Raw genomic sequence first — 57,671 nt, 5'->3', positions numbered from 1 at the left:
TGCCTGCCCCGTTCGGCCCAAGAAACCCGAAGATTTGTCCAGGTGGGATATCTAAAGTCACATGATCTACCAAAACCTTGGACGAGATTTTCTTCGTAACCCCGAGCAGTCTTACCAGCGGTTCCTGCTTCATGTAATCTATTCTCCTTTGCCCTTGTATCATGTCAATCTCCACAATTATACAATACTAGAGCAAAGGACAAAATTGTTGAAATGCATGACCCCTATACTGCTTTTTAATGGAGCCGTCTACTTGCGATGCACCAACAAAGCCGATTGACACTCCTTGCAGACCCCCGCCGGAACATTATGCTTATAGAAGCCGGTTTTATACAAGCTGTGGCTTTGGGCAATGGGAAGCATCCGACAGCAACTGACGCAATACATCATCACTTCTTTCATCCCGTCATCTCCTCTCCGGGATTGATGCTTCTATTCTATGTACAGGATGATACAAAATGTATCCACTACAAAAATTCTATATAAATTGTTACTCTTTGTCAAACGTAAATAAATCAACTCCCGATGAGACTACAGAATCCGAAATATCCTTAAAACGGAGTGATGAAGAAGGATACATTTTTTTCTAATTTTTTAATAATTGCTACAATATGTATTGACGATCAACGGAATTTAGGATACATTTTGTATCATATTAGATGTTTTATGTTATGTATGTTTGCTCTAAATTAAATGGAACTTGTAGAGAGGTGAGTATGGATGTCATATGGATCTCGCATTGCAAAATTGCGGGAGCAAAAAGGTTGGACCCAAGAAGAGCTATCCGAGCTTATTGGTATCAGTCGGGCTTCTTTATCACATTATGAAAAGGACCGCAGAGAACCAAATCTGGAAACGCTAACAAGATTAGCGGACGTATTTCAAACCACGATTGATCAAATCATTGGAAGATAGTCTGTTTAGTCCCCCCACTCCAATATAATCAAAATAACCGAAAGCTTCGTTATTCTACTTCACACACAAAACCCCCTCTACTCAAAAAGGGGGTTTTGTGTTACGAGTCATTCCATATACGCTCTTAAAGTAGACGTTATCTTTTCTCTTTCTTGATCAGCGACGATATAATACCAAATTCCATTCATTTTTTGACCGTGGCCAGCAATTTCAACCTGCTCCAGCTTGTTTAGTTTTTGACGGTACTCTGTTACAAACATCTTCATCTCTTCAAACGAAATATCCGTTTTGACACTGTTTCCAATGTTGTCCAGAAGGGATTCGAGTTTAAAGACAGTCGAAATCCTTATTAACTTATTTAAGATCCCTTTCAGAACCTCCCGTTGCCTTGCATTTCTACCTAAGTCTCCCTTAGGATCTTCAAACCGCATACGCGAGAATGCCAGTGCTTCATCACCGTTTAAGTTCAGCTTCCCCTGATCAAAGTCATAGCCAGCATATTCGAACCGCATATGGTTATTTACGGTGACTCCACCCAATGAATCCACAATGCTGGAGAATCCCTCCATGTCCACTTTAATGTAGTAATCGATAGGGAATTGCAAAAAATTCTCGACGCTGCTGACCGACATCTCAACGCCTCCAAAGGCATAGGCATGGTTGATTTTATCCACCGTTCCATGTCCTACAATATCAGTTCTAGTATCACGTGGAATATTAAAAATCAGTACTGACCCCTTTGCAGGGTTTACTGCCATTAATATCATGACGTCGGATCGCCCACGATCGTAGGGCCTTTGGTCTACGCCCAAAACCAGAACAGTAAATGGATCAGCGTCCTTCATATTCTTTTCTCCGACCTGAATGGTCGTCCGATCCTGTACGAAGGTTGGAATAACTGGCGAAGGCTCCCGTTCTTCGTAAATCCGATTTGCTGTCGTTTTAATGGATTGATACGTATACAGAAGATAAGCTGAAGGCAGCAGTATAAGCATAGCCAGCAGCCACAGGACCCATTTCCTTGTCATTTTCATCCAGTGATGCCCTCCATTGCGTTGACCTTATCACGTTCCGTTATAGGTCGACGTTAAATCACGACTTAAAGAATCTCCTTCATCATCGGTATGGTGAGCGAAAGTCTTGTTATATCGCTTTTTTATCATTCGCTTATCAATAAATACATTGAATTCGTAGTGAATAAGGGTCAGGAGAAAGGGAACTCGCAGAAATATGTATCGAGGATGTTTCATGATTACATTGAACTAGATATACAACTCCAATTATAAGATTAAATAAAAATCTACATATGAAATCATATAATGAAGTTTCATTAATCGCAGGAAAAAACAACGTTATTCTAGATCTATCCCTCATCATGCACAAGGATTTAAGGTAAAAGAACTAATGACCAAGCAACATAAATATAGTAGAATATCAATAAACCATGATAATGATTCATCGTGAATACCTGTTCGCTGCAGGCTATCCATGAATTACGTTTCAGTTATAGAGACTCATTTTATTCGACTCGTTGTGACCGAACATCATTCGGTTCAACATACCCACGATACGCGTCTTTTTATCGACGTCTGTATGGAATTCCGTATGATACAATTGGCGTCCGTAAAAGAGTCCCCTTGATTCAATGCGGCCCGAAAGCAAAATATGATCCACATTATCATCAATTTCGTAACCCAATATAACATTAGAATGAATCGGTATTTCCCAAGGACATAGGAATACAAGACCACTTGGCAGCAGCTCTAGCGGCGTAACGGAATGACTTTTCCCATGAATGGTTAATTCCCCGATCTGCATGACTCTAATCCTTACTGTAATTTGGTGTTGCCGTTCTCGTAACATTGGAGGTAACCCATCCGCTCCTTATTATAATTTTTTTGGTATGGGACATTTCTGCAATGGATAAAATGATACTAACTGTACCCAAACCTTTACATTGTAGATACAATATGTATCTTATTAATGTTTATAATACGATACATATTGTATCTAGTCAATAAAAAGTAGTCTTTTTATGTATATAATAATCGGCAATTTTAACTTTTAGATCTATTCAACTAACTTCTATAGATACAAGCCATTCGAAAGGGGGATCAATGCGTGAACTACGGAGAACGAATATCTGAATTACGTGAACAGCATGGGTGGACTCAGGAAGAGCTCGCTACCTCTGTCGGTATTACACGTGCTGCACTATCCCATTATGAAAAAAATCGGCGCAAGCCCGATTTCGAAACATTGACCCGCCTGGCAGATCTGTTTGACGTATCCATAGATTATCTGATCGGGAGAACGACACAGGAAAAAACGGTGCTTGATGCGGAGGTTCGATCGTTTGTGGACGGACTTGAACTATCCGATGAGGATTTATTGGAACGCTTTAACCTTACAGTGGACGGCCGTAAACTAACTGAAGATGAAGCCAAGCGATTTATTGCATTTGTCCGCATGGAACGGGCCATGAAATAACGGCTCCATGCCCAAGAACTACAAATCCCCGACGTGTAGGATACGACTATCCCAACATGTCGGGGATTTTCTTGTCACCATGAGATCATATCTAATCTTTTCGTTCCTCCAATTGCAGCCATTTATCAGGATGGATTCCCAATTGAGTCATGAGCTTATTGATGTCGATGTTCGTTTTCTGCTGGTCAAGCCGCTGCTCGGTGCTTCCGGAGCCTCTCTCCTTGTCCACACTCATTTCCACAACTACCTCGCTTATCTATAATTTCCTCTCCATCCCAGCTGCTAATACGTGTTGAAATTACCATATATACAGCAACAAACCTATTAAACAACTTACTTACCAATATTATAACGAACGAATCCACATGATGCTGTCGTCTTGTGGAGCCTTTGTCCTATGCTTCGGGTTCTAATTTTGTCGAATTTTCTTTTGGAATATTTTGTTGAAAAACACAAATTTCTTAATAACACTCATCACAGCTTATTTTATATATGAAAAAAAACCACATTGCATTCATTAAAGAACACAATGTGGTTTCTGATTAACATAACAACAGATGCTAGTTCCCTGTACGAGCCAGCTCTCTCATATTCGCCTCAAATGCGGCGAGGAGCGCAGCTTCACCCGCCAGGCCTTGGTCTTGAGCCTTTTCGATATGCAGCAGCATACGTTTGTAATCCTTCGGAATGATACGGACAAAGCGGCTGAGCGCCTGATCCCAGTCTCCTAGAATTTGCTGTGCCGGCACACTGCCGGTGTACTGCTCATGCTGCTGGACAAGATGACGGAGTTCTTCCGCTTCTGCTGCATCCTCCACGCGCTCAAGGAGCACCATCTCCAGATTACAGCGATCCATAAAAGTTCCTTCAGGATCATAGACATAGGCTACACCACCGGACATCCCGGCTGCGAAGTTGCGTCCAGTTTCCCCGAGAACGACTACCCGGCCGCCGGTCATATATTCACAGCCATGATCGCCGACACCTTCAACGACAATGCTCGCACCCGAGTTACGAACGGCAAAGCGCTCGCCGGCAATGCCTCTTACATAGGCTTCACCGCCTGTAGCACCATAGAACGCGGTATTACCGGCAATGATGTTCTCCTCCGCTTTGAAGGTTGCTTTCCGTGAAGGCTTCACGATCAGCTTGCCGCCGGAAAGACCTTTACCGATATAGTCATTCGCATCCCCTTCAACCGTCAGCGTCATCCCTTTCGGCACAAAGGCACCAAAGCTCTGGCCTGCGGAACCCACGAAGTTAAATTGAATCGTGTCTTCCGGCAGTCCGGCAGCACCGTATTTGCGGGTGACTTCACTGCCCAGAATGGTACCCACTGCACGATCCACGTTTGTGATTGGGAAGGTACCTTCCACCGCTGCTCCCGATTCCAATGCAGGCGCAGCGCTGGCGAGCAGTGAACGCATATCCAGCGTTTCTTCCAGGCCATGATTCTGTCTTTGCGTACGATAGCGAGTGCTGCCTTCGGGAAGCTCCGGCGTATACAGCAATGCGGAAATATCCACGCCTTTCTTCTTCCAGTGATGATCCGCTTTGACGGCATCCAAGCAGTCGGTACGTCCAATCATCTCATTAACGTTGCGGAAACCAAGCTCTGCCATCAGCTCGCGCATGTCTTGAGCGACAAATCGCATAAAGTTGGCAACATGCTCCGGATCTCCTGTAAAGTTCTTACGCAGCTCCGGATTCTGAGTGGCTACGCCAACCGGACAGGTGTCCATTTGGCAGACACGCATCATGATACATCCGATGGCAACCAATGGTGCAGTAGAGAACCCATACTCTTCGGCTCCAAGCAGAGCCGCTACCACCAAGTCGCGTCCGTTCAGCATTTTGCCATCTGTCTCGAGCACAACGCGGTCACGCAGATTGTTCATGATAAGCGTCTGATGGGTCTCGGCAAGGCCAAGCTCCCAAGGCATACCCGCATGACGGATCGAGCCTTGCGGCGAAGCACCCGTACCGCCATCGTAACCACTGACCAGAATGATATCCGCCCGGCCCTTCGCAACACCCGCAGCGATCGTACCCACTCCCACCTCGGATACGAGCTTCACGTTGATATCCGCACGCGGGTTGGAGTTCTTCAGGTCGTAAATAAGCTCTGCCAAATCCTCAATGGAGTAGATATCATGATGCGGCGGCGGCGAGATCAGGCCAACACCCGGCGTCGAACCGCGAACCTCAGCTACCCAAGGATATACTTTACGGCCCGGCAGCTGTCCGCCTTCGCCCGGCTTCGCGCCCTGGGCCATCTTAATCTGGATTTCGTCCGCATTCACCAGGTAGTTGGAGGTTACGCCGAAACGTCCCGAAGCCACCTGTTTGATGGCGCTGCGGCGGGAATCGCCATTAGCATCCGGGATGAAACGGGCCGGATCCTCTCCGCCTTCGCCTGTATTGCTCTTGCCTCCGATGCGGTTCATCCCGATCGCTAGGCTCTCATGCGCTTCCTTGCTGATCGAGCCGAATGACATTGCGCCCGTTTTGAATCGGCGCATGATGGATTCTACGGATTCAACCTCATCCAGTGGTATCGGTTCGCCGACCGGCTTGATTTCGAGCAGTGAGCGCAGCGTAAGGTGCTGCTCATTCTCGCCTTTCACAAGCTCTGCGTATTTCTTGTAAGTTGCATAGTCATTGGTGCGGACAGCCTGCTGCAGCAAATGGATGGTTCTCGGGTTGAACAAATGCTCTTCCCCGTCAGCTCTCCATTGATATTCACCGGCTGAATCCAGCGCTTTATCGTTCCCATCCTTCTCGGTAAAGGCACGCTCGTGATGGGCCAGGGTTTCCTCGGCCACTTCTTCGAGACCGATACCTCCGATACGGGATGGTGTCCGTGTGAAATAGCTTTCTACGAAATCTTCTTTGAGGCCGACAGCCTCAAAGATTTGGGCCCCGCGATAAGATTGGATCGTGGAGATCCCCATTTTCGATAAAACTTTGACGACGCTCTTGCTTGCCGCTTTAATGTAATTTTTCACGGCTTTCTCATGCGAGATCCCGCGAAGCATCCCCTCGGAAATCATGTCATCTAGTGTTTCGAACGCCAGATACGGATTGACCGCGCTCACGCCGTAACCAAGCAGCAAGGCGTAATGATGCACTTCGCGAGGCTCCCCGGATTCAAGCAGAATTGCCACCTTGGTTCGGGTTCCCTGACGGATCAGGTGATGATGGAGAGATGATACGGCAAGCAGCGATGGAATCGCAGCATTGTCTTTATCCACGCCGCGGTCCGACAAGATCAAGATGTTATGGCCCTTGGCAATAACCCGGTCCGCCGCCTCGCAGAGGGTATCGATCGCCTGGCGAAGCCCTTGTGCACCTTCGGCTGCCGGGAAGAAGATCGGAATGGTCATGGATTTGAAGCCGGGACGACGAACGTGGCGCAGCTTCGCAAAATCTTCATTAGAGAGCACCGGCGAGTCCAGACGGATATGACGGCAGCTTTCCGGCTCCGGCTTCAGCAGATTGCGCTCCGGACCGATCGTTGTTGCCGTTGAAGTCACCAGTTCTTCTCGAATCGCATCAATCGGCGGGTTCGTCACCTGGGCGAACATCTGCTTGAAGTAGTTGAACAGCCGCTGCGGACGGTCGGATAACACCGCAAGCGGTGCATCGTATCCCATGGATGCGACAGCTTCCGCACCCGTAATCGCCATCGGCTCGATGACTTTGCGCAGCTCCTCATACGTATACCCGAAGGCTTGCTGCAGTTGACGTACATTTTCATGCTTCGGATCCGGTAGTTCCGGCGCGTCAGGGAGATCATGAAGCTCTACCAGATGCTCATCCAGCCATTCAGAGTATGGAAGTTCCGCGGCGATGCTTGCTTTGACTTCTTCGTCAGAGATGATCCGGCCTTCCTTCGTGTCAACGAGCAGCATCCGGCCAGGACGCAAGCGGTCCTTGTACAGCACGTTTTCCGGCGGAATATCCAGAACGCCCGCTTCGGAGGACAGAATGATCAGATCATCCTTCGTTACATAATAACGGGATGGACGCAGTCCGTTCCGGTCCAGGGTAGCCCCGATCTGAACACCGTCCGTGAACGCCATCGCAGCCGGGCCGTCCCATGGCTCCATCAGCGTGCTGTGGTATTCATAGAATGCTTTTTTGCTCTTATCCATGCTCTCATGGTTGCTCCACGGCTCAGGGACCATCATCATGGCCACATGCGGCAGGGAACGACCGCTGAGATACAGGAACTCAAATGTATTATCGAACATACCGGTATCGGAACCATCCGGGTTGATGACAGGTTTCACCTTCTCCAGATCGCTTCCGAACAGTTCATGCTCGAACAGCGATTGACGGGCGTGCATCCAGTTTACATTTCCGCGCAGCGTGTTGATCTCGCCGTTGTGGATCATGAAGCGGTACGGATGCGCGCGTTCCCAGCTTGGGAACGTGTTCGTACTGAAACGGGAGTGAATTAGCGCGATAGCGGATTCCAATCCCTGTTCCTGCAGGTCCAAGTAAAATTCCCCTACCTGCTCCGTCGTTAACATGCCCTTATATACGATTTTCCGGCAGGACAGGCTGGATACATAGAAGCTGTCTCCTTCGGGCTTGCCGCTGTAACGGATCGCCAGCTCGGCACGGCGGCGGATGACATACAGCTTGCGCTCGAACGAGAGATCATCCTGAATGTCGGCGCTGCGTCCGATGAACACTTGGCGGACATACGGCTTTGCCGCTTTTGCGGATTTACCCAGCATTTCATCATGGGTTGGTACATCACGGAATCCAAGCAGGGTTTGACCTTCTTCAGCAATAATCGAAGCCAACTGGTCCTCATGGGCCAAGCGGACAGCAGGATCATGGGATAGGAACAGCATGCCGGCACCGTAATGCCCGGCTTCCGGAAGCTCAAAGCCCAGTTTCGCGGCTTCGGCGGAGAAGAAGGTGTGAGGAATTTGCAACATAATCCCAGCGCCGTCACCGGAGTTCGGCTCGCTGCCCTGTCCGCCGCGATGCTCCATATTGGCAAGCATGGTCAGCGCGCTGCTAACGATTTCATGGGATGGCTTACCCTTGATATGGGCAACAAAACCCATACCGCAAGCATCTTTTTCAAACTGCGGATCATAGAGGCCCTGTTTCTGGGGAAAATCAGTATGTTTCATAAGATGCAACCTTTCTTTGTATAGAATAAAATGCTGCTGATCAATAACAGAAATCATAAAGGTTGGACATCAATCCTCTCCTGCAGTGGACACACTGTCTTGAGGTGATGCAGTATTGTGCAAAAGCGGCAAGGGGTAACATTTACCTGACACGTAAGATTTATTAGTTCTATATATTTTATCACCGTCATACAGTGCAGGCAATTCAAAGTTTTTATGAATTTGATAAGAATTGTTTTTATGAGAGTTATCACAATACATAGTTAAAACTTATGTAGAATAGTGCAAAAAAACATGCAAATAAAACATTCCGAACAGGCGGTTTTGTTCACCTTATCTCATTTCCTCGCCATCCCGCTCCAAACATCTCTTCATAAAAAAGGACTTCCCCGAGATCTGATCGACCTTCGGGGAAGTCCTCTTCCTTCATATAATAGATATCTTGCTTATGCAGTCACCGCTGTATCGGTGTCCGCTGCCTTCTTGCTGTTTCGGGTAGCCAGGAAGTACACGGCGGTCAGTGCCAGGAATACCAGACCGAATCCGGCCAGTACCCCCACATTGGCCCACATGCCGTCGAAACTTCCAGTGGAAATGACGTCCTTGTAGCCTTTTACGCTGTAAGTCATCGGCAGCAGCGGATTCAATGCCTTCATCCAGTTCGGAATTAGCTCTACCGGGAAGGTGCCTGCGCTTGTTGTCAATTGGAGGATCAGAATAACGATGACGACGAAGCGTCCAGGCTGATCCAGCCATGTCACGAACATTTGCACCAGGAACATGAACGACAAACTCGTAACAATAGAGAAGAGATAGAAGAGCGGAACGCTCTGTACATCAAGCTTCAATCCGTACAGCATGACGACCGCTGCCAGCAAGGCTTGAATCAATCCCATACCGGCAAAGGACAGCGTACGGCTGACAAACCGGTTCCAGCCCGATGCATTCGGTACCGATGCACTGCGGATCGGCAAGATAATCGTACAGAGCAGTGCTCCGACAAACAAACCGAGCGACAGGAAGTATGGTGCGAATCCCGTACCGTAGTTCGGCACTTCGTTCACCTTGTGCTCTTCAACCTGTACCGGTCCGGCAAACATGGTGACCGTTTCGTCGGTTGTTTTGATATCGCCTGTCTTGTCGGCAGCCTCGTTCAGCTTGCCTGCAAGCTCTCCGCTGCCTTCCTTCAATTCACTCATCCCGTTTACCAGCTCACCGGCTCCGGAATCCAGCTTTTTCGAGCCGTCGGCAAGCGTGGTAACGCCGCTTCCGAGCTTGCCCGCTCCACCTGCAAGCTGCTCCGTTCCTTGCGAAAGGGTGGCTGCGCCGCTTGCGAGCTCCTTGCCGCCAGCTGCCGCCTCGCTCAGCTTCGTGCCGAACAGCTTCATGCCGTCAGCCAATTGGCTTTGACCGGCGCTCAGCTGTTTGGCACCAGCCAGCAGCTCTTGGCCGCCAGCTGCGAGCTGTTTGCCGCCTTCAGCCAGCTGGTTCGCTCCGGCGCTCAGCTTGCCGGCGCCTTCCTGCAGCTGCTGCGTGCCTTGATTCAGCTCGGCTGCGCCTTGTGCCAGCTGTTTCTGGCCGGCATTCAGCCCGCTTGTGCCGGAGGCAACGGATTGGCTCGCAGCCAGCAGCTGCTGAACCTCCGGACTTTGCGCCAGCTCCGGATTGCTTTCAGCCAGCTTCTTCAATCCGTCTGCAACGGCTTTGGCGCCTTGCTCCAGGGAAGCCGTAGCCTCCAGCGATTGATTCAGCCCGGCTTTCAGGCTGCTGCTGCCTTCATGAGCGCTTTTCGCGCCTGCCGCAAGCTGGGAAGCCCCTGCCTGGTTGGCTTGCAGGCCTTCATTCAGAGCGGTGCTGCCGGCTGCGGCAGATTCAATCCCCGCTTGCAGCTTGGCACCACCCTTGCTTGCTTCCTCAGCTCCGGCCTGCAGCTTGCTGTGACCCGCTTTCAGCTGATCCAAGCCGGAAGCAAGAGTGCCAGCTCCTGTGTTCAGCTTGCCTGCACCGTTATTCAGTTCCTGCACACCTTGTGTTAAAGGTGCGATTCCATCCTGAAGCTCCTGTGTGCCGCTGACGAGTTTAGCCAGATTTTCCTTCAGCTTCACGGCGCCGTCATCCAGTTTTACGGCACCTTCGGATATCTTGGTTGCGCCGTCTCCCGCTTCGCTCAAGCCATCGGACACTTTGGCTACTTGATCGAACAAAGTTTCCGTATAGGCTTCCGTCACCTTCGCGGACACCTTGGACTGAATCTGCTTCACCGCAGATCCGCCGATTTGGGCCGCCAGAAAATTGTAGCCTTCATTCGGTTCAAATACGATTTGCGCAGGCTGCGGATGGTCATCCATTAAAGTTGTCGCCTGCTGTGAGAAATTCTCGGGGATGCTGATGGTCATGTAGTATTTGTTATCCTTCATGCCCTGCTCAGCTTCCTGCCGATCAACGAATTGCCAATTAAAATCTTTTCCCTTCTTCAGCTCGGCAACCAAATCCTCGCCAGCGTGAAGCGTCTTTTCTTCAAAAACAGCGCCCTGGTCGTTATTGACGACCGCAACGGGCAAATCCTCCATCTTTCCATACGGGTCCCAAAAGGCCCCGAGGAACATACCACTGTACATGACCGGTATGAACAGCACGGCGATGATCGGAATCAATATTTTTTTATTCCGAACGGCAGCGCCAAGATCTTTTGCAAATACAGATAATGACTTCATCCAGTCTCTCTCCTTTTTTTCTCTAAATAACCAGCCGACATGAATCTGCCTCATGGCAGATCACATTCCAGTACAGAATGACCGATATCCTCAATTGGTCAGTTCGGGCCAAAAAAAAACGATCCCTGCCAAGGAAGACGATCCCTCAAGCCTAGAGAGTCCGCCTTCCTCATCACGAAGGAGGTTCCTACATCCTTCTTACGTAGTGGCCTTCAACCCGTCAGCCAAGAACACCATCATATATTCCTTGATCTGTTCCTTGCTCAGCGGCTTGTGAAGCTGATTGAAGTCGGTCGTGAGCGCAACATACAGCTTCAGCATCACGAAGGATACCACTTGAGCATCCAGCGGCTTGAGCTCGCCGATCGATATGGCCTGCTCCACAATTCCCTCCAGATACCCGACGATTCCATTCTCCACCTTCGTCAACCCTTCATGCGCCTTCGGCGTGCCAATATCCCGAACCTCTTGCGATAGCTTAATGAACAGCTCATGCTCGCTTCGGAATTCAAGCAGCGCATCCAGCACCCGATACAGATTGTCGAAGAAATCTCTGTCCTTCCGAATCTCCCGCTCGGCAATACGCTTCATCTCCATAATGGCCGACAGCAAAATCTCGTCAAACAGTTCATCCTTATTCGTGAAAAACGTGTAGATCGTACCTTTCCCTACATTCGCAATCTTTGCCACCTGTTCCATCGTCGTCGCTTTATATCCGAACAAAGCAAACGACTTGGAGGCAGCATCCAGCACCTGCTTCCGACGGTCCACAGCTGACATGCTTACCCCTCCTTCTTGATCTTTTTAAAATGGCCTTCATTTCAAAACTGACCAAAATACTTTTTCGGTCATTCGGTCAAAAATCACTTTACCAGATTGTCGGATTCATTGCAATATCTTTTCGTTAAATTTTTTAATATTTTGAATGCAGGGTTCAAATCTCATCATGACGTCTAATGTAGGGTACACTCTGACTCCCAGACGTAAAATAATTGAAATGCTTTTCCCTTTTGCGCGTATACTTATGATGCATACTCTTTTTTTTCGCGCCGCTCTTCAAAAAATGATTCCTGTTTTGTAAGATAGAGGGAGAAAGAAGTAGGTGAAACCATGCGATATACAAGAGTGCTCCTCTTTTCCGAGGGTTTCGGCACAGGACATACGCAAGCAGCGTATGCGCTGGCTGAAGGTATACAACGGATGAATCCCGGCATCCACTGCCGTGTCATTGAGCTTGGCAATTTTTTGAATCCAACCGTGGGGCCGTTAATCTTATCCGCTTATCGAAAAACCGTCAGCACCCGGCCTCGCCTTGTCGGCATGCTGTACCGTTCGCAATATAAGAAATCGTTAAACCGTCTGACGCGGCTCGCGCTGCACCGCATATTCTATGCGCAGGCCCAGCGGGTCATCGAGCAGCTGAAACCGGATCTCATCATATGTACCCACCCCTTTCCTAATGCCGTGGTCTCCCGCCTGAAGCGTCAAGGGCTTGAGGTTCCGCTCTATACGCTGATTACCGACTATGATGCCCATGGCACCTGGGTCAATTCGGAAGTGGATGAATATCTCGTATCAACGCCTCATGTGAAACAAATGCTGCTGCTGCGGGACATTCAGCCCGAATACATTCATGTGACCGGCATTCCGGTGCATCCCAAGTTCTGGGAAAGAAGCAATCGAGAGGCGCTTCAAGCCGAGCTTCGATTAAAGAACATGCCAACCGTGCTGATTATGGGGGGCGGATGGGGCCTCGTGTTCAACAAGGAACTGCTCAGCAAGCTGGCCAGCAGGGCCGATGATATCCAGCTGGTCTTCTGTATGGGACAGAACGAGAAGCTGGTTGCCAGCATGCGCGAAGACCCGATCTTTCAGCATCCCAACATTCATGTTCTCGGTTATCGCGACGATATACATAAACTCATGGAAGTGTCGGATTTGCTCATTACGAAGCCAGGCGGTATGACATGTACGGAGGGAGCTGCCAAGGGAATTCCTATGCTGTTCTATGAGCCTATCCCGGGACAGGAAGAAGTGAATTCCCATTTCTTTGTCAGCGAAGGCTATGCGGAAATTTTGGACTCTCCTTCCGTCATCGATAAATGGCTGAACCTGCTGTCCGATCATTATGATCAGGTGACAAAGAAACGTAACGGAGCAGGCCGGCGGCGCATCCCGCATCTGGAGCCCGACCACTGTGCCAGCCAGGTGATGGGATTGCTGACCGAAGGGCGCATGCCCGGTTATCATGAAGATGCCGTCAAACTGTTAGCGGACCAGCCCTAATATCTGCAGCATGTTCTATGTTTCCCGCTTTTGCACTTTTACCCCAAAAAAGCTTCCCTGTCACGAAGACAGGGAAGCTTTTTTCATGAAAAACCCATCTATATCTCCAGCGTTTCTCCAGCCTTCAATGGATGACCCTGAATGCCTGTTTTGGCTAGTTCGTCGCAGAAGGCCCCTGCATCCTGTTTAATGCCCGGGAACGTGTCGTAATGTACTGGGATGACATGTTTCGCACGAATCCACTGTGCGGCCAGCAGGGCGTCCTGTGGACCCATCGTCAATAAATCCCCAATCGGCAGCGCAGCTGCATCAATGTGATTCATCTCTCCGATCAAGCGCATATCCCCAAACAAACTCGTATCGCCTGCATGATAGAATGTTTTGCCGCCCATCGTCAGAATGACGCCACCAGGCTGCCCTGCATAGATCCAAGTGTCCCCTACCGAAATGGATGAAGAATGAAAGGCCGGGGTAAACTTCACCTTAAAGCCATCGAATTGCGCGCTTCCGCCGATGTTCATTCCATGGGATTTGGCTCCCAGGCTGCCGCAATACACGGCGAGTTCATAGACCGCGATAATCGGGCAATCATTCTGTTTCGCAATCTCGATGCAATCGCCAAAATGATCGGAGTGCCCATGCGTCAGCACAACCGCATCCACCTTTACGTCTTTGGGCTCGATGCCGGAGCCTGGATTCCCTGATAGCAGCGGGTCGATGATCACACGAACTCCGCCTTCTTCCACCAAAATGCTAGAATGGCCGTAATACGTAATATTCATGCTTAAACACACCTCCTACATCCTAGTTTACCCATACGGGCACTACTTGTAAAAAGAGTGATTTCCTATTTTTTTTACGAACGTTCTTGAATGATGTACCGTCAGATCCTGAGCCAGCTTCAAAGACAGGAAAAAGTACGTATCGTCCTTTACCTCTTTTTGGCCATGAAGTGCCGCATTCACGGATTTAATCGTCTCTTTGTTCGGCTTGACACGTTTAAGACGCCCGTTCGCTACAGGACTAAATTGGTGCTTTTGATAGATGACATCGGTAATGGTATCGGGAAAATTAGCTGACCGCAGCCGGTTTAAGACAACGTTAGCAACTGCTACTTTGCCTTCGTACGGTTCGCCTTCCGCTTCTGCCATAACAATCTTCTGGAGCAGAAGCAGTTCTTCAGCTGACAAATCATAGGTCCAGGTCGCTTTGTCTTTCTGATCCTGGGTTAACGTATTTGTTCTTGTGAAGAATAAAGTTGTGGGGGGTGATAAGCTTTCAGTCTGAGATTTGACGACATGCGTCCCCTTTTGTTTTGCCGGTTTCCCGTCTGCAGTCTGAGATTTCGATGGTTTCTTTTTCTCATCTGCAGTCTTCAATGCTTGTTGCGAGTTCCAATATCCGTTTTCAGCCAAACCGATGCCTTTTGCGCTTGAAAAAGCATGGCTCTTGCTCCCCGGCTTATTCCACTCCTGGAAAACAATTGAAGACAAAATATTGACAGGTTCCCTATCCTGCTTGGTACTCGCCTCTTTTACGAATCGATCCGGGTCAGGCTCAGTAGCCGGTGCAGCCGTCACGAACTTCGGCATATCCTGCTGCTGTTCTTCCCCTTCCGTTGTCTTTGTCTGCATTCCAAGTAAACTTATAAGAGACAAACTCACAAAGAGCGCTCCAATGAGCAGCGCAACCCAGCGATTTTGCCGTAGCACGTTCATAACCATATTTTTCCTCCTATGATGTCGGCACATTCCTACACTATGTAACCACATTTTTAGGCTTTGAAAACATGGTAATTTTATGAACATTCTATCCTCAATTTCAGAAAAATGTTGAAAGCCGCGCCACACCTACTGTTTCGTACATCGGACTTGCATGCAAATTTGTTCGAAAAAGAACGAGCTGCTGCACTTCCCACTGGATGGGCCTGGGTCCTGTTCCGATAACATCCAATGAAAATTTTTGATTTCCTTGAAATTTCCGGCCAACCGTAATATGCGGACGAAACGGTCGCTCCTCCGGCACAAATCCGAAAGACTCCATCCTTGATACCACCGATTGCTGAAGATGAGACAGAGCATTCAAGTCCCCACCGACTCCCGCCCATAAAATTCTTGGCGAGGCGCTTGCCCCGAACACGCCGGCATCATAAAGGCCAAGCCTGAAGGGTTTATGCTCCTTGGCGACTTCCTGCAGCGCCGCCGTGAGCTCCGCTATCCGATTTGACGGCGTATCGCCCAGAAACTGTAAGGTGATGTGGTAATCCTGCGGATGAACCCATTTTTTGAAAGTCACTTGCTCCACCAATGTTTCCGTCCAATCCTGAATCCGGGAAGACACCTCGGAAGGCAGATGTACGGCAACAAATAAACGATCCATAGCTCCCTCAGCCGAATGGCTCAACTAAGACACTTCCTTCCAATCTCTTTTATCCTAAGCAGCCACCGGCTGCTGTAAGGCACCATGTTTTCGTGGTTCGTTTATAGTCTGAGCAATATGACATGAAAATAGTATGAGGGGTACATCAAATTCGCCTAAAAATATGATGAAGCTTCAATTTACCATAAAACGGACAATAATTCATGTACAATTTTTCCAATCCGGACAGTTCGTCCATGCGCAACGTTATGATTTCTGATAATATGTTCCCAAAGAGTTTAACGCTTTTATTCTGGTTTATATCACATTCCTTAGGAGGTAGCACCATGCCGAAAATCATTGCCATACACGACTTAACCACGGAACAACAGCAAAAAATCAAGGATATCGCCCCGGACTATGAGCTGTTGGTTACCAAAGCGAAAGAGCTTACGCCAAGCATCGTTCGGGATGCCGAAATTATGATCGGCTGGTCACGCTCCATCCAGGAAGATATATTGTCTGCGGACAGTAAACTGAAATGGATTCAGGCATGGTCGGCCGGTGTGGATAAAATGCCGCTCAAAGAGCTCGAAGAAAAGGGCATTCAGCTTACCAATGCCAGCGGCGTACATAGCGTTCCGATCACGGAGCATATTTTTGCGATGATGCTGGCCTTCAACCGCAACGTTCATCTCGCCATTCGACAGCAATCGAACAACCAATGGGACACGTCCGGCACGTTCACGGAATTGGCAGGCAAAACCATCGTCATCGTTGGCGTCGGCCAGATCGGCAGTCATACAGCGCGCGTGGCCCAGGCGTTCGGCATGCGGACCGTCGGGGTCCGCCATTCCGGCAAATCCGATCCTTACGTGGAAGTGATGTATAAGGTCGATCAGCTCGATGAAGCGCTGGCTGAAGGCGATTATATCGTGAACATCCTCCCGCTAACCGATGATACCCGTGGACTGTTCAATAAAGCAAGATTCTCGGCGATGAAGGACTCCGCCTTTTTCGTTAACGTAGGCCGGGGTCAAACCGTAGTAACCGAAGACATGATTCAGGCACTTCAATCCGGGTCATTGGCGGGTGCGGGACTGGATGTGTTCGAGGAAGAGCCGCTTCCGTCAGACCATCCGCTGTGGACCATGGACAACGTCATCATGACCCCTCATATGGCGGGTGATACGGATCGCTACGGCGAGCGTGCCGTGGATATTTTCCTGGAAAATTTACAGAGCTATGTAAGCGGTAAGCCGCTGTCCCGAAATGTGATAGACTATAGCAAGTCGTACTAAGACCAGGTAACAAGTTCTTAAGTACAGCTTTAATCCTGCTCTCAAAAGGAACCAGGGATCTTGCAACAAAGACCACAAGATCCATCCAACAAAAGGAACGTCCCGAGGTTTTCATGCCTCCGGGACGCCCTTCTTTTTTTACTACTTTTATACGCAATGGGAGAGAGAATCGATGCAGCCGTATACGGAACGTGTAATTGAAGTGATCCGGAGCATTCCGGAAGGATATGTCATGACGTATGGACAAGTGGCCAGACTGGCCGGCAGCCCAAGGGGCGCACGACAAGTCGTCAGAATACTTCACACCCTCAGTCACATTCACAAGCTGCCGTGGCATCGGGTCGTCAACGCAAAAGGAGAAATCGCCATCAAGGATGATGAGTCCAGACTCATGCAGGAGCTGTACCTTCAGGACGAAGGCGTTGCCGTCAATCCCAAAGGCATCATTGATTTAGAGAAATATCGTTATGATCCTGGGGAATAGATCATATACCCCATTATTCGCACAGCCAAATCTCCCTCACAAAACTCCCCTTCCGGGTCGTGCAATGACGCAGGATCTTCCAGCCCGAACTCAGCAGCAACTCGCGTAATGGCTCTGTGCTGACGATGACAGCTCGATCTGACAACCGGCGTAAGCTTTGGAGCATCTGCAATTTCTCTTCCTCCGGGAAAACGGAACACAGATTATACGGCAGATCCAGGATAGCCGCATCATAATGACCTTGCATTGTATTCATATCCTGAATGGCAACTTTGTTGTCATCATAACCGTAGTGCCTCAGATTCACCCTCGCTCCCCGAATGGCAAGCGGATTGATGTCACGGCCCTCGGCCGTGATTCCCATCGACAACGCCTCAATCAATACATTTCCCATGCCGCAGCAGGGATCCAGGAGCGCGACCCCGCCTAACCGAGGAACAGCCAGGTTGACCAGTGCCCTCGCGATGCGCGAGCTGAGACCTGTGGAGTAATTTTGCGGCTTCTGTTTATGATTCAGCCATGCACGTTCAGGTTCAAGAAGTATTCCCAATCTCCACATGCCGCCTGTGGACACCATACCGAGCGTGACATCCGGAGCTTTCATCTGTGCAGTTCCTGTTATTTGGCAGCCTACCATCCGTTCATACCCGCGTGATTGTTCATAACCGAACCGATCTCCCGCCTTGAGGCAGACAACTTTGAAGGTCGCATGGTTAAGGTCAATCCGGCCTGCTTGCTCGGCCATTCGTTCGATGGATTCCCCAGTCATTCTGACATCGATGCAGGCCGATAAGAACGGGCTCCGATCCGGATCAACCCATAACTCGCTTACCAGCCAATCCTCACCGTCAGGCTCATGACCGAACAGCTCCGTCAGCTCCATCAAGCACAGCTCCCGCTCCGTTTCATGACAGGCATAAGTATACAGATAAGAGGACTTGCCACTCATGGAAGACGGACCAAAGGTCATGTCATCGTCGTTTGAATTCATCATTTATTTCGTCTCTCTTCTATTATATATGTGCAGCAGTCACTACTGCTCCATTAACAGCCGATAGGATTCCAGCCGCGCATTATAATCGCTCACCGGCGTGACGATCAAGAACTCGTTACACCGATACTGTTCTGCCATATGCTGCAGTCTGTTTCGTACACTTGCAGACGTGCCGATGATAAGCCGCCGGGATGGGTCTGACGAATCGGAATCAGACGGGTTTGTGGGCATCGTGTGCTGCCCTGGTCGGGGAATTTGTGCTGCAAGCTTCTTTGCCTGTTCCTCCGTCTCCGCGCAAACCACGCTTACCGCCACCATCGCGCACGGTTCTTGCAAATGAGCGCTTGGCTGAAAAGCTTCCCTGTAAGATTGGAGAACTTCCGCCCCGTCCGTATCGCTCATAAACTGTCCGAATACATAGCCCGTCCCGAATTCGGCCGCATACCCCGCACTCTTCGTGTTCGTGCCGAGCATCCACATCACGGGCGGAGTTACGGGCACCGGTTTCGCTGCTACCAGCACGTCTTCATAGCGATACCGATCCTCTAGCAGCTCGGTCAAAGCCCGAATCCGCTGCGGCAAATCCGCCACATGACCCAGGAAATTTCCGCTAAGCGCCATGCTCGTATGGGCTGAACCTCCCGGTGCCCGCCCGATCCCGAGATCGATGCGTCCGGGATACAGCGATGCCAGCATACGGAAATTCTCCGCCACCTTCAGCGGGCTGTAGTGCGGCAGCAGCACGGCCCCGGAGCCGAGCCGGATGCGCGTTGTCCTGGCGCCGATATGAGCCAGCAAAATCTCGGGCGATGCACAGGACAGATGCTCCAGATCATGGTGCTCCGCAGCCCAGTAGCGCCCGTAGCCCCATGCTTCCACTTTTAGGGCAAGTGTCACGGCTTGCTGCAAGGCTTCTTCGAACGAGCTCTCTCCAAAACGCGGAACCAGATCAAGCACGCTTAGTTTCAATTGGCTACTCATGCCATCCCCCTTGTTCGCTCTTACTAATCCAAATCATAGATCGAACCTACCTTGAGTCCATATAACTCGTTATAGATTTTCTCGGCAAAAGCGTCCGTCATCCCTGCGATATAATCAATCACCATATGCTCCCACGTCCAGATCGGCTGAGCCCGCTTCTGATCTGCCTCATAACGCTGCAGCCAGTCGGACGGAATGATCGCCGTGGAGGCGACAGGATCCAGAAAAGCATCCCACAAGCGCTTGATGATCCATTCGCTGCGTTTTTGCAGGCGCTGAACCCGCAGGTCGCGAATCATGGTCACCCAAGCGAAACTCTTCAGGACGCTGACCGTACGCAGCATATCCTCATCTTCCACACCGTCTTTGACAAACGTCACCTTTTTCCAATCCCCGTTCGTAATTACGCCCAAGCTGCCTACAAACAGGCTGACCCAGTAGGCTTTGACCTCCCGCCGGGTACGGGAATAGTCATTCTCGCAGGTCGGCATTTTCTCGTTCCAGATTTTCAGAAACTCGTCCAGCACCGTATCCACCTTCGGATGAATCTGCTCCTTGGTCCATCCCTTCCATACCTCGTCTTCCAGCGTCATGATCTTCTCCACGATCAGTTTGTTCAGGTGACTGTCCCGCAAAAAGTGTTCGTGCACCTCGATCTTCCCGGCTTTGATGCCATCCTCCAGATCATGCGCGGAATAGGCGATGTCATCGCAAAGATCCATCAGCTGCGCTTCGAGCGTTCGGTGCGTGCCGGGAATTTGCCACTCCTTCCGAATATGGGAGATGTATTCCCATTCATGCCGGTACATCCCCTTGGGGTTATCCAACCCGGAGAACGGATATTTATTGATGCCAAGCAGCACCGCATCCGACAGATTGAGTCCGTTGACGTTCTCTCTTTTCTCCAAAAACATGATCAGCCGAAAATTGTGCGCATTCCCTTCAAAATGCTCATATTTACGCCGCATCGCCTGCTGCACCTCGGCTGCCTGCTCCGGTGTCGGCGTACCCGGCTGACGCGTCAGCTCCTTCTCGGTTCTCCGGTCAATGTGCTTCTGCAGAATGCCCTGCAGCACTTCTTCGCCCTTATGGCCGAACGGAGGATGACCAAAATCATGGGCGATCGCCGCGCACTCCACCACCTCGGGATCAATCATCAGCCCGGCGTTGTCCGCCTGCTCCGGCATCACTTCGGAATAATTGCGGGTCAGGCTCCGTGCCGCTTCGCGCGCAATCTGCGCCACCTCAAGCGAATGCGTTAAGCGCGTCCGGTAGTAATCGCCGGTGCCAGCACCGAATACCTGTGATTTTCCTTGCAGCCTGCGGAACGTCGGCGAATGAATCAGGCGCGAATAATCCCGTTCGTATACCGCGCGTGAAGCATCGGACTTCGTTTGCTCCGGATATTGGCGATGCTCTCTAAGCTCCTTCAGTGTCATTTATCCCACTCCTGTTTTTATCTATTTATGGTCGATTCGGAATCGTTCGTTCTTATGATTATATGCCATACGGGATCCGAAAGAAAAATGTTATTCCAAGGTAAGCCATTCACTCTTTGTATACCCGTATTGTCACGTCGGCTATCCGCTAAGCACGATATTCCCGTCAGGGTGATGGATGGGGCAAATCATTAACAAGATGATTGCATCTCCACTGCGCTATCTCGCACCCTCAGGGAGCAGAGGCCTCAATAATTCCTCCATTATGCAAAAACGCCAAGCGCTTATAGGATTAACACAAGACCTGTGCGCGCATTCTTGCTACGTTGTTAGGTAAGCGCTGTCATTCCTGTCTTAAAGCGCACCACGGAAAGGAGGGAAATGATATCCATAAGGGTTGCACCATTATACGGGAGGGATTGCTGTGAAACGAAGGCATGCTTTTTCGAAAAGAATAACGTTCTGCCTGATCAGTGCAGCCATGCTGTTAGCTCCAATGTTTGAAGGACACGGATTTGCCGCTGGAGAGAGCAAGTACTCGGCTTCCGCATCGGCCAGCAGCTATGACACCCGCTGCGCTTGCGATGCATCGAAAGCGGTGGACGGCAGTCTCAGCACACGCTGGTCCGGCGAAGGCGACGGCACTTGGCTGAGGCTGGATCTAGGGTCCGCCAAACCGGTTGCACTGGTCAAGATCGCGTTTTACAACGGAGATACGCGTACATTCACCTTCGATATTCAAACCTCAACCGATGGCTCCAACTGGCTTCAAGCACGAAACGCTGTCCATAGCGTTCAAAACAACCAGCTGCAATCCTTCACCATCCCCGCCGTGGAAGCCCGATATGTACGCATTGTGGGCTACGGCAACACCTCCAACCAATGGAATAGTTATACGGAGGTTGAGCTATGGGGAGGCACTGCGGATGGAGGAGGCGGGGACCTTGACCCTGCCAAGCCTCCTTCGGGCAATTTTGACCTAAGCAAGTGGAAAATCACCCTGCCTGACGCGTCCGAGGTCCAGGCCGGAGCACTCGCCAGCGGGTATGTGCATCCGGATTGGTTCTTTACCGATCCCGTCACCGGCGGCATGGTGTTCACATCGCCTAATATCGGTGAGACCACCACGAACAGCACTTACACCCGCTCCGAGCTTCGGGAAATGCTGAATCCGTCGACGAACAGCGCCTCCTCATGGGCCAACAACTGGGTAACCTCTACCTCCTCCCCATCCATAAAATCTCAGGCCGGCGGCGTGGATGGAACGATGAAGGCTACCTTACGCGTGGATCGTGTATCCGTCAGCGGGAACGAAGCCGATAAAATCGGCCGCGTCGTGGTCGGGCAAATCCATGGCCCAAGCACCGAACCGATACGGCTCTATTACCACAAGCGTCCTTCGGACAGCAAAGGTGCCGTTTATTTTGGAACCGATGATCTGGACAACAACAACACCTGGGTGAACATTCTCGGCGGACCAAGCCAGCTTAATCCTGCAAACGGCATCGCCCTCGGCCAGAAATGGAGCTATGAAATCAAAGTGACCGGGCTTCTCATGACGGTGAAAGTAACCCCAGAGGGCGGATCGGCCAGCACCGTGACGCATACCCTCCCTAGCGGTTATAACGATAAGTATCTGTACTTCAAAGCAGGCGTCTATAACCAAAACAAATCCGATACCACCCCGGATCAATCCGACCATGTGAAAGCTACTTTCTTCTCTCTAACGCACCTGCATCCTTAACATCCACTTGTCAATCCCATGCCCGGGGCAGTCACGCGCCTGCTTCCGGGTTTTCTTACACACGCTTTAACTACAAATTAAAAGCGAGGGATGGAACGTTGAAGAAGACATTGAACCGAATCTCATGCCTGATCCTCTGCCTGCTGATCACCATAAGCGTTATGGCATCCCCGGGGCAGCTTCGTGCCGTATCCGCACAATCGGTTTCAGAATTCGATCTTGCGGATGAATCTGTTGCCTCGGATTCCGAGCCCCTACCGGAACCAGAAGGACCGGATATTCTGTTCTTCTCCGATAACTTTGATTCAGAGCGCTACGGTACCACGGGCGGCGTCGTTATTCCGCTGCCTTGGGTTCAGACCGGTGATGGAGGCAGCAAAGCCAAAACCTCCGTATCCGGCAGCGCTCCTTCTACGCCGAACCTTATGAAGATCGACGTGACCGATTCCGTCTATTTGCCCGTCAATACGACGGGTTACGGCAACATTAAGCTGAGTTATTATACAAGAGCCTCATCCTATGTCAGCGGCAGCATTGTGGCCGAGTGGTCGGGCGACGGCGGCGCGACCTGGAACATGCTGGAGGATTTCAAGCTGACCCCGGGAACGCCCGAAGCACCGCGCAGCGAATCCAACACGCTGAAAACCTGGACGCTGCCGCCGGAAGCAAGCAGCAATCCGAACGTACGAATCCAGTTCCGGGTAGGTGATCCGATGAACGCCAACATGTACATCGATAGCGTCTCGCTGTCCGGTCAGGCCATACCGGGCATTCCGCCTGCGGTCGATCCTGTGCCTGAACCCCCGCCGACCGAAACCGGTCCATACCCTGCGCCGGAAGGCGTAACCCTCTATGAGGACGTTTTGATCGGCAAAGCCGGGGATCGCGATCTCTATACGTCCATTGCCGTTCCGAGCACCCCGCCAGCCGAGCCTATGCCGGTCATGATCTACATTCATGGCGGGGGCTGGAATAAAGGCGACCGCAAAAACGCTCTCGGCAGCATCTGCAACTATGTCCTTAAACGCGGGTATATCGGCGTTTCCTTAAGCTACCGGCTAACCCCCGAAGCGCCTTACCCGGCCCAGATTCAAGACGTGAAGCTGGCCATCCGTTATTTGCGCGCCCATGCCGAGCAATACCACATCGATCCGAGCCGGATCGGCGTTTGGGGCACTTCGGCGGGAGGGCATCTCGCTTCCCTGCTTGGAACGACAGGAGACCTGACCATGGAGGATACGGTCACGCTGGGTACCGAGGATACGGTGCAGCTTCCCGATATCGAAGGAACCGGAGGCTGGCCGGAATACTCCACCAAGGTGCAGGCGGTGGTGGACTGGTACGGACCGGCAGACTTCACGACCGACTTTGCCGACCGGTACAGTTCGGTCACGAAGCTGCTCGGCGGGCATAACGCCCTGTCCGTCCCGATTGAGGCACGGCTTGCCATGCCGGGGACGTATGCCACTCCCGATGATCCGCCGTTCTGGATTCGGCATGGAGACGCGGACGCCACCATCCCTTATACCGACAGCGTCACCTTCGCCAATCAATTGACGGCCGCCGGTGTTCCTGTAGTCGATTTCGCAATCGTTCCCGGCCAGGGCCATGGCTTTACCGGGGAAGCCAAAACAACCGCGGATGCGGAAGCTTGGGCCTTCATGGAGCAGCATGTGAAGAATCTGGAGGTCACCACGCCGATCCTCTACAAAGACGGCTACACGCCTCCTGATCCGACGGACCCGACCGACCCCACCGACCCAACCGATCCTTCCACGGGCATTCCCGTTGAGGTTGGCCGTTTGGTGCCCTCGGACGATGCCCTGATCGACAGCTCCAAACCCGACACCAATATCAATTCAGCTACCGGCACAAGCATTGGCCTTTTTAGCGTATCGTCCGGTACAACCAACAAAAAATATGCCTATTTCAAATTCGATGCTTCCACCCTGAGCGATCCTGATTACCGCTACGAATTCCAGGTCGCCGCGAAAAAAGGCACCAGCAATACGGAGCTTGAGCTCTCCCTCTACGTTATCGAGGATACAGCCTGGAGCGAAAGCGATCTGACCTGGAACAATGCGCCCGTGAACAGCCTCGATTCGGCCGCTTATGTGGGATCGTTTACCGTAAAGGCCGAGAATGGCGGCCGACCGGAGGTGTACAGCGTCGATGTGACGGACTATGTCCGCAGTCATCTAGCAGATGGCAGCGTATCGTTTCTCCTTGCGGATGCAGCCCATACCGGTGTCAGCGTCAATATCTATACCAAGGAAGCCAACGGCTCCAGTAATCCAAGACCTGCGCTGGTCGTTAGCGAATTGGTGGATTCCAGTCAGGATACGACGCCACCGTCCTGGACGGACGGAAGCCGCCTGTCCATTCGCAGCATTGGCGAAGATTATGTGCATTTGGCATGGCCTGCGGCGGAGGACAACAAGATCGTCGCGAAGTATAACGTTTATCAAAACGATGTCAAAGTCATGGAACTGGGCTCCGACGTCACCCGCTATGAAATAGAAGGACTGTCTCCGCACACGGAGTACAGCTATAAGGTCGAGGCCGTGGATGCCGCCGGAAACGTCAGTCCGGTTCCGCTGACGCTGTCGGTTACGACGCTTAGCGCTCCCTTAGCGCCTTGGCCTGTGACCTCGGTCACGGCAAGCGGCAGCGACGGCAACATCGAGGATAATACCTTGGACCAAAATCTGTACACCCGCTGGTCTGCCGCCGGCGACGGTCCGTGGATCATGTATGATCTCGGCGAGGCCCGAGAAATCGGTTATCTGGGCGTTGCCTTTTACAAAGGGGACGTTCGCGCGACGGAGATCGATATCGAAACCTCCGATGACGGAGTAACCTGGACTCCCCTGTTCAACGGTTCGAGCAGCGGAACCACCACCGCGATGCAGCCATTTAACGTTCCGGACACGAGCGCACGTTACGTGAGGCTGATCGGGCGCGGAAATTCGGACGGCAGTGCCTACACGAGTCTGACGGAAGTCCATATCTATCCTCCTTTTGTTAACGGGGATACGCCTGTGGCTATTATTCCGGATTTTGTGCCGCAGCCTCCGGAAGGAACCGTTCCTTTTACCGCTCCCGGCATGAAGAATGCGGACGGCAGCGACCATCCGGTGCATCAGGCTTTTGCTGCTACCGGAAGGACACTGAACGTTGTCGATTACGGAGCAGATCCTGCAGACAACGACTCGGACGATCGACCGGCGATTCAACGAGCGATGGATGAAGCGGTCCCGGGCGACGAAGTGTTTTTCCCGAATGGCGTATACAACTTAAACAGTGCGCCCGATGGACTGACCAATCTAATGCTGAAATCGGAGGTCAATTTACGGGGGGAGAGCCAGAAGGGTGCGATCCTGAAGACCTCGCTGAACAAGGTCCGGAATAGCTCGATGTTGAAATCCGCGAAGCAGCATAACCTGACCATCTCCAATCTGACGCTGACCTCCGCATGGGAAGGTCAATATTCGACCGATCACAGGATCAACAACCCGGATGCCGGCGGTCCGGACATGATGATCATTGCCGCCAATTATGGCGAGGCGCCTTCATACAACATCACGATCGACAGCGTGACGATCGAGAAATTCAGCCGCATGGGCGTCCGCATCGAGAACAGCCATGATATCGTCGTCCGCAATACCACGTTCCGAAATGCCACGGACCTTGGGCCGGGCGGTGCCGGGTACGGCGTATCCATTCAGGGCGTACCGAAGGTCGACCGCAACGGTTTTGCCAATGATACAAGATGGAATCTGGTCGAGGACTCTTCCTTCGAGGGGCCATATCTTCGTCACGGCGCACTCATACAATATGTGGCCCATAACAACGTGATCCGGCATAATGAATTCCACCAAGTCCGGCTGGATGCGATTGATCTGCATGGGGAGCTGGAGTATTTTAACGAGATCCACGATAACCTGATCACCGACATGCCGTATGGCGGCGGCATCGGCATCGGCAATACCGGAGGAACGGCCCCGACCAACCACAGCAAATCCGGTCCGCAAAACTATATCCACGACAACACGATCCGCAATGCGCGGGAAGGCATCGTTGTATCGATGGGCTCACCGGATACCATCATTGAGAATAACCGAATCGAGAACACCGTCGACATTCCGGACGCCGCCGGCATCCATATTTTGAACGGACCGGGCACGATCATCAAGGGCAACACGATCCGCCAGAACACCGCCGAGCATTATTGGGGCATTCTCCTCGAGCATGACAACGGGGACACCAACGCGGACGGCATTGGAGCCGGAGACCCGGAGAACGTGCAGATTCTGAACAACACCATTACCGGGAATAGCAACGGGATTCAGCTCAAGGCAGGCCAGAATATCAAACTAAGCGGCAATACGCTGGACAATATCGGCGAGAACTTTAAGGCATCCCCCGGCGTCACGTATACCGATCTCACCGTGGGCCTGGAGTACAGCACGACGGCCCCGACAAATGGAGACGTAGTTGCAGCCTTGGTAGCGGAGAGTTCAATTACCGTTACGAATAACGGCGGCTCTCCCACTTACAGGTTTACGGAGAACGGTTCATTTACCTTCGAATATGTGGATGAGGACGGCAACGAAGGCACCATAACGGCCACCGTATCGAACATCGATAAAATTGCTCCGGTGCTGAAGGTTACACTCTCGCCTTCCGTGCTAAAGGCGCCGAACCACAAAATGGTCGATATTCACGCTGACCTCGAATCTAGCGATGAAGGCTCTGGCGTTGCATCCATTGTGTTGACCTCCATCACCATGGAACGTGCAGAGGGCAAGGGGCATAGCGGAGAATTTCAGGAACTTTTGAACGGGAAAGATAAGGACACGGGTAACAGCGAAAGTAAAGACAATCGAGGCGATCGGGGACCGGATATTCAGGATGCCGAATTCGGTACCCATGATACCCATTTCCGGCTGCGTGCGGAAAAATCGGCACGCGGTCAAAGCCGGATCTACACGGTAATCTATACCGTTACGGACCATGCGGGGAATCAAGCGCAGGCAGTGGGGACGGTGAGGGTGAAGTGAGGTAATTTACGTAGTGAATTATTATTAATGTGAATGCATGGACAGGGATTTATCGAACAATTCGACCGGCATGAAATGCGCCGAGAAAAAAAGACGACTCGGACACACAATAACAGCACATTTTGGAAATGAATAACCGAGCATAAAGATGCTGGTGGAGCACCAACGGATATATATCTACCCATACAACAAAAGCTGCCCATACCGTCCTATTACGGTTGGGCAGCTTTATTGTTCAACATAACTCAAAAAACGCTTCATTATATAGATGAAACTTGCGAAAGCATCTGCCATTGATAATGTTTGGATCACTTGCTCGGTCTATCGAAAATTCCCAGACGATGCAGCACGGTCATGATTCGATAAAAATCAAAACTGCCCTCAGGATCATGCAATACTTCTGCCTGCTGTGCAGCTTGTACTGCCGGTTCTGCCCAAGCTGGAACTTTAGCCGGTTTCTCCGTCTCTACAACCTTGAGCCTTTTGTTCATCTGCTTCATGTCATTGCTCTGCTCGGCTAGCAGTTTCATCGCAGAAGCATATTGCTTACTAAGCTGCTGCATCTGCTCTTGTGTTTTTTGCAGCTCGGCCGTTAATTGTTCGATTTTCATGCGTTCCTCCTCCTCTGGATTAGGCACATCATATTGATAGAGCGAGTTCTGCTCCATAATGGAAATGAGCTTTTTCGGATAATTGGGATCTGTGGCATAGCCCCCTCTCCAAATCTCGGTCGCCGCCGTTTTATAATCCGCCCACAATACGCCATGGTAGCGCTGTGGCTTGTCGCGCGTGCCATTCAGGACCAGCCTAGTATGATCGGCAACCGATTCACTCCAGCTGTTATACTTGCGAAACTGGGCATGGGTCGTATAGGGCGTCTGCCCCCGGTATTCGGTTGTCTGCATGGTGACGTTTCCCGCCGGACCGGTTCCTTTGATGCCAAACAGATTGTTTGCTTTTTGCGTTAGACCGCTCATTCCCCAATTGGATTCCAGGATCGCCTGAGCAAGCGTAAGCGAGGCAGGTACCCCGTACTGACGCATGTCCTGAGTAGCAATAGGTGCCAGCTTGGCTATAAATTCAGAGGGCTTCATCCTTTTTCTCCTCCTTTTGGGCGGTTGGCTTTTCCCCTTCTTCGGATTTAATCTGGAAAACCTGTACCACATTACGCAGGGACTGAGGGATCGGTACCCCCATTCTACCGACGTTCTCAATAATAGACAGCAGCTCATTCGCGAGATAGAAGAAGATCACCGTATTCTGAAAATAATTCATCTCCCCCAGCACCCGATCCACCAGATGCATCAGGGCAATGATGAGAAAAATGGTCATTTTGCGTGCAATACCAGTATATCCAATTCGGCTGCGCAGCTCGCCGTTCATCCAGGCCGCGCCCCATCCGGTCAACCAATCGATCATCACGAACCACAACAACAGATGCAGCGGCAGCGACCATCCGCCCCATACGTACCCTGTCACGGCCCCCGTCCCCGCCACCAGCATCTTAAACAGCTGACCGATCTGCTCATACATAATACTTCCTCCTTTATAATGGTTTTGAAGGTGTGAAAAAGCCCTCGGGGAGCCGAGGGCTTGGGTTAAAGTTATTCATAGGTGCTTTAAGCGAGAGATAAACCTTTTTAGCATGTACATCACTTCGTCTGCGGATCATTCTTCCGATCGCTGTTGCCCCCGGATTTTCCTGAAAACTAATGGATAGGGTTAAAATCCGTGGACAAAGGCGACCGCTCCGCTTCTCCAGCATGATTCCGCCTTCTCCATTGAAGCTTTTTCTCATGTGAGGCCATTCAAAGCAGCGTTTAGTATGCCTCGCCAGTGATGACTTCATATTCTTCCGAAGTGATCACGCCAAATGCAACATATTGTCTCAATTGAGAATTTTGCGCCCACTTCTTTTCATAGTAGTACTTCAAACGCTCAAAATCGTTCTCGAACATCGTCCTCCGCTCCTTTCGATCAGCTATTTTCAAGTGATAACAACCGTAATTCAAGCCCCACAATTTGAGCACCCTGTGCCTCGTTCTGCTGACGCAGCTCCAAGGCCTCCAATTCCCGCGTTACCATCTCGCTACCTAAGCGATCCATTTCATTAGGCTCTACTGGTTGAGGTCTGGTTAACTCCTCGATTTCTTCTGGGGTTAGACCTTCGATCCATAGTATCGGCTGAGGCGGAGACACCAGAACTGGCATGTCGCCGCGCTGCTCTTCCGGGAATGCCTGCCACTTAGATAAGGCTTGTTGGAATGAATCTTGTGCTGCGCTTACGGCAGACTCATATGCCTTCCAGGCTCCTAAATCAAAGCGCGGGCGGAACAAGCCCGGAGTTACTGGAATGCCGATGATGTAGCCGGAGATGTTGGATTCTGATTCGTTGGGTGCCTCACCATCTGCCTTCGTAACGCCTTCTGTTGTGGTTAGAACATCTGGTGGTCCTTGTTCCATGTTGGAATAAAAAGGGACGACACCGGAAAAGGTATCGTCCACAAGCGTGTCCTCTAAATAGAGGCCGTCTATATTTACTTTAGGTACGGCTTTCATGTGATACCTCCTTATTGTTCGGCTAGGAAGGAAATTCCATCGAGATTGATATCGGTGTTTCCACCAGCTTCTATGTTAACATAGCCTCCTGGATTTATAGCAATATACCTGGAGTTAGATGTTGCATCATTGACTGTGGGGTACATTGTTTTCAAAGGTCTAAATCCCACCGGTAAAATAAAAACTGAATGTTCCGTAGTAAATCCGACTGCCCCATTTGAGATTCGACCAAAAATATAAACTATTCCATTTTGCTTTTTATATCTAATAGGGAGTTCTAAATTAGGGCATGACCAACCATTTAATAATGTAGGTGTAATCCATCCTGGTTGATCCTTGTCCACCTTCTTGTTCATCAACACGGATACAACGGTCGCACTCTGCTGCACGGCATCGGTCACTTCTTGGAGCATGGCCTTTTCGCTGACAGCGTACGATCCAATGAATGGTACAATAGGCGACTTGTCGAGCATATGGTAAGTAGCGGAATAGGCGACGGTTTGGTCAAAGTCTGACGGTAAAAATCGGATATGCTTTTTGCCGTTTGCGTTAGCATCATTTTCGATCTTTGCTGAATTATCAATCCTACCGTCACAGTAAACCTGGACTATGCTAGAAACCCTATTTTTCAATAGACCGCCGCGCAATGCAATATTGTTAGCGTAGTAGTTCCCGTTAGGCGAATATAGTAAAGGATTCACCCGTTCGCGTAGCACAAGCCCCGTTCCTACCTCAATCTGGTTATCGCCCTCATTAAAAGTCAGCATACCTTCGGATACGATAGGCTCGACCGTTGGCATTGCGAGCTGGTAAACAAGTTGGTATGACGATATTGTTTTATCGTTAACAGAGGGGGAAACCTCGTTTACTGGTACTGACTTTCGTAAATGTTCCCAAGTGCTATTCCAGTGCGCAGGAGGTACGTATCCTATCGGTGTCCATGTTTTTTGAGCCGCACCTGTTGAGTCGTTGTAGGGTCCGGCGCTTAAATCACGCATTACCCAACCCATAAAATACGCTTTAATCTCGTCGGCTGTTGGCAAGTAGTTATCGCCCCACCCACTTTCAGAGTTAAAGATTGATGTATATACCAGTTTATTAACTGCATCATAATCTATCTGATCGGGTAAAGTTCCCACACCTAAGGAACCGGGTATGTGCCTAACATCCCTTCCATCAAATTTAGTCATATGAAAAGTATTATCTTTATTTTGTTTTGGTCCATTAGTTATAGCGAAATTAATCCATTTAAACCCTGTCTTAGACGATTGAAAAGTGTATAATTGTGCACCATCTAACGTAATGTTCTTCCATTTCGCCAACTTGAAATATTGTCCGTCCTTTTCGAACACTTCGTCAGCATTCGTGCCTGTCAGTGGATCGGCGTGTAAGTCGGTTTGCAGCGCAAGTATGGAATCTTCACGCAGTTTGAATGGTTTAGGCGTGGAGCCGAGTGTAATCATAGGATTTCTCAGCCTAGCGGGATTACCAGATACGGACGCTCTTACTAAATAGTTAAGTGACGTATTATTACCGCTATTAAAGGTGAATGATGTCTCGGAATTCCACTTCTTCGGAGGGTCAGGAACGTTAAGATCCAATGGGTATACAGCATGATCAATATTAGAAGCTACATCCGCACTTAATGTGTAAGTTGTTTTAGGAGTAACACTAAATTGAACATAAGAGTACCCAGCAACGGCATCTGCCCCTGTTGGGTTGTACCATTCATATTGCGAAATTGCGAAAGAGGTAGTGTTTGTAAATTGCGCACTCATGAGGGATGGCAACAAATTTTCCCCGTACCGAATCACGAACGGATTTCGTACAGGCTGAACGCTATCGACGTATGGATACTCGGCAGCGACTTGTTCAGGTCTCATATCGTCTAGTGCAGCGTATTCGGCCTCGCTAATCTCGTATAGTCGAATTGCATCAGCATACCCATATTGACCTTGAGCGCCATAAACTAAAACGGCAATAGTATCATCACTACTGAAATAAGCTGGTTGAATTTTTACCGCTACTGTTGAAAACTTTGTATTATCCGTTACTTCCATAAATGGAGCTGATCCGCCAATACCTACATTCTGTTTTTGTAATACGATTCTAGTTGCATTGCCGTTCTTAAGATCTGCTAGTAAAACATAGTGCTTGGTTTTATCGATATTGTTGATCCTACGAAAGATGTTACCAGCGTTACCACTGCTCGCTGTAGTGGTGATTTTGAATCCATTGACTCCAGTTGTTTTATTCACATTATCTAGAGCATGAGTGCTCCGGCTGTCACTCCACGGGCTGACATCCTCACATCCCCCATCCCGCCCCAACAAATTCACCAAAGTACGCCCCTTAATCCCACTCAACTTAAAAGGCGCGCTTCGCTCCGCATTCACGATCTGAAGCCCTGGCTGCAGTACGACTTCCCTACGCTCTTCCGTATCCAAACGCTTTTCCAGAGCTTCGATGGACTCGCTGGTTTCACCCGCGAACCGATCTACAGCATCCGCGTTCTGATCAACATACTTCTCCAGATCGAAATACGTCGTGGACGGCGAGGTTCGATCAATTTTGTTCAATCCGATATTCGGCGTAACCGGATTCGTCATTTAGGCTCCTCCTCCCAACAATCTGTCTTGTGTTGTTGCTGATATTTCCTCAAACGTCATGCCCTCCACCTCGGCTATGGTGAGGTAACGCAGAGCGTAATCGACCGCCATATGTGCTGGCTTGATCTCCTCAATGGCTGATTTCAAATCACTTAAATTCGGCGGGATGCCCAGCGTATCTCTAAAATGAATCGTCACTTTATACTCCGCTGGCTGGACGGATACCTCGATGCTGCCCCGCTCATAGGCTTGTGCCACATTTTTGAGCATGCTAGCAGACACCTTGCCGCTCCCCCGCATCTTCGAAATGATGACCGAACGACGTTGCTCGATCGGCTTGGCGTGGTTCACCGGAATGTTCAAGTCCTGCTCGAACCGGGATAGCGCCCACGTAGCGGTTTCGGGATAATACTGGTCCAACTGATCCTCCAGTTCCTGCGCCAGCTTGTCCAACTCAGCCCCTTCAGCTCCGGCAATGGCTTTCATTTCTCGAACATCGTGATAAAAGGACGGCAGGTAACCCAGCCAGGCTTCGGCTTTACTCATCGGACCGTCACCGTCCCCAGGACAGCTACCGCCTCCGGTTCGATCGGAATGCTGTCCGTTCCTCCGTTCACGGTCAATATCTCGTAGTCGATGACAGCCGGAATATCCAAAATCACGTTGGCGATCCGGTTATACCGGACCAACGGGTCGGACATGGCGAGGTCTTTCAGATACTGGCGAACACCCAGCTCAATCGCTTCCTGCACACCATCCAAGCCGGCCCCATTAAGCAGCGTAACCTGCACTTCGATATGGACAGGCACTTCAGCCGCCCCTACAACGGTGACCACCGAACCGACGGGAGCTGCCCCTTCGCCCATACCATCCATGGTCGGATCGATATGCTGCTGCACTGATTCCACAACGGAAGGCGTAGGCGATCGCATCTCGTTATCCAGCAGCACCACCTTGACGGTGCCCGGACCATCCCATAACGGAAAAGCTTTGGCCTTGCCAACCCCGGCTTTCTCCCTCGCCCACAGCTCGTACTGATTCCGGTTTGCACTGGTCACGGGACGGGAGATTTTTTCGCGGTATCGGTCATACAACGCTTCGTCCGACTCGGTATCTTCGCCAGGTACCCAGAGCTCCATCAGCTCCGCCTTTACCAAGCCTTCGACGTATTCCAGCGGAAGCAGCGAGCCGAATCGGCGGTTGCCTTCCTTCCCGCTCGTCTCGCATTCCAGCACGTACTGCCCTGCACCCAGCCGGGTCATGACTTTGTAATTCAGAGGATCCAATGAAAAACGGCTCCCTATAGCCACATCCACCGGGGCGCCGTTACTGCCCGAAAATTGCCCCAGCAGCTGTGCTTTTGTAGCCTGCTTTCGGGTCAGACCCGACCAGGCAATGCTCCGATCCAAAAATTCGCCCGAGGCCGTCGCGGCAAATTTCAGGTTCATGGAGTACCCCAATTCCACGTACATCTGGGCAAGCTCAGCCGCAGAAGGTGCCAACGCATCGTAGATGATGCTGCCCTCCCTTTTATCCATACCCTCCGGGATTCGATCCATCATCCGTTCCAGAATGGCTTCGTACGTCTGTTCCTCAACCATCCTCTCTCACCTCCTTGGTCATATTGAAAGCCCCATACACGCTTCGGACCGTAAATTCCGCCACCGCCTGCTCGCCCGTAAAGGTAATATTTATATCATCCACCGACAACACGCGGTCATCTTGCAGCAGCGCTTCCTTGATATGCCGCTCGATTTCAGCATAGACCCACAGCGGGTCACGGCCAATGACGGAGTCCAGCTCCTGCCCATAGTTGCTGCTGTAGATCAGATGCTCAAAACGACGAGTCTGAAGGATTTTGACGACAGCCTGTTTAACGGCCTCAAGACCGTCAATATGACCGGATATCATCCCTCTCTCTAAGTTCAAGTCAAACGTCAGACTAGGCTGCTCCAAGGTTTCCACGATCTCGCTACCCGGTTGCAGCGTTCCTCCTTGCGGGATCATGACGGCTTCACCAACCGATCCAGCACGAGATACGTTTGCCCGCCCTGGTAACGAATGAGCAGCACCGTGTCTCCCGTTTCCAGCCCTTTTCGAATCACATACTCCGCGCCGCCAATCTTCAGCTTATACTCGGTCATCGACTCTCCGATAACTAAAAAATCCTCCGTCAGGCTGAAACGCTGATCCACGTTCACCTCGAGAGGATGTGTTGATGTGACTGTGCCGTACAGCACCGCCATCGGGTTTGTGCTTCCCACGGCGCTGAGACTGGCTTTTTTGATAATATCCAGCATCACTGCTTACACCACCTTCATATTCAGCGACATTGTATGCGTACCGTCTGAGAATTTATGCGTACATTCATCGATGAGATACGGCTTCAAGCCTTCTTCCGGAAGGTTTACATAGATCGTGTTTCCCGCACGGACCCGCAAATCTCCAATAGCCTCGATCGATAACGTCTGCTGCTCCCTGTTCTTCAGCTCCAGCAAATTCTGCGCTAACTGCTTCAATTGAGCGGGGTTCATGTTCTCATCAGCAACCTCGTATAGCTGGAGCAAACCCCATTGTGCAATGTTTTGTCCGTGCTGGTAAAGGTACACGTCCCTCTTCCCCGTTTCCTTGCTATCACGCACGACTTTGATGCGGTTGTACGTCTCGTTGTCGATGCTTTTTTTATATGAAAAATCCGTCATGAGGCTGTCTTCCCCCACCGCAAGCATAAGCAGCATGTCGTTGATGTTGGTTAACGTCAGTTCGCCATACCGGTCGTAAAACATATAGTACTGCTTGGTCGCGATCAATGTGGAATCCAGGGCCTTGCAGATGATATCAATCAGTTTCTTATCCGCTTCCAGCATTGCAGGGATCGTATGGCCGGTATCGGCCAGCGTGCCTGTCTTCAGATTAAAATCCTTGGCGATCTTCCGGATGATATCCTCCACCTTGGCATTCGTGAACCGGTAGGTGTCGTTGCTGGACAGGTAGCGCAGCTGATCGTAAGCCATTACCTTAACCTGGGCGTCCATGCCCCACTCTTTGGAAAAAACGTACCCATAAAACAGATCCTTGTTATCCTTTCGGAAGCGCACAATGTCGCCGTTCTCCACTTCGAATGCCTTGCTCTGCGCCAGGCCATCGTTCACATAGTTGATATCCAGACTTGCCGGCTTCGCCTGACGGCTTGTTTTCCATGTGATGTCGGTTACGATCTGCCCCAAATCCCACACGCTTCCGTTCTTGCGGTCAATCATCAGTTCGATCACGATGCCACCTCTTTAAGGAATTTTCAGAACCCGGCCGACGGCCAGCTTCCGGACCTCATGGTCCTTGATTCCGTTCAGTTTTTGGATGTCGGTATGACGGGAACCGCTGCCGAGCAGCTTTTGGGCAATGCTCCACAAGGTATCGCCTTTGGCAACCGTATAGGAGGTTGGTTTTTTGCGGTCATCCGGCCGGTCTTTTTTCTTCACAGCTGCCGCTTTTTTGTCTTTTACCGGTACCACCTTCCGAGCCCCATAAAACACATAGCGTTTGAGCGTAATTGAGAACTCAATATCCTCCGGCGATCCGGACATCGTATTCCAGTTGAAGCTTTCGATGGATGCCGCCATGTTGATGCCAAAAGACTTCATCGCCCGCACCACATTCTTACCATCCGTACCGCTCAGCGGATCGGGAACGAGGCCCGTCATGACAAAGCGCACAGGTCGGCGGGTCTCCATCCAGCCTTTAATGGTATTTACGTAATCAATCGGCAGCTTCAGCTCCTGGTCAGACCCTAGATGGACAAAGGGGTACACCCTGCCCGGGAAAAAGCTCTCAAACGAAATCTCCGTCAGCTTCGGATGCAGAATCGCATTCACTTCGCCAAGCCCAGCTACCGTATAGGATTTGCCTTCACCGCTATCCTTCACGTCAATCCGCTCGGGGTTCACCGGAAACCGAAAAACCTCCTCCTGGTTATTGAAGCTCAGAAAAAATCCATAATCGCTCATGCTACAGATACACCCCCTCGGCACTGGACACAAACTGCTCCTCCAGCGTCCGGTTAATTCTCGACATGATCGTATCCAGATCGGCCCCCGAATTAATATCTCCCGTCGTCATCTGCACGGTCGGCGTCAGGGTGATCATATTGCTGATCGCATTCACTTCCGCCAAGTCGCGCATGACTTTCAGATCCTCGCTCGCCACGTCAACAGAATTGTCCACTTTACCAATGGAATCGATGCTGCCGCCCGCAGGGGCTACCGGGATTGGGGCTGTTGGCATGGCGGGCATAGCAGGCATGGACGGGGTCGGGGTTGTTTTTGGAACGGTAACATCGTATCCGGTTTTGCCGTTGTTGTATTGTTTTAAAAGATCCTCGTTGTCTTTACCTATCTTCTTATCGGGCATGAATGAATCCTTGAATGTATCCATCGAAAAATCTTCTATGGCTTTCTGTCCAGTATCCTTGAAGTTCGTAAAGTCTGCCTTATATTCAATCTCGGCGATTTGCTTGGTATCCACACCAAGAACCTTTCCGAAGAAGCCCGCTACCGCGTTAACACCTTTGATGATCCCGTTAATGACGGAAATGACAGTGTTAACCGTATTTTGCGCCAGATCTACAATGAAGCCGAAGACGTTGCTAAATATCTGCTTAAGGCCCAGTGTCACCACTTTCCAAGCCCCGAACGCGGCCATAGCAGCGATAACTAAAGAGATTAATAGCATAAGAGGATTAGCTTTAACCACCATATTAAATATTCTCATCGCTCCTGCAGCTATGTTCGTAATCGTGGCCATCACGGATTGAGCTGCCGCAAACGCGTAAGCCGATATTCTACCCATGATTAAACCTGCATTTAACATTGCGAAAAAAACTCCCACTAAAGCAATAACAGGAAGTAACCCCATAAATATAGTGATCAGATTCCAAATGGTGTTACCGACTCCAGCGATCGTTGCTTTAATGAATTCCCAGGCTGGAGGGATCATTTCAGCAATCCATAAGAACCCTTGAGCTAATAAAGATAGTCCTGAATTCAATATGCTAAAAAACGGTTCAAATGCCCCTGATTCAAACGCAGAGTTAATGATATCTAGAATAGGTATTATAGATTCAAGCGCCCCGCTCCCTATTTGAATAAAGGAATTGTTCACATATCCCAACATCTTTTGCCACTGGCTCACAGGAGAGTCCATCATTTTTTGAAGAGCTTCTTCCGTCATGCCCGATTTCTGTAGGAGTTGATCCATTGACGCTAAAAATGCTCCGAAATTGCCCTTGGATGATGCCACTTCCTTGGAAAATTGTTTGATGTTGGTTTCAGGTATCTTAAACTCTTTCGCAAGTGAACTAGTGTCACCTTGCATCGCACTCATTATGGCAGCAGCGGCATCTCCCGAACTCTTCCCTGTAGATGAAAGCTTGCTTAAACGCTCAGCAAAACCATTTAACGTAGAAATTTCATCCGAGTTTTTGGTCATGTTCATAAAAGATATTGAATTTCCGAGAGTTTTATTGACATCGGCCCCCGATTTCAATGCATCTTGCTTAAATTTTTCAAACATAGCCGAGCCAACCTCTGGATCTCCTATTTTGCTCTGGATAACATTCTCTAAATTTTGTTGTTTTGCCGCTGGTATGATGGAAACATCCGCTATGAATTTCATTCCATTATACGCAGCTTTAATTGCACCAAGCGCACTGCTAAATTTACTTGATGCCTTCTCTCCCTTTTTCACTTCTGCATTCAGATTTTGTTGAGCTGCTGCCGCTTCATTTACTTTCGTTTCGGCTTCTTTTATTTTTTTGGTCGCATGATCAAAACTCAAACCGAATATAAACGACTGCTCAAAAACGAGTTTATCCCAGTTGCTAAATGCCTTCAGAATCTTTGGTGGAACAAGCATTTGAGTATTCGCCATTCCTTCACCCCCTTCTTCTACAACCTATCTCCGCTTCCGGACTCGCTCGAGCTTCTCCTTCTCCACCCGCATCGAGATCATGGCATAGATGGCGGCCCGTTCCCGGACCGACATCGCCATGAGCTGGTGAGGAAGGATGTGCAGTTCATGGAGGGCGTAGTACGCATAGTTCGCGTCACCGTCACCCTCTTTAATCAGTTTTTTACGTCGTCTACCAGATCGTTCATATCGCGGTCAAAACCATTCAGAGCTTGGACCCGCTCGCCAAGCGCGGCGAACTCGCCGGGCAGCAGCATTTTGCGGAGTAGGGATTCTGCACCAAGCACGCCGTAAGATTTTTGCAGCTCGCTGTTTTTCAAATCCGGGTAAATGACGCTCGATACCATCAGTTTCGCCATATAGTCGTTCGGGTCAATTTCCGGCGTGAAGACGCCATTCTTACCCTTGACCTTACGCGTAGCCGCTTTGCGGCACTCCTGGTTTTCTTCCTCCGTGATACTCCGCAGCTTCCAAGGCACAGGGCTCCCTTCCGCGTTCTTAAAACGAACAGAGACCACGAATTCCTCCGTGATCTCCGCAGACGACTGCCCAGCAAAAAACATACTAAAATCGCTCATATTCCTTCCTCCTCATTCAGGTTAAGTATTAGGCCAATGGGTTAAACGGCGTCTCAATTCGCACATTCTCAAACGTGAAAGCCACTTCTTCCTCCAGCGCCTCTGCTTCAGTATCCAGGGAAGCCATAATCACGCTGTCGAGGTTGACCCCTTCCAAAATCACCGTCTGACGCCCCGTCGACGAACCCGGATCCTCATTGCGCACTTCAATCATGAAGTAGGCGTCTTTCCCTGTCTGGATGTATTCCATCATCAGCTCGCGGAACAGTGAGGTCACATAATAAATGGTCATCGTGCCGCTGCCCTTCCAGCCAATGGCTTTATGCTGTACGGCGCGTTGGCCCATCGTTTTCAGCTCGGCTTTTTCCTTCTCCACCGTGGCTTCCAGTGTTTTAATGTAGAACATTTCCTCCATACGATCGCCAATTTTGACGAATGCCTTACCCTCTTGCCCCGAAATCGTGTCGCTTGCCCGCAAAAATGCCATCTTAGACCACCTTCACTTTCATGTATACTTTTTCAATCGCATCTACCGGCTGTACCTTGATATCCACAAACAGCACATCGCCTTCTGTACCCGGCGTCACCATTATATCTTCGTTCGCATCAAAATTTTGGATAGCCCCAATATTCTGCAAAGACGCAAAATACGCCGCACATTCCGCCCAGAACAGAGTCCGGCCATCCACATTATTGTCTACCTTCCCGATGTAGGACTTCTCAAAAATCAGCTTCAAATCATTCGCAATACCATCCAGCACGCGAACCACCCGGTTTTTGGAAAAATGTCGCGCTTTGGCCGGCTCAATCGATGTAAAGCTGTTAATATCCTGCTCGACCACGGCCTTACCGCCGCTGTAGCTAAACAGAAACTCACCATTCGTGAGCGCTGCTTCAATCTCCGTATGGCTTAAACGAACATCGGTATCCACCGCTTCATCGTAAGCCGCGTATGTTAGGGATTCGTTAACAGCTGCCGCAGCCGTGGCGCCAGTGACCCAAGCAACTGCCTTGACCTTGTCCACGAAGGAGCCGTCAGTGAGAACAACGCCATTTTTCACGGAGATGATTCCTTCATAATCCGCAGCCGGATAGTCGGACAATACAGCTTGGACCTTCTTGCCTTCCTGCTCGCGAAGCCGCTTGATGAATGCGGTATACAGTGACTTGAGAGCTGGATCTGCGGACAACAGGCCAACGGTCTGGAAGTCTTGGACCTCAAGCGCGGCTAGGAAGTCCACATGCTCTTGGTTCGTCACGGTGCCGTTCGCGCCACCTGTCAGAGCGAATCCTGCCGTTGCCGCCAAATCGCCCGTATCCGGTGCAAAGGTTACATACAGGTTCGGCTGCAGTTCGGCCGCACTGGCTACAAGTTGCTTGTCAACCGCTTTGCCGCTCAACAGCGTGTTGACCACAAACTTACCAGGATCATCCATCGCGTTCTCAACAACGATCTGGATATCATTCCCACGTTCTCCGCCGTAAAGTGCGATTGCTTTGAGACCGGCAACGGAACCTGTAGCTTGGGTGCCGCTATTTAAGCGATACAACAGGAGTGTACCTGCTCGCTTGAGCACTTCTTTTACTCCGAGCAACTGTGGTGCTGTGATATCATAACCTAACACCTCAACCAGATTGGTGCCTGGTTTAATGGTTAAGATTTTTTGCGGCTCTCCCCATGGAAGGGACAAGCCCAGTGCCGCAATCCCCCTTTCACCTACGCGCCCGATCGGCTGCTCCTGCGATGAGATTTGGGTATATACGCCTGGTCTTACTTTGTTGGGTGTTGTCCATGTTCCTCCGGCCATTTAGATGACCTCCTTTTTCAAAAATGTGGTGAGTTGCTCTTTCGCTTCCTGAACGGTGTACGTTTTGCCCTCTTCGAGAATGGCGCTCAGCACATCCTTCTCGCGATTACTGAATTGTTTGGATTGTGTCAGCTGTTGCTTGTTGAACGCTTTTGCTGTTTCTTTTTTACTCATTTCAATACGCCTCCCTGTTTCAATGTTTGCATCTTCATGTCGTTCTCTTCCTGATCCGTTGACATCTGAATGACATACTCTGCGCGAAAATATCCTTCTCCCGCTGCCCCATCATTCCCCGTTGGCCGCTCCCACGCAACTGATGAGGCGCGGCATGGTCGACCCTCAACTTCCAGGGATGTTAGGCTCTCCAGCATCTCGTCCATGATCGTTGCCACTGATTTTCCTTCCACTGGTACGTAAGAGATTCGGAAACGAAAACGAGCCGTATATCGACTTGTCGATATCGGCTCGAGCTCGGCTAGTGCTAGCTCGGTTTGGAAATATGGGGCTGGTGGTAGTTGTGCGTTGTCCTCTCTCAAAAACGTTGTGATATCTGAAAACTTCGCCTGCAAAACTCTTTTCAAAGAACCTTGTATTTCCTGCGAGATCATACTAGATTACCTCCCCTTCCAGGTTGAATGCCGATGGTGTAATAATCTTAAGTTTTTAACAAAATCCATTTTCCCACGGGTAAGTACCCATGAATTATGTTAAGAGAAGTAAAGCGAGCGCCAATGGTTACTATTCAAAATGTTTCATCTGAATGTCAGTCTGATTAGTATTGGTTTCCTCTTGATCTCTCAGAGTAAGAAAACCATTAATAATTCTGGCTTCTTCGCTCAGTACGTACATTTGCGCGTGAATTTCCTGCAGACGCAGCTTTGCAAGCTGCCGGATATCCTGCGTGTTTTCCTCCATACCTTTTCCTCCTTAAATACCAGACCATTCATTTGCCTGGTCAGTTCCAATTAGCGATAACGTTTCCTGGTATTCATTTTCAGTAATTCTTTCAGTAGAAAGTGCACCGTCGATCTTGTCCTTTCCAAAATTAGCGGCTGCATATGCCTTAATGTCCTCGTGATAGCTATGTCCTACGGAATTGAATCTTCGAGTACCATCTTCAAAGATTGCGAATCCATAACCTCGTACCATGCGTTGTCTTGCTGTCAACAAAAAAATCACCTCCCAGATATTTAAATAATGCCTGCGGTTGCGAGTGCTTCGAGTATAAAAAGTTGGTCGTCTTGCATTGCTGCATTGCGTTGTTTTAACTCGTCAGCTATGATTTGCAATTCAGAGTTTTTCTTTTTTAGAACTTCTAGGGAATCTTCTGGTTGAACAGCGAATTTTTCAAATATAACCATATCGGTTAACTCGTCAGCGTGACGCTCAATGTATTCAAGCGCATTCTCCTCCGTGATCGGAACAATCCCCATTTCAAATGGTGCATGAGGTTGAAGAAACGTCCTGTCTCCGACCTGTATTACATAATAACGTGCGTTCTCATTTCCAGTCGGGTTATGAATAAACTGTCCATTGAACTTGTCAGTGAACTTATACACTTGATGCATAATGGTTAACCCATCGATAAACTGTTGAAGCTCCTCTTCTGTACAGATTAATTCTCTACCTTTGTATTCCATTTGGTACCTCCCTACCCCATTGTGTATTCCAACGTTTGATATGAAAACGTGCCATTATTGGCGTTCACACCTCCTGGAATGTAAGCCTTATTCCCGACAACTGCTGCTTTTGTTCCGTAGATGGACTGTCCACTTGGTGAAACATCCGGCAAAGTTACCCATGAATTTGTTACTGGATCATACACATCAAGTTGATTCCATAGTCGATATACATAAATTTTATTGTTATATGTCCATGCGCATGGCCGCTCATTTGCAAACAATGCGTTGGCCTTTTGCATCCAGGTATTGGTGCTTGGTGTAAACTGATATACGTTGTTCGTCCAACGGTTCCCAGACGTCATACCACCGATAGTGTAGAGACTATTGTTTACTACGGCAGAGGCTCCATATGCCATGGCATTGGGCATATTTGCCATCCTCGTAGAGCTATTTGTTGCTGGATTGTACTGAAAGGTATATGTGTAGAGAGCACCATCAAGACCACCTGCTGTATATCCAAATGAACCGATAGTGCCGGAGAATTGTGATTCTCCAGATACCGTTGCTTGATAATTTCTGTACGTATTCGTAGTTGGACTATAGACAACCCCTACGTAGTAATCAGCGTTGCCACCCTGCATATAAATCTCATTGTTAATAACGAAAGATGCCCCATTTACCTTTCTATAAGGCATATCCGCCATAAACGACCACGTGTTCGTTAATGGATCGTACCTCTCATTACGTTTTGATTCATATCCATCCGCAATAGCTCCAGCGAATCCACCAATTGTATAAACATAGTTTCCTACAGAATTTACATAGCCCCAGACGTGAGTTGTATTCATATTAGCCAATACTTTAAATCCTTGACCTGTCCAAACTTGTTTCCAAACACCTCCTACCCTTACCCATACTTGAGTTGCTTTCCGCCATGTTCCGCCTACACGAGTATGAACGTTGGAAACGTTCCGAAATGTGCCTCCGACGTATACACTTAGCGCCATGAAATAGCCCCCCTCTCCTTATGAGTATTGAATCCATATTTGACCGTCGAACCCACCTGATGGAGTGGCTGTTGATTTGATGACATGCGACTCCGTCATAATATCGCCGCCGCCTTTATTCCAATTTAACTTAATATCAATTAAGGCGTTATCACTTGGTCGAGTAGCTCGAAAAATAAGACCTGCCCCCCCATAAGCGTCATTAACACTATTAATAATCGCCTTATTACGCCATCCATTTAAAGGTATATTTCCAGCATTTAAGAAAACATAAGCATCTTGGGACGTCGAGACGCCCATGGCTCCGGTAGTTACTGTAAAGGATCCGTCTGTACCGAAAACTGCGCGCCGAGTTTTACCAACAACAAAAGAAAGTTCCTGGGCCGTTGCAGTCCCGATAATAAGACCCGGATTACATCCGTAGAATCCTGAATCATGAACGGCAAGGACCCCCTGCGATTGATCCGTCCGAAGCGTGAGGTTTAGGTTACCGGTTCGATAAATATCAACTACCTTGGACCATCCTTCGGTATTCCATGCCTCTGTTTGGCTCCCTATCATGATGTGTCCAGATGTATCGATTCCAAACATTCGTGTACCGGTACCGTAATTGCCGTTATAGATTCGTAAGGCAGGCTTTGTGGACACATCATCTGAAACAAGGTGGAAGTTTTTCGCTGCCATTGAATCCTGTCCGATCTGCATCCCGGCACGGCTGGTCAAAATACGATCCAGCCATACAAAAGAACCGGACGCTGTAACTCGACCGCGCACTTGATTATTCGTGATAAATCGAAAATCATGATTCGTTGGCGTACCGATCCATGGATCATTTGTATCGGAACCGAGTCGAAGAATACGTGTTCCGTCGGTTACATCTATCATTCCCGCATCTAGTACCCCTCCCTTCTTTGGCATTACTTTGCTATCGATATCTTCCGCTAGAGCGTTCAGATCTCTAACAACGTTCGCCGTCATTGTGTCGTCAATGAGCGGCAGTCCTAAAACTGCTGTTAGTGCCATATGTTACTTCAACCCCCTATTATAAATTGCCCCATATGTTTTTCCCGTTGCCGCCACGTCTCCGTATGTCAGGCCACTCGCAGCAAGTTCAACATAAGTATAGAAACGGAACGCATACGCCACCGCCAGATGCGCCGGCTTGATCTCCTCGATCGCCGCCTTCAAATCCTCCAGATTCGGCGGGATGCCGAGCGTATCCACGAATTTAACCGTGAAGCCCCATTCCTCAGGCTGAAAAGATACCTCAACCGTGCCGCCGTCATAAGCCTCCGCCACATTTTTCACGAGCGCTCCCGAAAAGGTTCCCGCACCACGCAGCTTGGACTCCAGCACTGCCCGTCGCTGCTCGATCGGCTTGTTCCGATCGGTGGGAATGCCGAGCTCCATCTCCCAGCGCTCTAAGCCCCAGGTGGCTGTGCGGACAAAAAACTGATCTGCAGCCGAGTTCAGCGCTTGGTAAAGCGCGTCCAGCTCGCTGCCCTTGGCATCCATATCGGATAACATGACGCGGGAGGTCTCATAATAGGCCGGAAGATAAGAAAACAGCTCGCGACCCCGCAAGCTGTTCATTCGGGTATTATTCACTCACGCTCACCGTCCCGAGCACCGCCACCTGACCGGAGCCAATTTCGATGTTTTGCTGCTCGGTGTGGCCGTTAATCGTCAAATCCGAGTAGTCGACGATAATCGGAATATCCAGCAGTACGGCGGCAATACGCGTGTACCTTACCAAAGGATCCTTCCGGTTAAAAGCGATCTGCTGTAAATACGTGCGAACGCCGTCCTCGATCAGCTTCCGGATTTCTTCCATCGTTGAAGGCTGCTCCTGCGTACGCTGCACTTTGACGGAGATATCAATCGCCACTTCCGCGGCAGGCATCACCGTGATAACCGGACCCGCCGGGGCAACGCCTTCGCCCTGTCCATCCTGAGACGGGTCAATGTACTGCTGAACGGCATCCACGATATCCCGGCTAGCCGCACGCTTGTCCGTATCGATGAGATACAGCCCGACGGTACCGGGTCCTTTCCACAACGGCGCTACTTCCACGCCGCCAACGCCGGCAATCTCATTGGCCCACTGCATGTACTGCGCTTTGTTGCCGCTCGTTCCCTGACTTCGGACTTTGGCATAAAAACGCTCCAGAAGCGACTGATCGCTTTCGGTATCCGTCCCGCTTCGTGTATGCTCCGGGTTCGTAACCGATGTTACGCCGCTGACCGACGTCATCATGAGTTGAATGACGCCTGCGGGAACATTGCCGTTACTGCCCGGCGTGACGGCTCGGATCGGGGCCGTACCGGTACCCAAGTCACTCAGCGTCACGCCTGACGTGGTCACATACTCCACGGAGGATTCCCCGGAGCCCTCATCGGCTGGCGTAGCTACGTAGGTTCCGGCAGGCACGGTCGTCCCCGGCTTCCCCGTAAACAGAACGCTGCCGGACGAAGCGACCGCTTCCCTCCGGGTAATCCCATGTTCTGCCGTCCTCAGATCGAGTTCGGCGGAACGGATATCCGGATGATCGCTTGCTACCGTGCTCGCAAAGCCTCGACGCAGCAGCTCCTGCGCCCACAAGGCGGCCTCAGACAGCATAAACGCAACCGGCGCCTGCGCATCCCAAATAAAAGAGCCCTCCGACTTGTCGATGTCCGAAGGCACTTTGTTCAGCATGCGGTTCATAATGTTCTCTTCCGTCTGATCCAACAAATATAACGGCAAATCTGCCATCAGATCACCACGCTTTCTATAATTTCCGTCTCATCCCGGACACTCGTAATGCGGCAGCTGAAACGGCAAGCTTCTCCTTCCCATTCAAAAAGAAACTGATCCACGCTCTCCGTCCGCGCGTCCGCAAGCAGTGTCTCGGTGACCATGCGCTGAATCTCGCTCTCTTGCAGAGATTGGTCATAGCCTTTTCCGACCAGCTCCTCCAGCTCACTGCCGTAGTCGCGCGTATAGATCAAATGGCGGTATCGCGGCGTACGGATCGCTTTTTCGCACCAGATGACCCAGGCTTCCTTCTCGTCCGCAACCGGAATCTTCCGGGTCGGGGACATCACGAACTCGCCGGCTTCAAAATCATACCGCCAGCTCCGTCCAAAAACAGCCCCGTCTCCTTCCAGCACCTCCGGATCGGTCGCATCCGTCCAGATCATGTCATCGCCTTCCGGGAATAAATTAGCCACCACTGCTCACCACCTTGCATACAACAACAACGTCATTACCGCTGTTGACCCGAACGGCGAGCACGCGGTCTCCCGGTTTCAGGCCTTTTCCCAATTCCAAAAGAGTATCTTCAACTTCGTTCTCTTCGGCTTCAAACGTCATATCCTGCTGCTGGCCCCCCAAAGTCACGGTGCCCTTTGCCGTATAACGGGGCAAGGACAGCATTCCAGGCAGCTCCGCCACCATATAGTCCTGCAGCTCGTGCTTGAAATCATCGAGCTTGAGTCCCGTCGAGGTTATCGTGCCGAGCACGGCCCCTACACCGCCCATGGCTTGACGGGTTTGCTTATTCATTGAGGCATATAAGGAGGACGCCAATTGTCCATAGGGGTCTTTATTCAAGGTAAAACCTCCTTTTTACATCGTCATAACTCCCCAGCTCCAGCATCATGCTTCCGGGACTACCGAGCTCACGGCTGACGGAAATCACGAGCAGTTTCATTGAGCCCAGCATGACCGCATCTCCGGCGCGGATCGTATTGACATCAGGTGCATTCAGGGAGATGGTCTCCCGAATCCCCCTCAGTTTGCTCCGGGCCAGCTGGCGGGCAGCCGCAGGCGACTTCACTTCATCATCCTGAATAATAGCCTGGAGTTGGCCGTATTTGGCGATATCCTTCTCCTCGATGGCCATCACCTTGGAAGGAACTTCTTTTCCGGACTCGCTTGCGGCTGTCGCCAGCACTTTGACCTTGGTCGCCGCGCCCTCCAACGTCCGCGATTGCGTAGTATCCGTGATAGCCTCCAGGATGTAGACGTCTTTGTTCGTTCCCAACTCATACAGCTCAAGCCCTGAAGAGATCATCCGCGGATGATACAGCTTGCCGCCGGCTTTTGCCGTCTCCCGCAGATCAGCGAACATGCTCGCATAAATCGACTGCGTCCGGTAAACGGAACGCCCCAGCTGCTTCTCGGTATCCGGCAGTACCGCAATTTTCAGGTTCCAGTCGGCCGCGTACTTTTTGAATCGCTGGGTAGCGGTCTGCTTTGCCGGGAACAGATATTCATCCTCCGATTTGTCCAGATATACCGTCCGATCGTACAGTGTGAGGGTCATCCGCTTCACGCCGTTATTCGAGGTTTCCACTTCCCACACGACAGCCGGGTGCAGCAGAGGGACATAGTCCTTTTTACCGTATGGAATTCCGCTGATTCGGATCGCCATTCCCGGCGAGATCGGCGGCATATCCGGCGTTACGACCAGATTGACGGTTCCCTGGTAAGCGACTTGTTCAAGCGAATCCCTCAGGTTGATAGCTTCCACCAAAGGGGACAGATCGTATTGATCCTGCAAAATGACTTTGTAACTCATGACAGCACCAGCTTCTGCCCGGGCTTGATGGCGTTCGGATCTTTACCGATCGTCTTCTGATTCAGCTTGTAGATCTGGTTCCATTTCGAGCTGTCCCCGAGCTCAAGCTTGGCGATTTTGGAAAGCGAATCCCCTGACTTCACGGTGTACGTCTTATTCTTTTCCTTCATGTCGGCCCGGGGCTTTTTATTCGTTCCGGCAGCCCCGCTGCTGCCTGCTGTTTTGGCCACCTTCATGTCGCTCCATGTCCGGAGCGTGATGTCAAAATACACATCCCCGAGCTCCCCGCCCCGGAACGTGGACTGATGGGAAGCGACATACACCAGCACATTCACCGCCGTCTTGGTAATGACGAATTGCAACGGCGTTTTATATGCCAGAAACTCGTTAAGTTTATTCATCGCGGTTTGCGGTTTAATATGATCCGTCTCTTTACCTTTGCAATAAGCTGCATCATACTCTTGTGGGAAAAATGAAGAGAATGATATCTCCTTGATCCGATTCCCTTGCGGAAAATCAAACTCTCCATAGTTGAGAATCGTGGCCGTTTCCAATCCCTTTTGGCGTGAAATGGTCACCTCTTCGGGATTGACCGGGAATCGGAATGTCATGCCTTTTCCGTTCTTCAAAAGAAACTCCACCTTGGCCCCCTCCTTTCTGTATGGATGCCTTCGAACCGACTTCATGCCTGCTGTTAACCATCATCTTCAATAGGCCATCGGAGTCGGTTTCCGGTTCTGGGCCGCTTTGCTGAATTCGGCTCTCAGCCGCTGCCCGATCAGAAGAATCAATCCTTCTACATCGATCGGGTGCTCCTCATGCACCGTTACCTGCACCGCGCCAGAAGGTAGATTGTAATTCACGGTTGTCTCTGTTTTGAAATCCATCAGCAAGCCGGATATCGTGCTCATCTGTTCCGGACTGATCTGAACAGATTGCGGGGACGTTGGCTTCCCTGCAAAAGCTTGGTTTTGCGCTGCACTCGCGGGTGGACCAAAAGTACTCATGCTTGCAGCATGGCTAGGCGGCACGTACGGACCGTATGTCGGGTTCAATGCTGGATTCGGCAGCAGCGGCTTGCTGAAATCAACCGGCGCTGGTTTCGGGATGATGGGAGCCGGAAGGGCAGCTGCACTCGAAGGGGTTTCCTTCGGTTGAGCAGCTTCCTTGTCTTTTTTCCCGAAGGAAAACGTCTTGGAGAACCATTTCGACACCGTCTCCTTACCTTCATTGAACTTGTCACCAATCCCGGAAATGGCGCCGCCCACCTTCTCGCCAATATAGCTTCCTACGGTGCCGCCGAGCGTTGAGCCGATCATCGTACCTGCAACCGGGATCACGGATCCGACGATGCCGCCGATCGTGCTTCCGATGCCGCCGCCGACGGTAGATCCTATCGCTTGGTTTCGTTCCTTCCCAGGCTTTGCGGTAGCGATTGCGGTCGCATCGGCTATATAACTTAATGGGCCAAGGGCGCGTTTGCCAAGCCCTTTCATCAAGCCGGAGCCTAGGCCGCTTTTGCCGGCATTTTTTACTGCACTAGCTCCTTTACCGCCATCTGCTGCCTGTTTTATTGCATCTGACCCTGCAGCGGTCTTGGCAGCGCTTGCCGCACCTCCGGAAACGATGCCGCTGCCTCCGCCGCCTCCAAACATTCCTTTCGTCATACCCACGGCATCCTTGAGTAATGTCACAGCTCCCTTTCCTGTGTTGCCTGCAGTTTCTATGAAATCTCCCAGTGTTTCAGCTTTGTTAAAACGCTTACCCCATTTGGTTAGTGGCTTATCCCCTTGGCTATTCGGGGTCGGGGCAGCCTGGCTTTGATTGGAATTGGATCCACGGCCGCCCCCCCTTCTAACCCCATTGGGCCTAGGTGCCGTCCTAGGGGCTGGTGTAGGAGCTGGTGTATCTTTACTCCATGCTTCGCGCATCTTTTTTCCTTTACCATATAGTTGGCCACCATTTTTCATAGTGGAACCCACGGTGATAACACCGCCTAATATGCCTAGAGCCGTATCCCATCCAGATTTTTTACCGCTCCCACCGCCTCCAAGCTGAAGCGATCCAAGCGCATCCGTAAGCTTATCCACAGCAGTCGTATTCGCCGTCAACGCATCGGTCAACGGAGAAAAATCCAGCCCTGCCGCCCGTAAATCCACCTGAACGCTCGCCTCGATCTGCTTCTGCACGCTCAGGTTTAGATTCGTATCAACCTGCTTCTGCACATTCAGCTTCACATTTGCCGAGGCCTGGATGACTTGTGACTTCACCCGCTGCATTTTGGCCAGCAGGTTGTCCAGCCCCTTCGAGGCGCTGTCCTTCAGCACGATTTCTGGCGCCATGCGGGTACGTCCGATTCGCATGACGCGTCCCTGGATCCGCTCAAAATAACGCTCCATCGCCCGCAGCTCGCGGTTGGCCTTGATCACGTTTTTCGGATCGATGACCAGATTCATGCGATAGTTCATGGCTTCAGCCATTTCGTTTCACCTCCTGTTCACTTCACACTCTGACCGGCCATGCCCTCGATCTCCTCCTGGGAGAAAGCAAGCAGCAGCAGGCGCTCGCCTCGCGGGAGCCGCCAAAAATCTCCGGGACGAAGGTGATGCCGGACCCACAGATGATACAGCATCGTCGTCATTCCCCCGGAGCCGATCAGTTTTTTAGGTCAGCAATCTCGACCCCGAAGCCGGACAGCTCCAGCACTTTATCGCCTACGGCATCCAGTTCTCCGGCCAGCAGCATGCGGCGGACCGCCTGCTCTCCCCCCGACAGCTTCAAGCGGCTCGTAATCCGGGGATCGCCCCAGCCGCTGAGCGTCAAGCCCTTCACCGACAGACTGCTCGTCGCTTCGGAGATGAGCAGCGCATTAAAGGTTTCGGTATCCACCTTCTCGTCCACCGCGCCCTTCACCGTACGGCGAACCGTGCAGCGCTCGCGGATGCTGTCCACCTTGCTTGAAGTCAAGCCCTGCAGCACCATCTGCATATCCAAGCGCTTAATGCGTACCGTTTCCTCCGGCAGCTTCTCTGCCGCTTCAAACAGACTGTCCAAAATTTGCTCTTCGCTCATGTTCTCGTGCAAGCTCATACGTATATCTCCTTTACTCATAAAATAGTAGCCCTAAACTTAGCGGGCGACGTTCGCCCGAACCAGACACGCCATGCCGGGCGAACCCCCACTTTTTGACTCGCTCAAGACGTGCTTAAGCAAACAGCCCTTAATCCCCCTGAATCGGATCCAACAGCTCGTACCCCTCAAAGGTAAACGAGGTTTCCTCCTGCACTTCCTCGCCGGCCGTCCAGTTGGCCAGCTGGATTTTGTCCGGCATGCAGCGGATCAGGCGAACGCGCTCATGGCCATAAGACTCGGGATCATCCAGCTTGGAGATGATATCGAATTTGGTGAAGCCGCGGGAAATCATATCGGAAGTGACCTTGTAACCGCTCATCGTGCCGGTTCCTTTTTTGCTGCCGTTTTTGTGTACCGTCCAGTCGTTGCCGACCAGCTTCAGCTCGCGCTTCTCCAATTCCACGCTGGCTTCCAGCTTGTTAATATGCGTCTGCCAAACCCCGTCAATATACGCCTGGCCGTATGTCCCCATAATGACTCTTGAAGCATCCAACATGTTAAGTTCCTCCTCGATTTCGTTAAGTTTATTCTTAAAAAAGCCCTCTCCGGGCAGTCCGTCTCATCTTAAATACGCTGATCGACGTACTCGTTATTGCACGTAAAATGTACCGAACAGCTGCTCCATCACATCGGTCAGCTTCACATTCCACTGCAGGAAGACCTGGTCCGGCTCCGGCGTGTTCACGGCGGAATCGCCATAGTACGCCGGATCGAGAATGACGTCATAACCATCCGGCTCGATGACATTGCTCAGCGACAACGAAGCGAGGTATTCCTTCACGGCGCCGATCAGCGCCAGACGACCTTCCTCGGTGTTGTTCACCTTGCCGATGTAGGTCTGTTCCGCAGCCAGCTGCAAATCCGCATGAATCGCATCCATTACGCGGATAGAGCGGATTTTTTTCCAGGCATTGTTTTGGCCTTCCGCCGGGTTTACCAACGTGTTGATGCCGCGCAGCGCCTTTACCTGACGTCCGTCATAGAAAAGCACGAACACGCCGTTTCGTACAGCCTGCTCCTGCTCGGATCGGGTCCAGCGGCGGGTCACATCTTCGAATGGCGTTACCGCGTATGTAGCGGATTGATTCAAGCGTTGACCGGCAATAAGCCCGGCCACATATGCAGCCGTCTGGGCAGAACTGTAGTTCACGCCGGACAGACGCACGCCCGTACCTACATTGATAATCCCTTCATGGTTCAATGCCAGCGAGCGGGCTCCCGCCAGTTTGGCTGCATCCTTGGAGGTATCGTCCGCTGCGCTTCCGCCGAATACGGCCATCACGCCGCGTCCTTCTTGACGGAGACGTTTCACCCACGCCGCAAAACTCTGCAGCAGAGCCATATCCGCAGCATAATCCAGGGCAAGCACATTGAATTCCTGGCCTTCGACCGCATCCTGCATCTCGATATAATCTGCATTCGTCAGGCCGCCGTTGCCGCTTTTGCCCCCGGACAACACGGCTCCGTTCACATCAGCGGGAATGTCGTCTCCTTCCAATGCGGTAGCCGTTACCCAGAGGTTCTCATCGTCTTCATTGATCTGCGTTGCAATCGACGCTGCTGTCCCGTCCAAGCTTGTATAAGTGCCAAGCAGCTTGGCTCCTTCATAGAGACGAAGCTCACGTGCCCCTGAATTAATCAGCGACGGCTGCATGGTTACGGAGAAGCCGTTGCCCCGGCTGCCCGGATATTTGGCCTGCAGCTTCAACACGTCGGAAGGCGTGGCTTCCGCATTTTGCAGCGTTACGCTAGCCGCTGCCGCCGTGCTATCTGCCAGGCGATAAGCCAGCAGCTTCTTCGGCCCGCCAAGCAAAGCCAGATAGAGCGTTTCGTAAGCCGTAGCCCCATCCTGGCTGTCCTCAGAATACAACTCGGAAATCGCGAACTCGCTGCCGATCTCCACGAACTCGCGCACCGGTCCCCAATTGGCTTTAACCGGCACGACGACCGTACCGCGGGATCCGCCTTGAATAGCCGACGCGGCGGCTGCCTTGAAATTCATATACAAACCCGGAAGTACCGGTTTATTTGTGCTTTCCCATGTTCCACCTGCCATGATTAGTCCACCTTCGCTTTCATAAATTGTTGGATTCTTTCTTTGACTTCGGTTACCGTGAACAGCTCTCCGTCTGCCCCATACATGGCACCTGCGAGCACTTCCGCCCGAACCTCGAACAGTTCCTTGGCGTGTGTTTCGAGTTCATCGAGCGCATATCGCGGAGCGCTGATACGGCGAGCTTCAGTCTTGAGTGTTTTTTTCACAGCCATTGTCACCACCTCACTTTAAAATTGGATGAACGTTAACGCGCCTGATCAAAGCGGCTTCCTCCGGTGAACGCATCTTCCGCTGCGCCAGGGTCAGCTTCAGCTGCCCGTCCAGAATGGGATCGGCCTGCATATCGGAGGTAATCTCCGCAACGGATACATAGCGGCGATCCTGTGAATCCAGCTTCAGCTGGACCTGGGCACCAAGCTCCTCCACCAGCCTTGCAGCCGTGAGCTGCTCGTCCGCGGAATCAAGAGAGGCAATATGCCCGGTAAAGGTTTTGCGAACCTCGAACATCGAAGCTCCCGCCATCTTGGTCTCGCAGCCCGTCATCCGCCATAGAACGGCGTGATCTTCCCGTCCCGCCGGCCATGCCGTATGATAGATGCGCCAAGGATCACCCAGCACATCTTCTGTCCAGACCGTCAGTGTATGCAGCCATTCGTCGGGGTGTCCGGTGGAGCCGGCCCCGGATGCCTGCGGCATATAGACGCCGAATCGCATAATCCGGATCATTTTGCCTGAAACAGAATCGAACTTGTCGGCTTCCGGCACACCCAAATAATGCAGCTTGAATGATCTTCCATCGGCTCCGATAACCCGCTTGCGGTGAAGTCCCGGGATTAGAAGTTCCGCCCAGCGATCCAACTGAAGCAATTCGGAACGATCCGCATACAGCTTCAATCGCACCACCTGCCGGTACCCTGCCCATGAGGATTTCCAAACGTCCTCTCCCAGCGTCATGACGCCATAAAAAGGGTCGCTTATCCCATCCGGCGGATGTACGTCATATATTTGGCCTTCAAGCTCCGGAACGATATCTAGAACGGCCTGCTTGACCGCCCCTCTCATTCCGCAGATGGCCGAGTGACTTCTTGTCGGTGATGGTATAGCCAGCTTCTTACGACGGTCACATGCTTGTGCAACACGGCCCCCTCCTTTCTTTTCATATAGGGATCGGAAATGAAGAAATCAAAGCCTAAAGCCGCAGCAAAAAACCGGTCCTTCTTAAGGCCGGCTCACATCTACACGGTGTGTGTTCGGTATGCTCTGTTTAACTTCATTTCCGATAATACAATCTTACACCCCTAAATCGGATGCGCTGACGTCTTATGGGACGGATAATGCGGAACTTTAAGTGGAATGTCGGCGGAAAATAGTACGAACTTATGTTCGTATCGTTTGATTATATACCAGTTCTCTTGGGTCTCTTCCTCAACAACGTTGCCCTCCATTTGAAACAAAAAAACCGGAGCGCCTCCATTCTGAGGTCCTCCGGTTTTGGCTCGATTTGATGATCCATGCTCGCTCGGCGCTTATTCAGCTCATTTTGCTCTTTGCGGCTTTCTCCAACTCCTGCAGCTTCAACAGCCCCCTGTCTGCTAGAGCCAGTGCCAGTTTGTAGAAGGCCCGCGTACGGATTTTGGTATACGTATCCTTGCTGACCGGCGGCTCAAGGATATGGTTGTACACTTTGTAATCGAATACGTCGTCCTGCTTCATATACCGTTCCCGAATCAGCGTCTGCTCCCGCTCGCCAAGCCGTTCTACGATTGACTCGATCGTCTCGCAATACTGCTTCCTGGCCGCAGGCATATCTACATTATATATAGCAACCGCTGCTGTTTGGTCCGAGGTGACGTTGGTCGGTCCGTGGAATCGTTCCGCGTAGGATGCGGTCACGCTCGTCTCCCTGACTTCGAATGTAATGGTTTTATAGATACGATATTTCTCGAATATCGCTTCAACAGCACTTTGGGTCTTTCTGCGATCCAATTCCGGTAAAAATGGATTCATTAGGAAACACTCCCCTTTGGATTGTCATTGTCGAGGTTTGATTTGCCATTTGGCAGAAGGTTGTCTCATCTCACATGTTCGTATTTTGTTCGTATTTTTCATTAATATACCACTATTTGGAGACCGGCGTAAACCTTCAAAAGAGCGAACTATTCACGGGAATATGAGTCATACCTTTCATATTCTTGCCTTTTGGCAGTGATGCTCTCTTTTATTTTACCTGTTGGCAAAGGAAGGGGATGTGTTTATACTATAAGTAGATGTTTCAGATGGACTATGGTGAGGAGTGGCCGGAACGTGGAACGCATATTTGGATCATACTTGAAAGAGATGAGGGAGAACAAAGGCTGGAGCATCAATCAGCTGGCCCAAGCCGCCGACATCAGCGGATCGCAAATCTCCCGAATCGAGAATGGGCTGCGGGGCATACCCAAGCCGCAAACGCTTCGTAAAATGGCGGAGGCACTCGAAATACCCTATGAAGAGCTGATGAATAAAGCAGGTTATCTGCAGCAGGATGCTGCCAAGCACGAAGATATCTCGGCTCCCGCTTGGGCAACCTCCAGGGATAAACGGGATTTCAAGAAAATGCTTGAGGATGACGGTGAGCTCATGTTTGATGGCGTCCCTCTGAACGAGGAGGACAAGCAGCGCATCAAGGACGTCCTGACCGGACTGTTCTGGGAAGCCAAGCAGATGAACAAGCGCAAGAAATAAATCTACGTGATAAGGAGATACATAAAGATTACAACGATTCAACCAAAACCAATATTGCAGGTGAACCGGCATGGATGATTTTTTACAACCCTTAATCCGTCAGCTGATCAAAAAACATCATACCAGCTGCCCTTTTGAAATTGCGACATCCTTGGGCATACATATTCGATTTGCAGATTTAGGCCAAACGACCAAAGGGCTGTATTTCCGTAAACTAAGGCGGAGATTCATCGTCATCCACAATCAGCTGCCACCGCCATGGCAGCGCTTCGTATGCGCGCATGAGCTCGGGCATGACCGTCTCCATAAGGGAATCAGCCGCTTTTTTCTGGAGGAGCACTCCTATTTCAGTCCGGGCAAGCTGGAGCGGCAAGCGAACCGCTTTGCCATTGCCCTATTGACGGCGGATCTGGCTCCCGGACCGGGTGAGTCCTTACATGAGTTCTATCTACGAGCTGGCATTCCACAAGAAATGCTATATTTTTTTAGATTTTAAGCGAACGTATGTTCCCGATTTACAGTGGAAGATTCCCGCATTATTAATTCCCTCTTACGACCAAAAAGAACAACCCGCTCCTGACATGACATCAAAAGCGGGTTGTTGTTGAAGCCTCTTATGGAGAATAGTTCATATAAGTGGTTAACTGCAGGGACGGATGGAATGTTCTTTAGTTCGGTCCGCCATACTCCGTTCAAAGCGGTTCAAAGATGGCTACCTGTCGTTTGCCCACCTTCATATGATGAATCCTTTGAAACCGGTCATGCTTTAATTTTTGCCCTTTGTCGGATATGACCGCAACCACGGATCGGCCAGGATCCAGGATGGAATGAATGCCGTTAAAGAAATCCTTCACCGGCTCATCGCTTCCGCCGCCCCAGCTAACCAGGTCACCATAAGGGAGATCGGTCATGACGATATGGGTTCCCTTGCAGGAGGCCAAGTTTTCCTCCGGTTGGGTGATATCAGCTTGAAAACAAGCCGTCTCTTCCACACGCGAGGACCTTAACAGCTCCCTCAATCGGCCAGCGCTTTGCAGCGCATCCTGGTGAGACGGCTTCTGATACAACGCCAATAGTTCTTTCAGCTGTTCGGTGCGTTGTTCCAGCCCCTCTTCGCGGAGC

Annotated in this window: 59 protein-coding genes and 1 pseudogene (2 of these 60 cut by a window edge); 9 read left to right on the top strand and 51 right to left on the bottom strand. The window is 50.8% G+C overall.

The genetic code is table 11. The annotated features are described in order from the left end of the window. On the bottom strand, positions 1–133 hold the beginning of the coding sequence (locus ACETK5_RS00970; RefSeq protein WP_326114186.1) for an ABC transporter ATP-binding protein. 785 nt of this gene lie to the left of the window's left edge; the window shows 133 of its 918 coding nt (coding positions 1–133); its start codon is at positions 131–133; its stop codon lies beyond the left edge, outside the window. A gap of 587 nt (positions 134–720) precedes the next feature. On the opposite strand from ACETK5_RS00970, the pseudogene ACETK5_RS00965 reads away from it, so the two are divergent. Beyond that, positions 721–912, top strand: a pseudogene (locus ACETK5_RS00965) (helix-turn-helix domain-containing protein); the annotation flags it as partial. 110 nt (positions 913–1,022) lie between these two features. On the opposite strand, the gene ACETK5_RS00960 reads toward ACETK5_RS00965, so the two are convergent. Beyond that, entirely contained in the window at positions 1,023–1,949 is a 927-nt protein-coding gene (locus tag ACETK5_RS00960; protein ID WP_326119965.1) for an LCP family glycopolymer transferase, read from the bottom strand. Positions 1,950–2,415: 466 nt separating this feature from the next. Next, positions 2,416–2,733: a hypothetical protein gene (locus ACETK5_RS00955; protein ID WP_326114184.1), complete on the bottom strand. Its 318-nt coding sequence runs from the start codon at positions 2,731–2,733 to the stop codon at positions 2,416–2,418. 303 nt (positions 2,734–3,036) lie between these two features. Here ACETK5_RS00955 and ACETK5_RS00950 point away from each other — a divergent pair, with 303 nt between their 5' ends. Further along, the gene (locus ACETK5_RS00950; protein ID WP_076324736.1) at positions 3,037–3,405 is read left to right on the top strand and encodes a helix-turn-helix domain-containing protein; all 369 of its coding nucleotides are present in this window, start codon (positions 3,037–3,039) and stop codon (positions 3,403–3,405) included. Between the two features lie 91 nt (positions 3,406–3,496). Here the strand turns inward: ACETK5_RS00950 and ACETK5_RS00945 are convergent, their stop codons facing one another. From ACETK5_RS00945 to ACETK5_RS00930, 4 genes are all read right to left on the bottom strand, one after another. Further along, positions 3,497–3,640 carry a hypothetical protein gene (locus tag ACETK5_RS00945; protein WP_164817460.1) on the bottom strand — a complete coding sequence of 48 codons (144 nt, stop codon included), beginning with the start codon at positions 3,638–3,640 and terminating at the stop codon, positions 3,497–3,499. A gap of 325 nt (positions 3,641–3,965) precedes the next feature. Next, complete coding sequence (gene gltB / locus ACETK5_RS00940) at positions 3,966–8,561, bottom strand: glutamate synthase large subunit (RefSeq protein ID WP_394054130.1); 4,596 nt, start codon at positions 8,559–8,561, stop codon at positions 3,966–3,968. Positions 8,562–9,007: 446 nt separating this feature from the next. After that, a complete protein-coding gene (locus ACETK5_RS00935) occupies positions 9,008–11,275 on the bottom strand; it encodes a YhgE/Pip domain-containing protein (protein WP_100539142.1) in 2,268 nt (755 codons plus the stop codon). 198 nt (positions 11,276–11,473) lie between these two features. Continuing rightward, on the bottom strand, positions 11,474–12,055 hold the full coding sequence (locus tag ACETK5_RS00930; protein ID WP_326096108.1) for a TetR/AcrR family transcriptional regulator: 582 nt from the start codon (positions 12,053–12,055) through the stop codon (positions 11,474–11,476). A 330-nt stretch (positions 12,056–12,385) separates the two neighbouring features. Between ACETK5_RS00930 and ACETK5_RS00925 the strand changes: the two genes are divergently transcribed. Then, entirely contained in the window at positions 12,386–13,561 is a 1,176-nt protein-coding gene (locus ACETK5_RS00925; protein WP_326118009.1) for an MGDG synthase family glycosyltransferase, read from the top strand. Between the two features lie 98 nt (positions 13,562–13,659). On the opposite strand, the gene ACETK5_RS00920 is transcribed toward ACETK5_RS00925, so the two are convergent. The 3 genes from ACETK5_RS00920 to thpR form a co-directional block, all read right to left on the bottom strand. Continuing rightward, entirely contained in the window at positions 13,660–14,343 is a 684-nt protein-coding gene (locus ACETK5_RS00920) for a metal-dependent hydrolase (RefSeq protein ID WP_100539145.1), read from the bottom strand. 42 nt (positions 14,344–14,385) lie between these two features. Beyond that, positions 14,386–15,285, bottom strand: a complete 900-nt coding sequence (locus tag ACETK5_RS00915) for a cell wall hydrolase (protein ID WP_326114180.1) — start codon at positions 15,283–15,285, stop codon at positions 14,386–14,388. Positions 15,286–15,382: 97 nt separating this feature from the next. Further along, positions 15,383–15,964, bottom strand: coding sequence for an RNA 2',3'-cyclic phosphodiesterase (gene thpR / locus ACETK5_RS00910; RefSeq protein WP_326114179.1), 582 nt, complete (start codon positions 15,962–15,964; stop codon positions 15,383–15,385). Positions 15,965–16,266: 302 nt separating this feature from the next. On the opposite strand from thpR, the gene ACETK5_RS00905 reads away from it, so the two are divergent. Continuing rightward, a complete protein-coding gene (locus ACETK5_RS00905) occupies positions 16,267–17,220 on the top strand; it encodes a D-2-hydroxyacid dehydrogenase (protein WP_326114177.1) in 954 nt (317 codons plus the stop codon). 172 nt (positions 17,221–17,392) lie between these two features. Continuing rightward, positions 17,393–17,704: an MGMT family protein gene (locus tag ACETK5_RS00900; protein WP_071222479.1), complete on the top strand. Its 312-nt coding sequence runs from the start codon at positions 17,393–17,395 to the stop codon at positions 17,702–17,704. A 13-nt stretch (positions 17,705–17,717) separates the two neighbouring features. On the opposite strand, the gene ACETK5_RS00895 is transcribed toward ACETK5_RS00900, so the two are convergent. The 3 genes from ACETK5_RS00895 to ACETK5_RS00885 are packed head-to-tail and all read right to left on the bottom strand — an operon-like array spanning position 17,718 to position 21,118. After that, positions 17,718–18,698 (bottom strand): TRM11 family SAM-dependent methyltransferase, encoded by a 981-nt coding sequence (locus ACETK5_RS00895; protein ID WP_394054129.1) that lies wholly within the window; start codon positions 18,696–18,698, stop codon positions 17,718–17,720. 39 nt (positions 18,699–18,737) lie between these two features. Next, on the bottom strand, positions 18,738–19,679 hold the full coding sequence (locus tag ACETK5_RS00890; protein ID WP_394054128.1) for an MsnO8 family LLM class oxidoreductase: 942 nt from the start codon (positions 19,677–19,679) through the stop codon (positions 18,738–18,740). Positions 19,680–19,702: 23 nt separating this feature from the next. Beyond that, positions 19,703–21,118: a deoxyguanosinetriphosphate triphosphohydrolase family protein gene (locus tag ACETK5_RS00885; RefSeq protein ID WP_394054127.1), complete on the bottom strand. Its 1,416-nt coding sequence runs from the start codon at positions 21,116–21,118 to the stop codon at positions 19,703–19,705. 424 nt (positions 21,119–21,542) lie between these two features. On the opposite strand from ACETK5_RS00885, the gene ACETK5_RS00880 reads away from it, so the two are divergent. After that, a complete protein-coding gene (locus ACETK5_RS00880; RefSeq protein ID WP_100539151.1) occupies positions 21,543–22,862 on the top strand; it encodes a polysaccharide lyase family 7 protein in 1,320 nt (439 codons plus the stop codon). A 98-nt stretch (positions 22,863–22,960) separates the two neighbouring features. After that, positions 22,961–27,925, top strand: coding sequence for a CBM96 family carbohydrate-binding protein (locus tag ACETK5_RS00875; protein WP_394054126.1), 4,965 nt, complete (start codon positions 22,961–22,963; stop codon positions 27,923–27,925). Between the two features lie 308 nt (positions 27,926–28,233). Here the strand turns inward: ACETK5_RS00875 and ACETK5_RS00870 are convergent, their stop codons facing one another. The 37 genes from ACETK5_RS00870 to ACETK5_RS00690 form a co-directional block, all read right to left on the bottom strand. Next, on the bottom strand, positions 28,234–29,019 hold the full coding sequence (locus ACETK5_RS00870; RefSeq protein ID WP_326114169.1) for a glycoside hydrolase family 73 protein: 786 nt from the start codon (positions 29,017–29,019) through the stop codon (positions 28,234–28,236). Beyond that, positions 29,006–29,458 (bottom strand): phage holin family protein, encoded by a 453-nt coding sequence (locus tag ACETK5_RS00865; RefSeq protein ID WP_394054125.1) that lies wholly within the window; start codon positions 29,456–29,458, stop codon positions 29,006–29,008. Before ACETK5_RS00865 ends, ACETK5_RS00870 begins: the two co-directional genes overlap by 14 nt. Before the next feature lie 13 nt (positions 29,459–29,471). Then, entirely contained in the window at positions 29,472–29,723 is a 252-nt protein-coding gene (locus tag ACETK5_RS00860) for a hypothetical protein (RefSeq protein WP_394054124.1), read from the bottom strand. 22 nt (positions 29,724–29,745) lie between these two features. After that, positions 29,746–29,916, bottom strand: coding sequence for an XkdX family protein (locus ACETK5_RS00855; protein ID WP_394054123.1), 171 nt, complete (start codon positions 29,914–29,916; stop codon positions 29,746–29,748). Next, entirely contained in the window at positions 29,903–30,484 is a 582-nt protein-coding gene (locus ACETK5_RS00850) for a hypothetical protein (RefSeq protein WP_394054122.1), read from the bottom strand. Before ACETK5_RS00850 ends, ACETK5_RS00855 begins: the two co-directional genes overlap by 14 nt. 11 nt (positions 30,485–30,495) lie before the next feature. Beyond that, complete coding sequence (locus ACETK5_RS00845) at positions 30,496–33,093, bottom strand: hypothetical protein (protein WP_394054121.1); 2,598 nt, start codon at positions 33,091–33,093, stop codon at positions 30,496–30,498. Continuing rightward, positions 33,094–33,639 (bottom strand): YmfQ family protein, encoded by a 546-nt coding sequence (locus ACETK5_RS00840; protein ID WP_100539159.1) that lies wholly within the window; start codon positions 33,637–33,639, stop codon positions 33,094–33,096. After that, entirely contained in the window at positions 33,636–34,694 is a 1,059-nt protein-coding gene (locus ACETK5_RS00835; protein ID WP_394054120.1) for a baseplate J/gp47 family protein, read from the bottom strand. Before ACETK5_RS00835 ends, ACETK5_RS00840 begins: the two co-directional genes overlap by 4 nt. Then, positions 34,687–35,100, bottom strand: coding sequence for a DUF2634 domain-containing protein (locus ACETK5_RS00830; RefSeq protein WP_394054119.1), 414 nt, complete (start codon positions 35,098–35,100; stop codon positions 34,687–34,689). Before ACETK5_RS00830 ends, ACETK5_RS00835 begins: the two co-directional genes overlap by 8 nt. Then, positions 35,097–35,393 carry a DUF2577 domain-containing protein gene (locus tag ACETK5_RS00825; RefSeq protein WP_394057300.1) on the bottom strand — a complete coding sequence of 99 codons (297 nt, stop codon included), beginning with the start codon at positions 35,391–35,393 and terminating at the stop codon, positions 35,097–35,099. The genes ACETK5_RS00830 and ACETK5_RS00825 overlap by 4 nt, the downstream gene beginning before the upstream one ends. A gap of 6 nt (positions 35,394–35,399) precedes the next feature. Then, positions 35,400–36,365 carry an XkdQ/YqbQ family protein gene (locus ACETK5_RS00820; protein ID WP_394054118.1) on the bottom strand — a complete coding sequence of 322 codons (966 nt, stop codon included), beginning with the start codon at positions 36,363–36,365 and terminating at the stop codon, positions 35,400–35,402. A gap of 12 nt (positions 36,366–36,377) precedes the next feature. Continuing rightward, on the bottom strand, positions 36,378–37,097 hold the full coding sequence (locus tag ACETK5_RS00815; RefSeq protein WP_394054117.1) for a LysM peptidoglycan-binding domain-containing protein: 720 nt from the start codon (positions 37,095–37,097) through the stop codon (positions 36,378–36,380). Position 37,098: 1 nt separating this feature from the next. Then, the gene (locus ACETK5_RS00810; protein ID WP_394054116.1) at positions 37,099–39,018 is read right to left on the bottom strand and encodes a phage tail tape measure protein; all 1,920 of its coding nucleotides are present in this window, start codon (positions 39,016–39,018) and stop codon (positions 37,099–37,101) included. Positions 39,019–39,212: 194 nt separating this feature from the next. Beyond that, on the bottom strand, positions 39,213–39,635 hold the full coding sequence (locus tag ACETK5_RS00805; RefSeq protein WP_015737358.1) for a phage tail assembly chaperone: 423 nt from the start codon (positions 39,633–39,635) through the stop codon (positions 39,213–39,215). A gap of 28 nt (positions 39,636–39,663) precedes the next feature. Beyond that, entirely contained in the window at positions 39,664–40,122 is a 459-nt protein-coding gene (locus ACETK5_RS00800) for a phage tail tube protein (RefSeq protein WP_100539166.1), read from the bottom strand. 1 nt (position 40,123) lies between these two features. Then, positions 40,124–41,443 carry a phage tail sheath family protein gene (locus tag ACETK5_RS00795; RefSeq protein ID WP_394054115.1) on the bottom strand — a complete coding sequence of 440 codons (1,320 nt, stop codon included), beginning with the start codon at positions 41,441–41,443 and terminating at the stop codon, positions 40,124–40,126. Continuing rightward, positions 41,444–41,617 carry a hypothetical protein gene (locus tag ACETK5_RS00790; RefSeq protein ID WP_165789691.1) on the bottom strand — a complete coding sequence of 58 codons (174 nt, stop codon included), beginning with the start codon at positions 41,615–41,617 and terminating at the stop codon, positions 41,444–41,446. It lies immediately after the preceding gene. Then, positions 41,614–42,051, bottom strand: a complete 438-nt coding sequence (locus ACETK5_RS00785) for a phage tail terminator family protein (RefSeq protein WP_100539168.1) — start codon at positions 42,049–42,051, stop codon at positions 41,614–41,616. The genes ACETK5_RS00790 and ACETK5_RS00785 overlap by 4 nt, the downstream gene beginning before the upstream one ends. Before the next feature lie 130 nt (positions 42,052–42,181). Next, the gene (locus ACETK5_RS00780; RefSeq protein WP_165789692.1) at positions 42,182–42,358 is read right to left on the bottom strand and encodes a hypothetical protein; all 177 of its coding nucleotides are present in this window, start codon (positions 42,356–42,358) and stop codon (positions 42,182–42,184) included. A 12-nt stretch (positions 42,359–42,370) separates the two neighbouring features. After that, positions 42,371–42,613, bottom strand: a complete 243-nt coding sequence (locus ACETK5_RS00775) for a hypothetical protein (protein ID WP_100539169.1) — start codon at positions 42,611–42,613, stop codon at positions 42,371–42,373. A gap of 20 nt (positions 42,614–42,633) precedes the next feature. Continuing rightward, positions 42,634–43,083 (bottom strand): hypothetical protein, encoded by a 450-nt coding sequence (locus tag ACETK5_RS00770; protein ID WP_394054114.1) that lies wholly within the window; start codon positions 43,081–43,083, stop codon positions 42,634–42,636. Between the two features lie 11 nt (positions 43,084–43,094). Beyond that, the gene (locus ACETK5_RS00765; protein ID WP_100539171.1) at positions 43,095–44,072 is read right to left on the bottom strand and encodes a Kelch repeat-containing protein; all 978 of its coding nucleotides are present in this window, start codon (positions 44,070–44,072) and stop codon (positions 43,095–43,097) included. Positions 44,073–44,090: 18 nt separating this feature from the next. Further along, positions 44,091–45,095, bottom strand: coding sequence for a hypothetical protein (locus tag ACETK5_RS00760; RefSeq protein ID WP_100539172.1), 1,005 nt, complete (start codon positions 45,093–45,095; stop codon positions 44,091–44,093). Between the two features lie 3 nt (positions 45,096–45,098). After that, positions 45,099–45,665, bottom strand: a complete 567-nt coding sequence (locus ACETK5_RS00755) for a YmfQ family protein (protein WP_394054113.1) — start codon at positions 45,663–45,665, stop codon at positions 45,099–45,101. Between the two features lie 7 nt (positions 45,666–45,672). After that, entirely contained in the window at positions 45,673–46,827 is a 1,155-nt protein-coding gene (locus tag ACETK5_RS00750; protein ID WP_100539173.1) for a baseplate J/gp47 family protein, read from the bottom strand. After that, positions 46,827–47,285 carry a DUF2634 domain-containing protein gene (locus ACETK5_RS00745; protein ID WP_100539174.1) on the bottom strand — a complete coding sequence of 153 codons (459 nt, stop codon included), beginning with the start codon at positions 47,283–47,285 and terminating at the stop codon, positions 46,827–46,829. Before ACETK5_RS00745 ends, ACETK5_RS00750 begins: the two co-directional genes overlap by 1 nt. Then, on the bottom strand, positions 47,278–47,667 hold the full coding sequence (locus tag ACETK5_RS00740) for a hypothetical protein (RefSeq protein WP_100539175.1): 390 nt from the start codon (positions 47,665–47,667) through the stop codon (positions 47,278–47,280). The genes ACETK5_RS00745 and ACETK5_RS00740 overlap by 8 nt, the downstream gene beginning before the upstream one ends. Then, positions 47,660–48,637: an XkdQ/YqbQ family protein gene (locus tag ACETK5_RS00735; RefSeq protein ID WP_100539176.1), complete on the bottom strand. Its 978-nt coding sequence runs from the start codon at positions 48,635–48,637 to the stop codon at positions 47,660–47,662. The genes ACETK5_RS00740 and ACETK5_RS00735 overlap by 8 nt, the downstream gene beginning before the upstream one ends. Next, complete coding sequence (locus tag ACETK5_RS00730; RefSeq protein ID WP_100539177.1) at positions 48,634–49,278, bottom strand: LysM peptidoglycan-binding domain-containing protein; 645 nt, start codon at positions 49,276–49,278, stop codon at positions 48,634–48,636. Before ACETK5_RS00730 ends, ACETK5_RS00735 begins: the two co-directional genes overlap by 4 nt. 66 nt (positions 49,279–49,344) lie before the next feature. Next, positions 49,345–51,117: a hypothetical protein gene (locus tag ACETK5_RS00725; protein WP_394054112.1), complete on the bottom strand. Its 1,773-nt coding sequence runs from the start codon at positions 51,115–51,117 to the stop codon at positions 49,345–49,347. Positions 51,118–51,134: 17 nt separating this feature from the next. Continuing rightward, on the bottom strand, positions 51,135–51,269 hold the full coding sequence (locus ACETK5_RS00720; protein ID WP_279300460.1) for a hypothetical protein: 135 nt from the start codon (positions 51,267–51,269) through the stop codon (positions 51,135–51,137). 23 nt (positions 51,270–51,292) lie between these two features. Continuing rightward, positions 51,293–51,727, bottom strand: a complete 435-nt coding sequence (locus tag ACETK5_RS00715; RefSeq protein ID WP_009594601.1) for a phage tail assembly chaperone — start codon at positions 51,725–51,727, stop codon at positions 51,293–51,295. A 130-nt stretch (positions 51,728–51,857) separates the two neighbouring features. Next, positions 51,858–52,265 carry a phage tail tube protein gene (locus ACETK5_RS00710; RefSeq protein ID WP_009594594.1) on the bottom strand — a complete coding sequence of 136 codons (408 nt, stop codon included), beginning with the start codon at positions 52,263–52,265 and terminating at the stop codon, positions 51,858–51,860. A 93-nt stretch (positions 52,266–52,358) separates the two neighbouring features. Further along, positions 52,359–53,825, bottom strand: a complete 1,467-nt coding sequence (locus tag ACETK5_RS00705) for a phage tail sheath family protein (RefSeq protein WP_394054111.1) — start codon at positions 53,823–53,825, stop codon at positions 52,359–52,361. A gap of 2 nt (positions 53,826–53,827) precedes the next feature. Next, complete coding sequence (locus ACETK5_RS00700; RefSeq protein WP_326114152.1) at positions 53,828–54,037, bottom strand: hypothetical protein; 210 nt, start codon at positions 54,035–54,037, stop codon at positions 53,828–53,830. A 10-nt stretch (positions 54,038–54,047) separates the two neighbouring features. Continuing rightward, positions 54,048–54,887 carry a hypothetical protein gene (locus ACETK5_RS00695; protein ID WP_394054110.1) on the bottom strand — a complete coding sequence of 280 codons (840 nt, stop codon included), beginning with the start codon at positions 54,885–54,887 and terminating at the stop codon, positions 54,048–54,050. Positions 54,888–55,355: 468 nt separating this feature from the next. Next, positions 55,356–55,832 (bottom strand): ArpU family phage packaging/lysis transcriptional regulator, encoded by a 477-nt coding sequence (locus ACETK5_RS00690; RefSeq protein WP_100539182.1) that lies wholly within the window; start codon positions 55,830–55,832, stop codon positions 55,356–55,358. A gap of 297 nt (positions 55,833–56,129) precedes the next feature. On the opposite strand from ACETK5_RS00690, the gene ACETK5_RS00685 reads away from it, so the two are divergent. Both ACETK5_RS00685 and ACETK5_RS00680 read left to right on the top strand, forming a co-directional pair. After that, complete coding sequence (locus ACETK5_RS00685; protein ID WP_100539183.1) at positions 56,130–56,549, top strand: helix-turn-helix domain-containing protein; 420 nt, start codon at positions 56,130–56,132, stop codon at positions 56,547–56,549. A gap of 70 nt (positions 56,550–56,619) precedes the next feature. Continuing rightward, positions 56,620–57,045, top strand: coding sequence for an ImmA/IrrE family metallo-endopeptidase (locus ACETK5_RS00680; RefSeq protein ID WP_100539184.1), 426 nt, complete (start codon positions 56,620–56,622; stop codon positions 57,043–57,045). 196 nt (positions 57,046–57,241) lie between these two features. Here the strand turns inward: ACETK5_RS00680 and ACETK5_RS00675 are convergent, their stop codons facing one another. After that, positions 57,242–57,671, bottom strand: partial view of a hypothetical protein gene (locus ACETK5_RS00675; protein ID WP_394054109.1) — the 3' portion only. The gene runs 302 nt beyond the window's last position; only the last 430 of its 732 coding nucleotides appear in the window; its start codon lies beyond the right edge, outside the window — the gene reads right to left on this strand; its stop codon occupies positions 57,242–57,244.

Origin of the sequence: Paenibacillus ilasis (assembly GCF_043195395.1) — a bacterium.
Classification (GTDB): Bacteria; Bacillota; Bacilli; order Paenibacillales; family Paenibacillaceae; genus Paenibacillus_AQ; species Paenibacillus_AQ lautus.
The sequence above is the reverse complement of the archived record's forward strand: the minus strand, read 5'-3'. Positions and strand labels throughout refer to the sequence as shown.

Coding starts and splice junctions, on each gene's coding strand:
- ACETK5_RS00955 (WP_326114184.1), bottom strand. CDS start 2,733: ATGCAGATCGGGGAATTAACCATTCATGGGAAAAGTCATTCCGTTACG.
- ACETK5_RS00960 (WP_326119965.1), bottom strand. CDS start 1,949: ATGAAAATGACAAGGAAATGGGTCCTGTGGCTGCTGGCTATGCTTATA.
- ACETK5_RS00835 (WP_394054120.1), bottom strand. CDS start 34,694: ATGGTTGAGGAACAGACGTACGAAGCCATTCTGGAACGGATGATGGAT.
- ACETK5_RS00885 (WP_394054127.1), bottom strand. CDS start 21,118: ATGACACTGAAGGAGCTTAGAGAGCATCGCCAATATCCGGAGCAAACG.
- ACETK5_RS00680 (WP_100539184.1), top strand. CDS start 56,620: ATGGATGATTTTTTACAACCCTTAATCCGTCAGCTGATCAAAAAACAT.
- ACETK5_RS00725 (WP_394054112.1), bottom strand. CDS start 51,117: ATGGCTGAAGCCATGAACTATCGCATGAATCTGGTCATCGATCCGAAA.
- ACETK5_RS00790 (WP_165789691.1), bottom strand. CDS start 41,617: ATGAGTAAAAAAGAAACAGCAAAAGCGTTCAACAAGCAACAGCTGACA.
- ACETK5_RS00870 (WP_326114169.1), bottom strand. CDS start 29,019: ATGAAGCCCTCTGAATTTATAGCCAAGCTGGCACCTATTGCTACTCAG.
- gltB (WP_394054130.1), bottom strand. CDS start 8,561: ATGAAACATACTGATTTTCCCCAGAAACAGGGCCTCTATGATCCGCAG.
- ACETK5_RS00755 (WP_394054113.1), bottom strand. CDS start 45,665: ATGAACAGCTTGCGGGGTCGCGAGCTGTTTTCTTATCTTCCGGCCTAT.
- ACETK5_RS00895 (WP_394054129.1), bottom strand. CDS start 18,698: ATGATGAATTCAAACGACGATGACATGACCTTTGGTCCGTCTTCCATG.
- ACETK5_RS00805 (WP_015737358.1), bottom strand. CDS start 39,635: ATGAGCGATTTTAGTATGTTTTTTGCTGGGCAGTCGTCTGCGGAGATC.
- ACETK5_RS00770 (WP_394054114.1), bottom strand. CDS start 43,083: ATGGAATACAAAGGTAGAGAATTAATCTGTACAGAAGAGGAGCTTCAA.
- ACETK5_RS00845 (WP_394054121.1), bottom strand. CDS start 33,093: ATGACGAATCCGGTTACGCCGAATATCGGATTGAACAAAATTGATCGA.
- ACETK5_RS00925 (WP_326118009.1), top strand. CDS start 12,386: ATGCGATATACAAGAGTGCTCCTCTTTTCCGAGGGTTTCGGCACAGGA.
- ACETK5_RS00750 (WP_100539173.1), bottom strand. CDS start 46,827: ATGGCAGATTTGCCGTTATATTTGTTGGATCAGACGGAAGAGAACATT.
- ACETK5_RS00945 (WP_164817460.1), bottom strand. CDS start 3,640: ATGAGTGTGGACAAGGAGAGAGGCTCCGGAAGCACCGAGCAGCGGCTT.
- ACETK5_RS00735 (WP_100539176.1), bottom strand. CDS start 48,637: ATGAGTTACAAAGTCATTTTGCAGGATCAATACGATCTGTCCCCTTTG.
- ACETK5_RS00900 (WP_071222479.1), top strand. CDS start 17,393: ATGCAGCCGTATACGGAACGTGTAATTGAAGTGATCCGGAGCATTCCG.
- ACETK5_RS00700 (WP_326114152.1), bottom strand. CDS start 54,037: ATGGCTGTGAAAAAAACACTCAAGACTGAAGCTCGCCGTATCAGCGCT.
- ACETK5_RS00905 (WP_326114177.1), top strand. CDS start 16,267: ATGCCGAAAATCATTGCCATACACGACTTAACCACGGAACAACAGCAA.
- ACETK5_RS00865 (WP_394054125.1), bottom strand. CDS start 29,458: ATGTATGAGCAGATCGGTCAGCTGTTTAAGATGCTGGTGGCGGGGACG.
- ACETK5_RS00800 (WP_100539166.1), bottom strand. CDS start 40,122: ATGGCATTTTTGCGGGCAAGCGACACGATTTCGGGGCAAGAGGGTAAG.
- ACETK5_RS00860 (WP_394054124.1), bottom strand. CDS start 29,723: ATGAGAAAAAGCTTCAATGGAGAAGGCGGAATCATGCTGGAGAAGCGG.
- ACETK5_RS00695 (WP_394054110.1), bottom strand. CDS start 54,887: ATGAGAGGGGCGGTCAAGCAGGCCGTTCTAGATATCGTTCCGGAGCTT.
- ACETK5_RS00915 (WP_326114180.1), bottom strand. CDS start 15,285: ATGGTTATGAACGTGCTACGGCAAAATCGCTGGGTTGCGCTGCTCATT.
- ACETK5_RS00705 (WP_394054111.1), bottom strand. CDS start 53,825: ATGGCAGGTGGAACATGGGAAAGCACAAATAAACCGGTACTTCCGGGT.
- ACETK5_RS00840 (WP_100539159.1), bottom strand. CDS start 33,639: ATGAGTAAAGCCGAAGCCTGGCTGGGTTACCTGCCGTCCTTTTATCAC.
- ACETK5_RS00830 (WP_394054119.1), bottom strand. CDS start 35,100: ATGATCCCGCAAGGAGGAACGCTGCAACCGGGTAGCGAGATCGTGGAA.
- ACETK5_RS00810 (WP_394054116.1), bottom strand. CDS start 39,018: ATGGCGAATACTCAAATGCTTGTTCCACCAAAGATTCTGAAGGCATTT.
- ACETK5_RS00930 (WP_326096108.1), bottom strand. CDS start 12,055: ATGTCAGCTGTGGACCGTCGGAAGCAGGTGCTGGATGCTGCCTCCAAG.
- ACETK5_RS00785 (WP_100539168.1), bottom strand. CDS start 42,051: ATGATCTCGCAGGAAATACAAGGTTCTTTGAAAAGAGTTTTGCAGGCG.
- ACETK5_RS00710 (WP_009594594.1), bottom strand. CDS start 52,265: ATGTTGGATGCTTCAAGAGTCATTATGGGGACATACGGCCAGGCGTAT.
- ACETK5_RS00815 (WP_394054117.1), bottom strand. CDS start 37,097: ATGAGCGATTATGGATTTTTTCTGAGCTTCAATAACCAGGAGGAGGTT.
- ACETK5_RS00765 (WP_100539171.1), bottom strand. CDS start 44,072: ATGGCGCTAAGTGTATACGTCGGAGGCACATTTCGGAACGTTTCCAAC.
- ACETK5_RS00890 (WP_394054128.1), bottom strand. CDS start 19,679: ATGAGTAGCCAATTGAAACTAAGCGTGCTTGATCTGGTTCCGCGTTTT.
- ACETK5_RS00720 (WP_279300460.1), bottom strand. CDS start 51,269: ATGCTGTATCATCTGTGGGTCCGGCATCACCTTCGTCCCGGAGATTTT.
- ACETK5_RS00850 (WP_394054122.1), bottom strand. CDS start 30,484: ATGAAAGCCGTACCTAAAGTAAATATAGACGGCCTCTATTTAGAGGAC.
- ACETK5_RS00690 (WP_100539182.1), bottom strand. CDS start 55,832: ATGAATCCATTTTTACCGGAATTGGATCGCAGAAAGACCCAAAGTGCT.
- ACETK5_RS00825 (WP_394057300.1), bottom strand. CDS start 35,393: ATGCTGGATATTATCAAAAAAGCCAGTCTCAGCGCCGTGGGAAGCACA.
- ACETK5_RS00715 (WP_009594601.1), bottom strand. CDS start 51,727: ATGAGCTTGCACGAGAACATGAGCGAAGAGCAAATTTTGGACAGTCTG.
- ACETK5_RS00780 (WP_165789692.1), bottom strand. CDS start 42,358: ATGGAGGAAAACACGCAGGATATCCGGCAGCTTGCAAAGCTGCGTCTG.
- ACETK5_RS00920 (WP_100539145.1), bottom strand. CDS start 14,343: ATGAATATTACGTATTACGGCCATTCTAGCATTTTGGTGGAAGAAGGC.
- ACETK5_RS00760 (WP_100539172.1), bottom strand. CDS start 45,095: ATGGCACTAACAGCAGTTTTAGGACTGCCGCTCATTGACGACACAATG.
- ACETK5_RS00795 (WP_394054115.1), bottom strand. CDS start 41,443: ATGGCCGGAGGAACATGGACAACACCCAACAAAGTAAGACCAGGCGTA.
- ACETK5_RS00935 (WP_100539142.1), bottom strand. CDS start 11,275: ATGAAGTCATTATCTGTATTTGCAAAAGATCTTGGCGCTGCCGTTCGG.